The organism is Helicobacter bilis (genome assembly GCF_900198365.1).
GTDB classification, from domain to species: Bacteria; Campylobacterota; Campylobacteria; order Campylobacterales; family Helicobacteraceae; genus Helicobacter_A; species Helicobacter_A bilis_B.
The window spans coordinates 1-40560 of the sequence record NZ_FZMS01000014.1 but is presented as its reverse complement, the minus strand read 5'-3'; the positions used below and the strand labels follow the sequence as shown (position 1 = coordinate 40560).

The 40560-nt window shown below is 34.9% G+C and carries 33 protein-coding genes; 15 read left to right on the top strand and 18 right to left on the bottom strand.

Features of this window, described 5'->3' with window-relative positions:
* Position 1: 1 nt before the first annotated feature.
* Entirely contained in the window at positions 2 to 523 is a 522-nt protein-coding gene (locus C6H08_RS02815; RefSeq protein WP_034580190.1) for a DUF1440 domain-containing protein, read from the bottom strand.
* Positions 524 to 641: 118 nt separating this feature from the next.
* Between C6H08_RS02815 and sppA the strand changes: the two genes are divergently transcribed.
* The 4 genes from sppA to C6H08_RS02795 all read left to right on the top strand — a co-directional run bounded on the left by sppA (position 642) and on the right by C6H08_RS02795 (position 3754).
* Positions 642 to 1526 (top strand): signal peptide peptidase SppA, encoded by an 885-nt coding sequence (sppA, locus tag C6H08_RS02810; protein WP_080745697.1) that lies wholly within the window; start codon positions 642 to 644, stop codon positions 1524 to 1526.
* A 204-nt stretch (positions 1527 to 1730) separates the two neighbouring features.
* Entirely contained in the window at positions 1731 to 2357 is a 627-nt protein-coding gene (gene bioD, locus C6H08_RS02805) for an ATP-dependent dethiobiotin synthetase BioD (protein WP_034565834.1), read from the top strand.
* Between the two features lie 104 nt (positions 2358 to 2461).
* Positions 2462 to 3172: a uroporphyrinogen-III synthase gene (locus C6H08_RS02800; protein ID WP_034565833.1), complete on the top strand. Its 711-nt coding sequence runs from the start codon at positions 2462 to 2464 to the stop codon at positions 3170 to 3172.
* A gap of 15 nt (positions 3173 to 3187) precedes the next feature.
* Positions 3188 to 3754, top strand: coding sequence for an RDD family protein (locus C6H08_RS02795; RefSeq protein WP_034565832.1), 567 nt, complete (start codon positions 3188 to 3190; stop codon positions 3752 to 3754).
* Positions 3755 to 4033: 279 nt separating this feature from the next.
* Here C6H08_RS02795 and C6H08_RS02790 read toward each other — a convergent pair whose 3' ends face one another.
* Positions 4034 to 5494, bottom strand: a complete 1461-nt coding sequence (locus C6H08_RS02790) for an OprD family porin (protein ID WP_034580189.1) — start codon at positions 5492 to 5494, stop codon at positions 4034 to 4036.
* Between the two features lie 332 nt (positions 5495 to 5826).
* Here C6H08_RS02790 and C6H08_RS02785 point away from each other — a divergent pair, with 332 nt between their 5' ends.
* Positions 5827 to 7536 carry an ATP-binding protein gene (locus C6H08_RS02785; protein ID WP_034564145.1) on the top strand — a complete coding sequence of 570 codons (1710 nt, stop codon included), beginning with the start codon at positions 5827 to 5829 and terminating at the stop codon, positions 7534 to 7536.
* A gap of 11 nt (positions 7537 to 7547) precedes the next feature.
* A complete protein-coding gene (locus C6H08_RS02780) occupies positions 7548 to 8177 on the top strand; it encodes an META domain-containing protein (protein WP_034564143.1) in 630 nt (209 codons plus the stop codon).
* A 630-nt stretch (positions 8178 to 8807) separates the two neighbouring features.
* Here the strand turns inward: C6H08_RS02780 and C6H08_RS02775 are convergent.
* The 7 genes from C6H08_RS02775 to mltG form a co-directional block, all read right to left on the bottom strand.
* The gene (locus C6H08_RS02775) at positions 8808 to 9362 is read right to left on the bottom strand and encodes a 2-oxoacid:acceptor oxidoreductase family protein (RefSeq protein WP_034564141.1); all 555 of its coding nucleotides are present in this window, start codon (positions 9360 to 9362) and stop codon (positions 8808 to 8810) included.
* Positions 9362 to 10192, bottom strand: a complete 831-nt coding sequence (locus C6H08_RS02770) for a 2-oxoglutarate ferredoxin oxidoreductase subunit beta (RefSeq protein ID WP_004087010.1) — start codon at positions 10190 to 10192, stop codon at positions 9362 to 9364. The genes C6H08_RS02775 and C6H08_RS02770 overlap by 1 nt, the downstream gene beginning before the upstream one ends.
* Positions 10193 to 10213: 21 nt before the next feature.
* Positions 10214 to 11344, bottom strand: coding sequence for a 2-oxoglutarate synthase subunit alpha (locus tag C6H08_RS02765; RefSeq protein WP_034564139.1), 1131 nt, complete (start codon positions 11342 to 11344; stop codon positions 10214 to 10216).
* Positions 11337 to 11669, bottom strand: a complete 333-nt coding sequence (locus C6H08_RS02760; RefSeq protein ID WP_004087013.1) for a 4Fe-4S dicluster domain-containing protein — start codon at positions 11667 to 11669, stop codon at positions 11337 to 11339. Before C6H08_RS02760 ends, C6H08_RS02765 begins: the two co-directional genes overlap by 8 nt.
* Positions 11670 to 11854: 185 nt before the next feature.
* Positions 11855 to 12745, bottom strand: coding sequence for a succinate--CoA ligase subunit alpha (gene sucD / locus C6H08_RS02755; RefSeq protein ID WP_004087015.1), 891 nt, complete (start codon positions 12743 to 12745; stop codon positions 11855 to 11857).
* 31 nt (positions 12746 to 12776) lie between these two features.
* Positions 12777 to 13940 carry an ADP-forming succinate--CoA ligase subunit beta gene (gene sucC, locus C6H08_RS02750; RefSeq protein WP_034564136.1) on the bottom strand — a complete coding sequence of 388 codons (1164 nt, stop codon included), beginning with the start codon at positions 13938 to 13940 and terminating at the stop codon, positions 12777 to 12779.
* A 165-nt stretch (positions 13941 to 14105) separates the two neighbouring features.
* Positions 14106 to 15017 carry an endolytic transglycosylase MltG gene (gene mltG / locus C6H08_RS02745; RefSeq protein ID WP_080732182.1) on the bottom strand — a complete coding sequence of 304 codons (912 nt, stop codon included), beginning with the start codon at positions 15015 to 15017 and terminating at the stop codon, positions 14106 to 14108.
* A gap of 19 nt (positions 15018 to 15036) precedes the next feature.
* Between mltG and C6H08_RS02740 the strand changes: the two genes are divergently transcribed.
* Entirely contained in the window at positions 15037 to 19467 is a 4431-nt protein-coding gene (locus tag C6H08_RS02740) for a YhdP family protein (RefSeq protein WP_104686093.1), read from the top strand.
* 170 nt (positions 19468 to 19637) lie between these two features.
* Here C6H08_RS02740 and C6H08_RS02735 read toward each other — a convergent pair whose 3' ends face one another.
* The 5 genes from C6H08_RS02735 to C6H08_RS02715 all read right to left on the bottom strand — a co-directional run bounded on the left by C6H08_RS02735 (position 19638) and on the right by C6H08_RS02715 (position 25693).
* Positions 19638 to 20450 carry a spermine/spermidine synthase domain-containing protein gene (locus C6H08_RS02735; RefSeq protein WP_034564132.1) on the bottom strand — a complete coding sequence of 271 codons (813 nt, stop codon included), beginning with the start codon at positions 20448 to 20450 and terminating at the stop codon, positions 19638 to 19640.
* A 120-nt stretch (positions 20451 to 20570) separates the two neighbouring features.
* The gene (locus C6H08_RS02730; protein WP_034564130.1) at positions 20571 to 21443 is read right to left on the bottom strand and encodes an isochorismatase family protein; all 873 of its coding nucleotides are present in this window, start codon (positions 21441 to 21443) and stop codon (positions 20571 to 20573) included.
* A 156-nt stretch (positions 21444 to 21599) separates the two neighbouring features.
* Positions 21600 to 23492, bottom strand: a complete 1893-nt coding sequence (locus C6H08_RS02725) for a mechanosensitive ion channel family protein (RefSeq protein WP_034578906.1) — start codon at positions 23490 to 23492, stop codon at positions 21600 to 21602.
* Positions 23493 to 23514: 22 nt separating this feature from the next.
* The gene (prmC, locus tag C6H08_RS02720) at positions 23515 to 24504 is read right to left on the bottom strand and encodes a peptide chain release factor N(5)-glutamine methyltransferase (RefSeq protein WP_233708454.1); all 990 of its coding nucleotides are present in this window, start codon (positions 24502 to 24504) and stop codon (positions 23515 to 23517) included.
* A complete protein-coding gene (locus C6H08_RS02715; protein ID WP_233708456.1) occupies positions 24491 to 25693 on the bottom strand; it encodes a M48 family metallopeptidase in 1203 nt (400 codons plus the stop codon). Before C6H08_RS02715 ends, prmC begins: the two co-directional genes overlap by 14 nt.
* Positions 25694 to 26010: 317 nt before the next feature.
* Between C6H08_RS02715 and ileS the strand changes: the two genes are divergently transcribed.
* The 5 genes from ileS to C6H08_RS02690 all read left to right on the top strand — a co-directional run bounded on the left by ileS (position 26011) and on the right by C6H08_RS02690 (position 32711).
* A complete protein-coding gene (gene ileS, locus C6H08_RS02710) occupies positions 26011 to 28938 on the top strand; it encodes an isoleucine--tRNA ligase (RefSeq protein ID WP_034578908.1) in 2928 nt (975 codons plus the stop codon).
* Positions 28939 to 29339: 401 nt separating this feature from the next.
* Positions 29340 to 30041 carry a DedA family protein gene (locus C6H08_RS02705; protein WP_034564119.1) on the top strand — a complete coding sequence of 234 codons (702 nt, stop codon included), beginning with the start codon at positions 29340 to 29342 and terminating at the stop codon, positions 30039 to 30041.
* On the top strand, positions 30041 to 31483 hold the full coding sequence (locus tag C6H08_RS02700) for a leucyl aminopeptidase (protein WP_034578909.1): 1443 nt from the start codon (positions 30041 to 30043) through the stop codon (positions 31481 to 31483). The genes C6H08_RS02705 and C6H08_RS02700 overlap by 1 nt, the downstream gene beginning before the upstream one ends.
* An 18-nt stretch (positions 31484 to 31501) precedes the next feature.
* The gene (locus tag C6H08_RS02695; RefSeq protein ID WP_104686092.1) at positions 31502 to 31708 is read left to right on the top strand and encodes a hypothetical protein; all 207 of its coding nucleotides are present in this window, start codon (positions 31502 to 31504) and stop codon (positions 31706 to 31708) included.
* Positions 31683 to 32711 carry a hypothetical protein gene (locus tag C6H08_RS02690; protein ID WP_104686091.1) on the top strand — a complete coding sequence of 343 codons (1029 nt, stop codon included), beginning with the start codon at positions 31683 to 31685 and terminating at the stop codon, positions 32709 to 32711. The genes C6H08_RS02695 and C6H08_RS02690 overlap by 26 nt, the downstream gene beginning before the upstream one ends.
* A gap of 46 nt (positions 32712 to 32757) precedes the next feature.
* Here C6H08_RS02690 and C6H08_RS02685 read toward each other — a convergent pair whose 3' ends face one another.
* The 3 genes from C6H08_RS02685 to C6H08_RS02675 form a co-directional block, all read right to left on the bottom strand.
* Entirely contained in the window at positions 32758 to 33009 is a 252-nt protein-coding gene (locus C6H08_RS02685; protein ID WP_034563325.1) for a S4 domain-containing protein, read from the bottom strand.
* Positions 33010 to 33176: 167 nt separating this feature from the next.
* The gene (locus C6H08_RS02680) at positions 33177 to 34073 is read right to left on the bottom strand and encodes a hypothetical protein (RefSeq protein WP_034564609.1); all 897 of its coding nucleotides are present in this window, start codon (positions 34071 to 34073) and stop codon (positions 33177 to 33179) included.
* An 11-nt stretch (positions 34074 to 34084) separates the two neighbouring features.
* Complete coding sequence (locus C6H08_RS02675; protein ID WP_034578916.1) at positions 34085 to 35992, bottom strand: extracellular solute-binding protein; 1908 nt, start codon at positions 35990 to 35992, stop codon at positions 34085 to 34087.
* Positions 35993 to 36196: 204 nt separating this feature from the next.
* On the opposite strand from C6H08_RS02675, the gene C6H08_RS02670 reads away from it, so the two are divergent.
* Together C6H08_RS02670 and argJ are read left to right on the top strand one after the other, a co-directional pair.
* On the top strand, positions 36197 to 37270 hold the full coding sequence (locus tag C6H08_RS02670; protein WP_034563329.1) for a glycosyl transferase family 90: 1074 nt from the start codon (positions 36197 to 36199) through the stop codon (positions 37268 to 37270).
* Between the two features lie 133 nt (positions 37271 to 37403).
* Positions 37404 to 38861 carry a bifunctional ornithine acetyltransferase/N-acetylglutamate synthase gene (gene argJ / locus C6H08_RS02665; protein WP_034563331.1) on the top strand — a complete coding sequence of 486 codons (1458 nt, stop codon included), beginning with the start codon at positions 37404 to 37406 and terminating at the stop codon, positions 38859 to 38861.
* Between the two features lie 121 nt (positions 38862 to 38982).
* On the opposite strand, the gene purU is transcribed toward argJ, so the two are convergent.
* A complete protein-coding gene (gene purU / locus C6H08_RS02660; RefSeq protein WP_034578918.1) occupies positions 38983 to 39816 on the bottom strand; it encodes a formyltetrahydrofolate deformylase in 834 nt (277 codons plus the stop codon).
* Between the two features lie 100 nt (positions 39817 to 39916).
* Between purU and C6H08_RS02655 the strand changes: the two genes are divergently transcribed.
* The gene (locus C6H08_RS02655; RefSeq protein ID WP_034578919.1) at positions 39917 to 40465 is read left to right on the top strand and encodes an LPP20 family lipoprotein; all 549 of its coding nucleotides are present in this window, start codon (positions 39917 to 39919) and stop codon (positions 40463 to 40465) included.
* Positions 40466 to 40560: the final 95 nt, after the last annotated feature.

Here is a 40560-nt window from a genome sequence, read left to right as displayed (position 1 = left end):
ACTAGAATGGATCTCTTTCATGTGTGATTCTATTACGCAAATCCCTTCTTGTAAGCTCGATAATCCATATCCACAATAAAGATTCTATAAAGCTACATACATAATAGCTAAACATAGAATCTATTTTTACAAATCCGCACAAAGGTAGAAATAAAACATACACACATAGCCACAACATAATGCCATAAAAGATTCCATGTGCAAATTTTAGCTTTTGCCAAAATTCCGCAAATAAAATATAAAACAAGCTAAAAAAAATCGAAAATAAAAACTGCCATAAAAGATAAACCACACTCCATTCGTAGCCATCACTAAACACATATTTCAAACTAAGTAGATTTAAATCAATACATAATAACTGCAATATATACTCTGCATTAGAATCTAAGGGCATTTGTAAAGACAGGGGGAATAGCACCTCCCAGCCAATCCTTACAACACTCCCAATACTCCCTACAATCACGCCGATAAAAAGGCTTATCCATACGCGATACATCTTACTAAGATTTGTATAAACCTGCATACTATTCCTTGCATATCTACTTTTTGCAATTATACACAAATACTTCAAGTAGCACCCAACAAAGCCATTATTGAAAATAGAGTATAATACTAGCCCTATATTTATACAAAGGATTATTATGCAAATATTTCATGTGCTATGGAAGGGCATTAAGGGTATCTTTGATTTTATTAATACTTATTTTAAGGTTGTGGTATTGCTTCTTATTGTGCTTTTTTTAGCCGCCCTTGCAAGTGATGACGAGATAGAATCTAAACCAAATCTAGCAAAACTTTATCTAAACTTCCCTATTTATGAGAGTGAAAGCTTTGCCGCACAAATAGAATCTATTAAGAAAAATGATGATATTAAAGGGGTTTTACTGCTTATAGATTCACCGGGTGGGGCTGTTGGGGCGAGTATTGAAATAGCAGATATGATAAAAGAACTGAATGAAAAAATTCCCGTTGTTGCTTATACGCAATCGCTTATGGCAAGTGGTAGCTATTATGCGGGAATGTATGCACATAGCATTTATGCAAATCGTGGTGCATTAGTGGGGTCTATCGGTGTAATCTTTAGTGCGCCAAACTTTGAAGAAGTGATGGATAAAATAGGCATAAAAATGCAAGGTGTGAGTGCTGGTGAATATAAAGAGATAGGCTCAATCACGCGTAAATGGAAAAGCACAGAAAAAGAGTTTATAAACAATCTCACACAAGAGCAATATCAAATGTTTTATAGTGATGTGATCGCCGCAAGGGGTGAAAGACTAAAGACTAAAAATCATCTAGATTTTGCTGAAGGCAAGATCTTTAGTGCAAATAATGCCTTAAAACTTGGCTTAATAGATGGTGTAAATAGCATGAGTGAAGTAGAAAAAATATTACAGAATCTAAGTGGGGTAGAAGAAATCGTATGGCTAAAAAAAGATAAAATGGAAGTATTGCTTGATAAACTTACAGATAGCATAGCAGCAAAGGTGCAAATGTTTGCCATGCCAAAATTTATGTGGGGTGTGTAAGACAGCAATATGATGTGCTGCAACCGCAATCTAAATTGGAATAAAGTTTTTTTTTGCGTTAATGTGGTGCATGCTCAACAATCGCAATCTACCCTAAACCTAAATTTTTTTACATTTATGTCTAGACATAGCAATCTGTTTATATGTTTTAGAGAATATTTGCTACACTCCCATGTGAGAATACTTCAAAGTTAAAGGGATGGTATGCAAATTTATATAAGTGGGATACATACTGATGCTGGTAAAACACATGTGAGTGCTGCTTTTTGTGCGAGTTTTAACTACGCATATTTTAAGCTTATACAAGCGGGCATACCAAGAGATTGTGAAGTCGTGCAGCGTTTTAGCCCGAATACAGAAATTTTGGGTGAGGGTGTTTGTCTTAAAACACCGGCTTCACCGCATATTGCTAAATTGCATGAGAATGTGCAATATAAGGGCTTAGATATTGCATTACCAACAAGGGATAATGTGGTAATTGAGCTTGCAGGTGGCTTATTTTCCCCACTTGATGAGTATAGTTGTATGTTAGATTATATGCAAAATCACAAGCGACCAACGATTTTAGTTGGTAAATATTATCTTGGGGCAATAAATCATATTATATTAAGCATTAATGCCTTGAAACAGCGTGATATAGAGATTCTCTGCCTTGTTATGAATGGTGTTATTGACTTGAATGTTGATAAGTTTATTTATGAATATACAGGCATTAATATTATACATTTAGATACATTTGATACTACGGACTTCACACAAAGGATTCTAAACTTTAAACATGCTATGCAGCCTTATATTGTAGGGAATGGTTTGCTAACAAATGGCTTTTAAGAATGCATAAATTCTCTCCATTTTTATCAATATATGATGAGAATTTATTGCAACATTACAAAATATCTCCGATATTTAAGAAAATTGCATAACTTAGGATAGAGATGATTTATATTCTTAAAACTGATACAGAGATACCAGACATAGATAAAAGGCTATTAAACAATGTGTCTATATTAAACCTTCTAAATGTTAGAATCTTACCTTTTAGCATAACCAAGAAAGATTTAGAATCTATTGACTATATTTTGCTGACTTCAAAAAATGCGATCAAGGCGATAGCTCAACATGAATATGCGGCTTTGTTTTTAGAAAAAAGTGCGATTGTGATTGGCAAACGCACGAAAGAAGCATGGATTAAAGCTGGAGGTAATGTGCTATTTTGCCCGGAAAAATCCTGTGATGGTATAACCCTTGCAAACCTGGCTTCAAGCTATGTGAAAGATAAGCATATCCTTTATTTATGCGGCAAAGATAAAGCAAACGATATGGCTAGTCTATTAGAAAATCAATGTAAAATAACTACAATAAATGTTTATGAAAGTTATGAAAATACTAATATAACAAAATGTATGTTTGATGATGAAAGCATATTTATCTTTGGTTCACCTAAACATTATAGGACATTTTTAGAGCATTATACATGGAATCCAACATGGTTTGCAATCTCACTTGGCGATACGACTTATGCAAGCTTTGCAGATGATATAAGAAAGCTGAATGCAAAGGGTGATTTTATCAAGGCATTGAAAGTCGCACAGGCTATGCGTAATGACACGCCTATGCAAGATAATGCGGACTTAAAAGATTCTTAACTAAAGATTTATATAATGAAAAAAGCAAGAAAAAAGCATACAAATAAATTCCTTGATGGAAGTCAATCGCGTGAAAAAAATAAGATAAATGCTACAAAATTACACAATATTCACAACAAAACTTCAAAATACAACTTTTTATCCGCTCGTCTCAAAGCCTTTATTACTGATATGTTTTTACTCAATATGCCTATACTCTACATTACCACATATATATTTTTGCAAGGCAAAGAGGATTTTTTACAGAATCAAATCGCAATTTTTTTATGTGAGGGATTATATTGCTTTTTACTCTTTTTGTTCTTTGTGATAAAGGGGCAAACTCCCGGTTTTCGCTATGCAGAGGTTATGCTGTGTTCTGATTCTAGTGTGAGTGATAAAGATTCTGGTGTAGAAAATGAGACAGAAAAGCCGCCAAAGGCATGGCAGGCATTTGTATTTATTGTTGTATGGCTAATTGAGCTTTGTTTCTTTTTATGGATATTTGCTTTTATGCGTAAGGATAAAAAGACACTGCATGAGATAGTATCAAAAACTCATATTATATATAAACCAAATCCTGCAAGAAAAGCTATGCAATAAAATCTTTTTTAGTTTCTGTGTTAGATATTTTGTAATAATAGAGTATCGTATTCACATTTAGATTCTATTTAGATTGACAAATGTTGCGTTTGTTCTAAGCAAATAAGAGTTACAAAAGTAAATGAAATACAGCAAAGTAAATTTTAGTTAAAGTGGAGATGAAGTTTTATCTTAGTATCACAAAGTAACTTTTGCAAGATTTTATACACAAGTAACCTTGCGTATAAAACAAACAAAATTGCAATAAATCGCTTATACTTTATAATTTTTAGCTATGTATTAAAACACATAATTCACTTGGAATCTAAATCGTCCAAATTGCGGATCCCCAAACGCATAACCATAGGCTGCAAGCATATTGATACTATCTGTAAATTTATAGGTAGCACTCAATGCAACATCAAGGAAGCTCGCAGCTTTGATATGATTGCTGGCATTATATAAGTTATCTGAAACATTGTTGAGATTTGTGCCAGTTGTAGAACCTTTCTTTAAATAAAAGAAATGCGAGGCATCAACATAAGCTACATCAAGGGCTGCACCGAATCTTTTATAGCCGATTTCAGCTTTTAGGTAAGGCACAATGATAGAAGAGTTTTTAAAGCCACCTACGCCTAAGATTCCAAAGCCATTTGCCTCAGCCCCAGAGTAGCTATTCCACAAATGTCCGCCGAGCTTTAATCCACCTGTATTATCAATAAGTGTGCCAAAGCCATCGCCAAAGCTACCAGCAAGACCTGCTGATGCACCAAAGAAGCCTACAACTTTTTCTGCCTCATCTTCTTCAGTGTTTGCTTGAGTAAAGTTATATTTATAATCAACGCGGATATTATACATACCACGATTTTTGGCATACCAATCCTGATTATTAGATACACTGTTTCCACCAAATAGCCCTATAAGACTTTTTGATCCACCATACATATATGGTCTATCAGCCATTGAAGTATATGACACCTGCCCTGTAAAAGTTAGGCTTTGATTTCCAAAATTTGCAGTATAAGCAATATCGCCAAACACCATAGCATTTACCCATCGATGAATCCCACCATACCAAAGATTATAGGATAATCCTGTCTCTTTTGTAAAATCAGCACCACTCTTTATATACGCCATAAACATATTGTTGCCGATACCAGCCCCCTTAGCATCAATGCCCTGTAAAGATATATAAATATCATCACCCATCCAGCTATCCCACCATTGAAAACCAAAATTCATAGCACTCAAATCGTTATTTTCCGCAAAAACGCCGAGTGCTCTATCTAAATTATTATCATTAAAAGGCGTCCCCGGACTTCTTTGCCCTAGTCTTACAATCGTTTTTGTATTTAGCGTTTCTTTACCATCAAGGGTAACATAGAAATCTCCAGTATTAAATCTATCCACAAGAGAATCTATGGTTTGCCCCCTAGAGCCACCTATATCATTATCCGCCGTGTTGCTATCGGGAGTGCTAGAACCTTTTGAGAAAAAGAGACCAGCAGACGCACTCACACCATAAATAGCCCCTGAAGTAATCGTAGGCTTAAAGCGAAACTGATACCTAACACCCTCCCCATCTCTTCCATCAACAGCATGCACACGACCAAACGCAAAACCATCAATACTTGCGTTATTAATCACATCAGATAACTTTGCTGCCTCTAGGCTAGTAAAGCTACTTGCCGCTAACAGACTACCTGCTACCACAATGCTACCTGAATGACAGCTAAAGAATTTGCTTCCTTGATTTTTCATATAAATCCTTTAAAGTGAGATTAGCTTATGTTTCATAGCTTTTTTGACTTTACAAAAAAAATGCTGAAAAGGCAATAACATAACGAGAAAATGTAGAAAAATATCAAAATGTAAATATAGTGATTTAGTAATGTATATTTTAGAAACATTAATATTGTGAGTTGGCAAAAGTTTTGAGTAATAATATTTTTAAACAATTTTTAATTGTGATACTCTTAAGGTATGCATATTTAGCATTATGACTTACAAAATAATCTCGCATTAGTTATTTTAGATATAAACATGATAGAATCTAAGCGAAAAAATAGCGATGAGATAGAAAAAGGTTGTTTGTGCGATTTTTGATTGATTTTTGTTCTGTAGATTCCATAGAAAAAAGCTTAGTTTTTCCACTGCTTAATTGCTCTAAGCATGAGGCTTCAATCCTGCGTGAAGTTGTGGTTTCATATATGAGTGGGGAAAATGAGATTGACATTCAAACATTTTTAGAGCAGAAATATTATGCAAAAGGCTTTGAGATATTGCCGTATTTGAAAGAGTTTTCACATTTAATAAAGCTTGGTTGGTTAGCCACACAGGATAGATTCTCACAAGAAAGATGTGAGAGTGTGCTAGAGCTGCGTAATGCAGTCATTAGTGTCAGCCCTAATCTTTTAAAGCTTTTAGAGCATGGTCGTTTGTTTAATAGCGATATTAAAGATACTATTTATAATAACTCACTTGAATATTTGCAAGATGAGTGGAAGAGACTGCAACTCATGCGTCAATACAATAAGATTCAATCTGTGCTTAATACAAACTTATCACAATCTTGTGATAACTACATCAATAACACATTAGCAAATATCATTAACACGAATGCAACAAAAAATACAAAGAAAATAAAAATACAGCAATACTTTAAAAAGCATCATTTAAATTACCATGAAAAGCTGATTTTTATCTCTCTCACACAAGCTCAATATAATGGTGAATTTGGGCTATCGTTAAAAGAGATTGTCTCACTTGGCAAAAATGAAGAAGAAAAGATCATTTTGCAAAACTTACTTGCAAGCAATGCAAAGCTACTTAAAAGTGGCATTGTCACTTGTTTTGAATCTTTTGGGGATTTTTCATTTATGGAGCAAGAGTTTTGCATACCACAGCATATTTTTAATAATCTTATGTGTGATAAATCTAGTCAAAATGCAAACCTTGAAGATGAGGTCGCAAAGAGTGAGATATTTGACATTATCACGCCAAAAAAGGGCTTAGATTCTGTAATCTTACAGGATAGTGTAAGAGAGTATTTTGATACTTTATTGCAACATTTAAATCCTAAAGTGCATAAACTCTTGCATAAATGGGATATTAAAGAACATGCTGATATAGATTCTAAAATCCTATTATATGGGGCTAGTGGCACGGGGAAAACTTCTAGTGCGTATGGACTTGCTAAGGATTTGGGACAAAAGATTCTCTATCTTGATTGCTCAAAAGTGTTATCAATGTATGTTGGTGAGAGTGAAAAAAATGTGCGTAGAATCTTTGATGAATATCACGCTATAACCATGACAACAAAAGAAAAGCCTATTTTATTGCTTGATGAAGCAGATCAGTTGCTAGGATCACGCAATGATATAGCAGGCAGCACGAGTCGCATGTATCATCAAATGCAAAATATATTTTTAGAGCAAATTGAGAAATTTTGTGGAATCTTGATTGCTACTACAAATCTTGTTGATAGTCTTGATTCTGCATTTTCAAGAAGATTTCATTATAAAATTTGTTTTAATATGCCAGATATTGCAATGCGTGAAAAAATTTGGTTCTTACATTTCCCAAAACATGCGGATTTTAAGGATAAAAAAGAGCATATTGCAAAGGAATTAAGCAAATTTAATCTTAGTGGTGGGCAGATAAAAATTATCACTTCAAATACTTGCTATAAAGTCGCAACAAGAAAAGATTTGACATTTAGTTTAGATGATTTTATAGCAGAGGTAGAAAAAGAGCAAAATAGTGCTTTTGGTGATTCTAAAAAAATGGGCTTTAAACGATAATAAGGGATTCTATGCAAAAAATTATAAAAACGATATATTTTTTTACTCTATTATTCATTGTGTGTAGCGTTAGTGGTTGCTTTTTATTTGGAATGAAGGGCATTTTTGAAGGGAGTAATTATCAGATTGTAAAGCTTGAAATTGATAATAAGGTTGTCCTAAGTCCGCAAGAGCTTGCCTATCAAGCAAGAGAACAAATACAAAGCAATCCAAATGCACATTTTACAAACACCTACGATTCTACTACGCAAAGGCGATCAAGTAGGATTGATGATTTAAATGCAAGTTTTGAGCAATTGCGACAAAGAAATCAAGACGATGAAAATGATGATGAAAGCACACCTGCTACAACACTTGCGAATATTGCTTTAAAAGCAACTTTTAATCTTGATAGATCGCAAGATATGTTATATGGAAAGGCTGGGTGTAATGACTACACAGCAAAGTTTTTTTGGCAAGATAGCACAAAAATCGTTATTTCTGGAGCAGCAAGCACAAGAAAGCCATGCAGCCCAAAAGAAGTAGCAAACTTTCAAAATACATTGATACGCAACCTTGATGGAATCTATGTAGTAACAAAACTAAAAAATAGAAAAGGCTATGTGCTAAACAATGGGCGAATGCGAATTTATATAAAATAGCTGATTTGGGTCATATTGGATAAAGAATCTTATTGTATGCATATTTATTTTTGTGTTTTATGTCTCACATGAAATTTGCAAATAAGTGCGATATTGCATCTATAAAATGAAATTACATGGTTTTCTATCTGTTTGTCAATTAAGAATGCTTGTGGGGATTCTGTATGCTTTACTTGTAATACTCTAAGGGTATGGCTTTAAGAAATTTATGTTTCTAGTCTGTTGATATGGGGTCTCAATGTTGTGTAGATAACATGAAATATAACAGAGCAATCCCCTATATATCCTAGAATCTGAGATAAGATTGTCTTATTCATAGATTGCCAAAAAATGGGGGTCGCCCTTTCATTCATTTCTCATCATTGTAAAAAAAGATCAATTGCTTTGTAGTCTGCCCTATTGTGATAATGATCCCTATCTGCTTTATTCCTAGAGTATCTAGCCTATGGAAAGGCTGTAAAATACTGCCTTAAAATTTTTAAAAACTTAACATAAAAGCGTTGTGTTGCAAGTGAAGTAACAAAGGAATTTCAGTTTCTGTGCGATATAGAATCTCGGTTTCTAAGCCCTTTATTCTAAAACCTTAAAAACAAAAAGATTCCATGATGAATAGCAGCTAATTTGTCCTTATTACTTATTTAAACATTCAAGCGCATATTTTTTGCCGAGTTCATAAGCCTTTTTATTGACATCTGCGACTTTTGTAGGCACTTTGCTAAGCATGGTTTCAATTACTAAGTCTTCTGGGACACAATTTGTAAAAGTAACGGTTGCAGCTAGTGCTACAACACTTTGTGTTACTACATTGCCTACTTCTTCTTTTGCGATTGTAATGATTGGAATCTCATAGATTCTAAATCTTTTTCTATCTTCATCAGTGGGCTTTACAAGATTTGGCTCCAATACGACAATGCCCTGCTCTTTTATACCAGACTTATAAATATCATAACTCATCTGCGCAACAGATAGCATAAAATCGATATTGCCATCCATTGCATAAGGATAGAGAATCTCCTCCTTATCTAGCAAAATATCAACCTTTGTAGGACCGCCTCTCACTTGGCTTGTATAAGTGGAAGCTTTAACACCATAGCCACCGCCTCTAATCTTAGCTTCCGCTAGAATCTCACCTGCTAAAAGGACACCCTGCCCACCAACGCCTGTAAATCGTAATTGATGTTCCATTAATGTCCTCCTTTTTTAGCGGTTACTTTTGCTTTATATGCAGCATAAGCTTCACAATACTCTTCTGTTTCTGTATCATGCTTTAAAATGCCTGTTGGGAATTTCCCTTTCTTTTCCTCTTCGCTTAACTCATCATATTTGCGTTTTGGCAAGATTCTAGAATCAAGCCATTTAAGCATATCAGTAGCCTCTATCATTTTATTTTTTCTACCAAGGTTCACATGGCAGTTTGAGTTAATATCAAAGAGACTAAAGCCTTTGTGTTTAAAGCCCTCAATTAGCACTTTTTCAAGCTTTTTAGGGTCTAAAATACTCTCTCTTGCTACAAAAGTCGCCCCTGCTGCCGCACCCAACTCGCAAATATCAAATTGATTATCAATGTTGCCTCCGGGTGCTGTAACAGTCCAAAAGCCTTTTGGCGTTGTCGGCGAAGTCTGTGAGTTTGTCAAGCCATAGATAAAGTTATTCACAATAATATGATTAATATCAATATTTCTGCGGCATGCGTGTATAGTGTGATTCCCACCGATTGCTAAGCTATCGCCATCACCGCTTACTACGATTACATGCTTATCTGGATTTGCAAGCTTTATACCCGTTGCATAAGCTAGAGTTCTACCATGTGTTGTATGTACTGTGTTGCAATTCACATAAGAACTCATACGACCACTACAGCCAATCCCACTCACTAAACACACATCGTCCATATTCCAACCCACTGCATCAATAGCGCGTATAATACTTTTCAAAATCACACCATCGCCACAGCCCCAACACCAAAGTGTCGGCATTTTTTCTACGCGTAAATATTCATCATAATTAAAAGCCATATTTCTTCCTTTATCGCTAATCTACTTCATAGAACGCAATTTTTCAATCACTTCATTTGGTGCAATAGTTCGTCCATTTGCACGACCCATAAACTCTACTCTTCGCCCAAGTATGCGTTCGACTTCCTCTCTATATTGCCCTTTATTTAACTCTACCATGAGAATCTTTTTGAATCTCTCGCCTATTTTCTTAAGCTCTTTTTCCGGGCTAGGCCAGATTGTGATAGGGCGGAATAAACCAGCTTTAATCTCATTAGTCTGACGCAATTCATGCAAGGCTTCTTTAATACCTAAAGTAGCACTACCATAAGATATGATCGCAATATCTGCATCTTCTAGATAAAGCTCTTCATTATTACTTAGATAGTCTGCCCTGCTTTCTACTTTGTTGAATAATCTATCAATAAGGGCTTGTCCTTCAGCTGCATTCTCTGTTGGGAATCCAATCGCACCATGATGCAAACCTGTGATATGATAGCGATAGCCTTTAAAGAAAGGATTTAGCACCGCAGGTTCATCTGGTCCTACACCATAGGGTTTATAATCTTTTGGATCGCCATTAAACTGCTTTCGTACCTTATTGTTTTTTTGCACTTCTTCTAATGTTGGAATCTGTGTTTTACCATACATATGTCCTAAAGTCTCATCAAGTAGTAAGAATACAGGCTGCATAAACTCTTCTGCAAGATTAAAAGCACGCACACTTTGCGTATAGGCTTCCTCTAGTGTCCCGGGAGCCAATGCAATGGATTTATAATCGCCATGTGTTGGGTGCTTTGCAAAGGCTACATCGCCCTGCCCTACCCTTGTTGGCATACCAGTAGATGGACCAAGTCTCATAACATTTACAATAACGAGTGGAATCTCTGCCATATAACCTAAACCGATTTGCTCAGCTTTAAGAGAAATGCCCGGACCAGAGCTTCCAGTCATAGCTTTTACACCACTCATAGACGCACCAAGTGCTACCGATATACCACTAATCTCATCTTCCATTTGGATAAAATTACCACCATGATGGGGCAGTAAATGTGCCATTTCGTGCATAACATCAGAGCTAGGTGTAATAGGATATCCACCATAGAACTTACAACCTGCATCAATTGCACCCATTGCAACAAGCTCATTTCCACCTGTAATTACTTCACGCATTATTTGCACCCTCCTCAATCGCCATAAATCTATTTGCTTTTATTTTTTCTGCTCTCTCTTGTGCAGCCTTATCTGTTTTTGCAAATTTAAATTGTTTCCTATCGGCAACAGTGATAGCAAAATCTGGACAATGCAACTCACACTCCATGCAACCAATACAGCTTTGTGGATACATAACTTTTACAATCTTGCCTAACACTTTATGTGCATCAAGCTGCATGGCTAATACACCGGCAGGACATCGCGATACGCAAATATCACAAGCTTTGCAGCGTTTTTCATTGACCCACACAGGCGTGTTTTCAGGCATTAAAACATCTGACATATTTAGTTCTCCTTATTGATATTTTGAACTTTTGGGTTAGTTTAAAACTTTGACTAGATTCTATATCTATGGATTGTATATAGAATCTAAAATTAAAATTGTGCTAATCTATAAAATCATATAGCATATTGATAGCTACAAACTATTTTGTTTGCAGCATAAAAACATAGCAATATATAATCTTACTATTTGATACCTTTATCAGCTAAAAGCTTTTTCATTGTTTCGCCAATAACTGCTGGGCTTTCTGCTACCATAACACCTGCTGCACGCAATGCCTCTTGCTTCTCTGCGGCTGTGCCTTTACCACCGCTTACAATCGCACCTGCATGTCCCATTCTCTTGCCTTTTGGAGCTGTAGCCCCAGAGATAAATGCTACTACCGGCTTTTTAATCTGCTCTTTAATTAAAGCTGCAGCATCAATTTCTAAGCTTCCGCCAATCTCACCTACCATAACAATTGCTTTTGTTTCTGGGTCTGCTTCAAACATAGGTAATATTTGCTTATAGCTTAAACCAATGATAGGGTCGCCACCAATACCTACTGCAGTTGAGATTCCTAAACCTTGTGTTACAAGCTGATTAGCACTCTCATAAGTTAGCGTCCCACTTTTTGAGATAAGCCCAATATTCGTGCTAGATTTTTTGAAAATATAGCCCGGCATAATACCGATTTTACACTCATCGCTTGTGATAATGCCCGGACAATTTGGTCCTATCATATCCATGCCTTGCTTCTTCGCATACATTTTTGCAAACATAATATCTTTTGTAGGCGCACCTTCTGTAATTACAACTGCGAGTTTAATGCCCCCTGCTGCTGCCTCAATAATCGCATCAGCAACAAATGCTGGTGGCACAAATATCATACTCACAGTAGCCCCAGTCTTTGCTACGGCTTCTTTAACAGTGTTAAATACAGGTTTGCCTAAATGCTCACTGCCACCCTTATTTGGTGTAACACCGCCTACAATCTGCGTGCCATACGCCATGCACTGCTCACTATGGAAGCTCCCTTCCTTTCCTGTAAAACCTTGAACGATTACCTTTGTGTTTTTATTTACGAGAATACTCATCTTTCTATCCTTATATGATTTTAACTTTTGCTTACTTTGCTGCTGCAACTACTTTTTGTGCGCCATCTTTCAAGTTCTCTGCTGCGATTAGATTCTTAATACCAGCACCTTTTAGAATCTCTTTCGCCTTTTCTGCATTTGTGCCATCAAGTCGCACAACAACAGGCACTTCCACACTTGTAAGCTTTGTAGCCTCAATGATTCCATTTGCAACTCTATCACATTGCACGATACCACCAAAAATATTCACAAAAATAGCTTTTACATTCTTGTCTTTTAGGATAATCTCAAAGCCTTTTGCAACCGTTGTAGGATTTGCACCGCCGCCTACATCAAGGAAGTTTGCAGGTTGTCCACCCTCGTACTTAATAATATCCATAGTAGCCATTGCAAGTCCAGCTCCATTTACCATACAGCCTACATTGCCCTCTAGTTTTACATAGCTAAGATTGCTCTCACTTGCTTCGATTTCACTAGGCTCTTCTTCTGTGAAATCTCGCATAGCTACAATATCACTATGTCGATACAATGCGTTATTATCAAATCCAAGTTTTGCATCAAGTGCTAAAAAGCTACCATCACCTGTGAGAATCATAGGGTTAATTTCAACTTGCTCTGCATCTTCATTAATAAATACTTCATAAAGTGCTTTTGCAAACTTACTAAATGGCTTTTGTTGCTCTTTTGTAAGTCCTAAGCCAAGTGCTAATTCAAGTGCATGAAAAGATCTAAAACCTATAGTAGGATCAACTGCTACTTTAATAATCTTTTCTGGACTTCTCTCTGCAACTTCCTCAATCTCCATGCCACCTTCTGTGGAAGCAATGAAAATTGGCATTTCAAGCCCTCTATCAAGCACAACAGCAATATAAAATTCTTTCTTAATATCTAAGCCCTCTTCAATATATACACGCCCTACTTTTTTACCTGATGGTCCTGTTTGGTGTGTTACCAAAGTCATACCAAGCATAGAATCTGTAAGCGTTGCCACTTCATCTAAACTTTTTGCAAGTTTTACACCACCTGCCTTACCGCGTCCGCCTGCGTGTATTTGTGCTTTCACAACCCATACGCCACCGCCTAGCTCGTTAGCAATAGCCTTTGCTTCATAGCCATTATTAGCCACTCTACCGCGTGGTGTTGCTACACCATATTTTCTTAAAACCTGTTTTCCTTGATACTCATGTATATTCATGTTATGCTCCTATTTTTCACGAAGGAATTACAAAGTGAAACACAGGATAGCACATCAAAGTGTTTTGTGTAGTGCTAGGCTTGTTGCGTTTCGCTTTGGTTAGCAAATTTTCTTACAAATTCACTTAAAAAAAGTTAAAATGTGATAAAAAATCACAAAATTTACTCAAAGTGTTAATTTCTTTACCTTTTTTATATTTTTGAGATGTTCTCCATAGGTTGCGCTAAAGTCGTGTGTGCCGTTTTTATTACGCATAAAATAGAGATAATCTGTCTTTGCTGGATTTATTGCCGCTTTAATTGCATCAATGCTTACACTACCGCTTGGTGTATGTGGTATCCCGCTATATTTGTAGGTATTAAACTCACTTAAATCATTGCGTATCCTATCTGGTGTAATGCGAGTATGAGAGTATTTGCCATAGTTGAGAGAGCCATCCATTTGCAAGGGCATATTTTTTGCAATACGATTATCTATAACGCTTGAGACAATTGGCATTTCAGCAACATTTGCTGCTTCCTTTTGTATGATGGACGCTTTTGCTACGATTTGAAACCATTGCTTTTGATTATAATAGCCTACAAGCTCATTTGCTAGGCTTTTATGCTTTTCAAGTGATTGATTGATTAAGGTTTGTATAATAAAGTCTGGGTCAGCATGATAGGGCAGACTATAGGTATTTGCTAGTATTACTCCATCGCTATAAGGGGCATATTTATTATAAAGAGATTCTAACTCATTGATATTAAAGTCAAAAGTCTTTGCGATTTGCCTTAAAAAAAAGTAGTTTGTCTCACCCGGTATTAAAGTAACATTTTTCATAGGGGCTTTTGAAGTAGCAAGGGCGTTTAGAAATTTCCCTTTGCTTAAAGTCGTTTGTGGTAATTCTATCCAGCCGCTTTGTGGTCTGCCAATAAGTCGTAAAAAATACGCATCAATCAAGCTTACATTATAACCTTTAGTCTGCAAATGTGTTATAATTCCCTTTGTTGAACCCTTTGGGATAAAAATGATTTTCTCTGAATGCAAAGGGATTGAAAGATAAAAACATATACCAAGCAACAATATTAAACACAATTCAAAGAGTATATTGATAATGCCAGATAAAGAAAATAATGAAAACTTAGCTTGTAATTTAGAAGCAAGCCAAAAAACAAATGAATTAGAGTTAGAAGATTCTAAAGTATTCGATGATGGGGGTGTAGCTACTGCTCCACTACTCCAAGTCAATAAGGTAAATGGCGATGATGAAAGCATAGGCTTAGATTCTAAAGAAAGAGATTTAGAATCTAATGTTTCCCTATCAAGTGAAAACACATTGCGTTTAGATAAAGAGTATAAGAGCTTAGAAACTCGTGATTTAGATTCTAGTATATCGGATTCTACCATACTAGATTTTGTTAGTTTGGATTCTAATGATTTAGATTCCAAAGCAAAAGCCCTATTCCTAGAAGAGAATCTAAACGCACATAAATCGCTTGAAAATGATTTAAACTTGCAAGAAATGAGCCTTGCTTTGCAACAGAGATTAAACACACAAGATACAATGCACTTAAACCACATACACACACCTTATATAGATTTTTCAAGTAACAATCATACACTAAAACAAACAAGACCTTCATTAAAGCAGCCTAGTAGTAATGAAAATATAGCACACTCTAACGACAAAGATTCTATACAAACACAAGATTGCAATAATCTAAACATTGCAAACAATATTCCAAGTAAAAAAGAATCTAGCACAAAACCTGCAATATATACACTAGATGACACTCCACATGACACCGCAGAAAAAAAGGATACTAAAAAGCACAAGAAGAAAACAAAGAAAAAAGGTAATCCACTATTAAGACTTATTATATTTTTTGTAGTGATTCTTAGCGTTACGATTATAGGCTATAAGATTCTAGCAAATGGAATCTCGTTTCAAAACCTAAAGTTTGGCAATATAGCTATACGCAATGCTTTTTTACAGCTACAAAATAAGTTAATACTAGAAATAGATTCCATTGATTTAAGCACGCTTAGCAACAACGAAAGTAAAGAAAATACACAAGAAACAAAGCCATTTAATGAGATCCTGCAAAATACAATACAATACACGCAAAGGACACTTTATATACTAAGCTATTTTGAAAGACTAAACATAAAAGAGCTTGTATTGCCAAATAATCACAAATGGAGTATTGACTACACAGATACAAACTATCGCATACAAGGTGCTTTATTTGACGCAGATTTCGCTATCAATAATAATCACAATAATATACATTTAGACATTAATAAGTTTCAGCTAAAGACACTACCCCTGCATTTTGAAGGGAATCTTAATTTTTCTGTGCCAAAGAAGCAATTATCCTTTAACCTAGAAGCAATAAAAGATGATGATAATAAAAAAATCATGCTTTCAGGCGACACAAATTTTAATGAAATCAATGTAAATGCAAAAAGCAGCCCACTCAATAATCTAGCCATTATAAAACCCTTTATAGATAATATACAAAATCCAAAGCTAAAGAAAACCTTGCAAGACTGGCTATTTAATAACATTAAATACGAAAGATTGCATTTAAGTAATCTAGCTATGCGTATTAACCTAGATGATATAGGCAATACTTTACTACATAACACACAAGCAGAAATCATTGTAGAAAAGCCAGAAGTTACTCTAGCAAAAGGGGTAAAGCCAATCCTTGCAGAACAAGCGGTAATAACTTTTAAGGATACTGATTTAAAGATTACGCCAATAAATGCTACATTTGCAGGTATGAATCTAGCTCAATCAGAAGTGCTTATAGCAAATATGCCTCATAGTGATGTGATTATTGAATTGCATGGAAAAAATGTGCGATTTGATTCTAATCTTGCAAAGCTTTTAGAGCATTATGGTGTTGTGCTACCCATTATGCAGCAATCCCTCGCACAAAATACAAAAAAATCAAAGCAAACAAAAACCAAAACAGAATCAAAAAACACTAAAAAAACATTAGATAGTGCGATAAATACCACAGAAGATGCTGTAACAAAAGCATTGCAAACTAAGCAAACATTAAATACAGAGCAAACCGCACAAACAAATACAAATGAAAAACAAACACAAATAGCAACCAATGAGAATCTCTATGAAAAGATTCTAGAGTTAAACCCACAAACAACACTCACAAATGAACTTTTACATAACCCAAACCTGACTAAATCAAGCACTAAAGAAACTACAAGCATGCACCTACAAATTGCAATACGACATAATAAAAAGATTCCAACGCACCCATTATTCTCACTGCAAGGCATTATCCAAGCCCAAAATACAAGCCTAAAATTATATGATATTCCACTACAAGCCAATAATCTTAACATTGCTCTTGATATTACACCACAACAAAAGCTTGTGTATATCAATGGCGAAAGGGTAAAATGGCAAAGGCTTATAGATGCAAATGTCAATGTCTTGCTTGATATAAACAAGCAAAATATACAAGCAAACACCTATATACACAAAGCCATATTAAATACGCATAATTTGCAGGATTTAAAATTAGCACCAAATAAACCAAGCACACATTTACCCAGCCCAAATAATGAGAATCTTAAGGCAAATAACAATGATTCTAAAATTGCCCTATACACTAAGAATCTATACGACATAAAAAAACAAAAAAAGATAAATCGCCCTACCCCACAAGAAGACCCTAAAGATTCTATACAAAATAATATCACACAAAATAGTGGAATCTATCTTGAAGAAAGTATGCCTTATAGTAATACTCAAAAGATTCTAAAATATTTTGATGAGTATTCAATACAGCAAACAAACATGCAAACACCAAATAACAACATAAGTAGCAACTCGCATAAACTACTCGAAGATGCAAGAAAGCAACAACTACAAAATAAAGAACTCTCCCCAGAAGTGATTAAAGCCCTACCTAAGAAAAACATAAAAGATGATGGAGAGAGAGCAAAAGAAGATGATAAGGTATTGAAAGATTTAAAAAACAATCCTGTATGGAATGACCTAAAAATCCGCAGTAAAAAGACCCAGCCCTTCAAGCAACTAAGCACAAAAGAACTCGCAGAGTTAGCAAAACAAGCCATAGAAAAAGAAAAAGACACATTCATGCTAGACCAAGACTTCTTAAATATCAAAAACGCAAATATCCATTTGAATCTATCTTTTACTAATAATAAAATTGTCCTTGATGTCCCAGCTTTAAGCCTTCATTTAGAAAGTGGTAAAAACTTGCAACTCAATATCGCAAAAATTGAGAATATCTTGCAATTCTCCCCATTAGCCCAATACTATGGCATAACGCATGGGGATTTCAACTTGCAAACTACACCTTATCCAAAAACAAAGCAAGAAAGTTTTAAAAGTATAGATTTTACACTCAATCTCACAAAGCTAAAACACCCTTTATACACTATCAAGCATGAACGCGTTACAGATTTGAATCTAAAAGGGCATTTGCAAGATAACTCTATCGTTGTGCTTGTAAATGATGATATTGACTTTAAAAGTCAAGATTCTCTTAGTATGTTACGCATGAAGGGCTATCGCATTGACATTGATGAAGCAATGCGCTCAAAGATTCCATTCTTCATAGATTTATTTAAAGATAAGCAAAAAGATGCCCTGCCCTACTCTGAAGCAGCGATTTTACAAGAGCTAAAATTCATCGCAATTAAGAATAAATTAAGAAAGCAAATGAATATAAAGCCAACGGATTTTAATATCATCGGGCAGGATTTGCAATTTAGCTTTTTGGGCTATACCGCACCTTTTGATTCTGTAAATATCCGCTTTATTGATAATCGTATCGTAGTCGATGGACAATATGGCAAGGGCATTTTAAATGCTTCACTGATTAAAGACAATGTATATGTAAAGGCAAAAAACTTTAGTGGAGATTTTATCAATATTATTCTAGCTTCTGCAAAAGGTGGTAAAAAAATGCTAAATGGCGGAGCGTTTAGCCTTGATGGAATCTATCGCGGTGGAATCTTGAATGCTTCAATAGAACTTCAAAATACCGCATTAATCGATTTTAAATCAGTCCAAAATATTTTCGCCCTAATCGATACAGTGCCATCTCTCTTTATGTTTAAAGACCCGCATATCTCTGCAAAGGGTTATCAGGTAAATTATGGTAAGGTGATTTTTGCGATTAATAGCGATTATGTCGGCTTACAAAATGTATTTTTACTTGGCAGTTCTATGGATATAAATGGGCAGGGTATTATCGATATTGATACGCAAGAAATGAATGTAAATCTAAACATTTCTACAATTAAAAATCTTAGTAAATTTATCAATAAGATTCCAATCATAGGCTATTTGATATTAGGAAGAGAGGGGCAAATCAGCACAAACCTTATTCTAAGCGGTAAATACTCTGACCCAAAGGTTAATATCACACTTGCTGCTGACATTATCAAAGCACCATTTAATATTTTAAGACGCGTTTTCCCGGTTGAAATGTTAGTGAATAGCTCAAAAGATGAAGAAGAGATGATTCTGTATTAACGATACATGAGAGCAATAAAGTGGTTGCTTCTATACTCTAAGATTTTGCTTATTACTAGGTGTAAAAATACTTTTAGAATCTAATTTCACAATACAATCTTATAAAAAGAAAGGCGATGAGAAAACTTGCGATCTCATAGCCACCGCCATAAATACTCAAGATTCTATATCTAATTCTTCACATAAGGTGCGATGATGTGCTGTAAAAAGGCGGGGAGTCTAAATACACTAGAATGCAGGTTTGCATTATAGCATTGTAAATTATCTAGCATATCGCTTTTTTGTAGTTGTAAATCGGCTAAAGGGTGTGCGTAGTTACTTAAAAACGCATAGAAACTCGGGGTGAGTGTAGGTAGCATAAAAGGCATCATCACATGTCCAAAATTCATACCAAAGGCTAATGTATCAAGGGCTAAGCTTGGTTCTAAATAGCAATTAGCAAGGCCAAAAACGCAAATAAACTTTTCACTTGCCATCTTTTTTAGTGCCTCAAACTCATATAACTTTGGACTAGAAGCATGGATAATAATATCATATCCAACTTGCTTAATATCCATAAATCGCTCATAAAAAGCAATATTTACATTCTCTTGTATTTCCTTAAACTTAGGGATAAAGCCACTTAATGTATAAAGGGCTTCCTTGTCGCCTACCACCATATCTACACTCATATCATGCTGTGCAAAATGATTAGCAATCGCTGCATTCAATGTGCCACAGATGAGAACTCTTTTTGGATTTGTAGCCGCACAATAGGGAATATAGGCAAGCATTTCACTTTCAATAAAGTCATAACGCTGCATCATTACTACTTGTCGTGTTACTTCTTTTTTATCATTCTTAAAACTAATAAGTGCAATTTGCTGCAATGCTTCAGTATTAAACAATTCAATATCAATTGTTTTACCCTTATAGTCTGCAAATTTATTTGTAATAGCATATTGATTCTGAAAGTTTCTTGTAACTTCACTTGTCATCCACATAAAAAACCTTTATTTATAAATGGTCGCATTATAAAGCAAAAATAGTCAATTCATGATACTTTATCTCTGTATTCCCACGATTTTCTCTATCATCATAAGGATTTACTGAAAAGATTCTATCTACATATTCTGTAATCTTTGCACGATATCTGGTGTAAAGAAAAGTTCATTTGCAATAAAGCGGAAGTTAATAAGCCCTGCAAGATAGCCATCACCCTCAGGCAGTTTTGCTCCAGCCGTAGCATCACGCACAACACCTACTTCAAAACCCTCTGCAAGTAAATCACGCAAATGAGAATCAAGATGCACATTTGCATCCATACCACATAAAATCACCTGCTTAATCCCACTGATACGCAACTGAGTGGTTAAATCACTTCCTTTAAGTCCAAAATCCTTTCTAGGCGTTGTAAGAATTGTTTTATTATCAAGTATAAAAGGTTTGTATTCAGGCAAGAAATCTGCCCCGCTTTGCTCAATATCATTTGCATTCAACCCCTTACCATTACCATAGGCAAGCTTTGTCCCACGAGAAAAGTTTTTCATAGGAGTTTTTGGCAAAGTTTTTAAATCTTGACTATTCCATACCACATAGGACACAAATGTAGGCAAACGCAGGGCTTTTGCTACTCTAAAAAGCATACCGATATTCTCAATAGTATTATTTTCTTTAATACTAGCACCATATAAGCTCCAACCAACCCCCTTTGGGCTAAGAAAATCAATCTGCGGATTCACAATCACAAGCCCAACAGAATCTTTTTGTAGCTTCATCTGTGTTTTTGGAAGTAGCATTTTATCGCTATCTACATAGAGTGGATTAATATTTATATAGTTCTGTTTGCGTGTTTGCTCCTGTGCTTCATCAATTGTTTCAGCATGAAGCTTTGTGCCGACTAACACACTTGCACCCAAAGCACCTATCTTTGCAATCCTTGTAATACTCTCTCTGCGATGAAAGTCTATTTTATCTTGCTCTATTGTCTTTTGCATAATAAAACCCCTATATTTGAGAATAGATTCTTTTATATCGAACATTTTATGAGTTTATTGAATCTACTAGATTCTATAAAGTTTTATGATTTAAATTTATGCTACCTATGCGATATTTATTTTGCTGTTTTATTGAGATTATTTCGTGTATTATTTTCACTTTGGCAATGTCTCGACATAGACGCTTTGACTAGGAAAAGCAAAGCTAAGGTTGCATTCCTGCACGATTGCCATGATTTTAAAGATTACATCTTCTCTTACTTCAAAATAATCTTTTTTTGAAACACTTTGTGTAAAACATTCTACTAAAATATTAATTGAGCTATCAGCAAGGGCTTCCACACAGACAAAAAGTCCGCTTTTATAACCTAAAAAATCATCAAGGGAAATAATGTCTTTTCTTAGAGTCATAAGTTGTGTTTCTTCTTGATTATAGATTGGCGTTGTTACCACTTCTGGGTGGTCTAAAAGCATTTGTCTAATACTTGCTACACATTTTTTTAGCCTTGCTTCATCTGCATCATAGGTAACGCCTACACTCATTTTTATTCTTCTACCAGCTTTCCTGCGACTCCAATTGCGTATAATCTTCCCTGCTAATTCTGCATTTGGGACAAAAAGCAAAGCGTTATCTGCTGTGCGAACGGTAGTTCTTCTTAGTCCTATTTCAACCACAACACCATCAACACCATTGCACTCAATCCAATCGCCTTGAGAGAAAGAATTATCAAACAAAAGCATAACAGAGGCAAAGAAGTTTGCAAGTATATCTTTTACTGCGAGAGCAACGGCTAATCCCCCTAAACCAAGTGAAGCAATAATTGCAGATACATTAAAGCCCAAATATTTTAGGATAAGCAAACATGCGATAATAATAATAATCGCATACAAGGCTTTTAATATAAGATTTATAATCTCTCGTCTAAATTCATTATTTCGTTTCTGCAGAATCTTTGTTAATAGCACCGTGCCATAGCTTTTCACCAAAGCTACCATAAACCATGCAACATTTACTATATACAAGATATTAAACCACGCTTCAATCTCTTCTGGCTGTAAATGTGGATAGTATAGCACGCCAATACAAACACGCAAACTCCATGCAAGTAGAAACAATGAGATAGGTTGCAATAGATTTTTTTGAATAGCCGAATGCAAGTCTTTATCTTGATTTGTAAGTTGGATAGCAAGGTCCATCAAATAAACAACAACTCTTGTAATAAGTTTGCGATATGCCCACAAGATAACAAAACATAAAAGCGATAAAACTATCTTAATAAAAACCAAATTCCCATGATTAACACTCATAAAGTTTGAGAGAAGTTGCAGTGTCCATCGCATACAGGCATGTAGTATCGTATTTTGTGGCACAAACTCATCTGCATGCCATTCTAAATATGAAACAATCTCAATGGCACTTGCAAGTGTGTTTCTGTATTTTTCTATTTGTAGTTTGAGATTTTTTTGCTGTTTTGTAGGGATTTCAGCTGATATATCAAAGGTTGTTGGCATGGCATTTAGTGCTTGCAATGTCGGCTGTATAATATCTACTACTTTTTGTTTTTGTGAAAAAAAGTCAATTTGCTTTCGCAAATTTTTAAAGAGAGTAGCTAAATGAGATTCTATAATAAGATTGTTTTTGGCAATTTCTTCTTGTAAAATTAAAGCATTATCATGCTGGATTTTAGCATCATTTAGCTGCATGTCAATTCTCATTTGCATTTGTTTATTTTCATCCATATCAAAGCCTAAGCTTTGTTTTGTATTCCTAATATTAGCGATAAAGTTTTGGAGCAAAAGATTTTTTTGTGCGATTAATTCCTCTTTTTGTTTAAAATCATAACTCCCTTGTAATGTGTGAATCTGCCATGAAATATCTGTGATATGCTGGAATAATAGGGCTAAACTCTCAAAATGCAGGGGCAAAGATTCTATATCAAGTTTTTCTTGCTTATTTGTATCCTTACTTGTTATATCTTTTGCAAAAACAAGCACACAAATGCTACAAAGCATTAAGAATGCACTGAGATAATAATGTAATTTTTTCATTATAGAATCCTGATTTAGAAAATTAGGGCATAAGTCTTGCGATAAAGCCTCTATCAAAACCCGCATAATCTTTATAAAAAGTCGGTTTATAACCCACATTTAAAAGTATCTCTTGCATACTCTCTTTTTGGTCATAGCCCATTTCACATACAAGAAATTGTATTTGCTTCTCTCTTGCTTGGAGGATAAGTTTTTTTAGAATCTCATCGCCTTTTTCACCACCAAAAAGTGCAATATGCGGCTCACATAGCACTTCTTGATTGAGTGGATAGCTATTTGCAATATAGGGCGGATTAGCAACTAAAAGTGTGATTGGTTTTCGCATGATAAGATAAGGCGAAGAAAGCAAGTCAGATTCTACAAAATCACAGCGATTTTCTAAACCAAGATTCTGTATATTATGCTTGGCAATATTTAATGCTTCCTTGCTAATATCAGTAGCGATCGCACAAGTCTCTTTTGCATGTGTAAGGATCGCTGCACTAATCGCACCGCTACCGACACCCACTTCTACAAAATGCGTAATATTATGTGCTTTGATAATCTCTAGGGCATGTTCGACTAAAAGCTCTGTTTCATGGCGAGGGATTAGCACCTTATTATCCACATAGAGTTCTAGATCATAGAAACTTGCTTTATTTGTGAGATACTCAAGCGGCACACCATTTTTACGCATAGCAAGTATTTTAAAATAGCGTTGTTTATCAAAGTCTGTAATTTCTTTTTTTGCGTTCGTATGCAACTCTACACGAGTCATATTGAGTATATGCCCTAACAGAATCTCAGCCTCATAACGCGGACTTACGATATGAAACTCTGGTGCTTTTATATCAAGTGATTGACGCACTCTATTACTCTCTTTTGGAGAATCTTTTGGTAATTTTTCATTCTCAAATGAGTTAATATCAGCGAGTAAAAACTGTGTTTCATACACAAGCTTTTTAAACTCTTCAAGATTCATATCTTTTAAAAATGCAATCGCAATACGCAACAATAAATCAATTTCCATCATGCAATCCCCCAAGTGCCTTAAGTCGCTCTAAAAGCGGCGGATGAGAATAGTAAAAAAATATATATGCCGGATGTGAATATGGAAAAGCCTTATTTTCATTTACAAGACGCACTAAAGCTTCACTAAGCGCCTTTTTGCTTACGCAAGACGCACCAAAAGCATCAGCCCTATATTCTGCCTTTCTGCTAAAATAGCTTTGTATCGGCATCAATAAAAATGATAATACTGGAAAAAGCAATATAGCTAGTATAAGAATGCTACTATCTGTAAAAGGTAGTCCTAAATACAAACATAAAGGCTCAAAGAATAAACCCATAATAGCAAACATAGCAAATAAAATAGAACCACTTATTATAATATTTTGTGTTATATCGCCATGCTTAAAATGTCCAAGCTCATGTCCCAAAATCGCAATCAATCCATCTTCACTAATCTTATCTAGCAGCGTATCAAATAACACCACTCGCTTCATACTGCCTAAACCGCCAAAATACGCATTTAGCCTACCATCTCTCCTACTTGCATCAATGACAAAAATCCCACTGCTATGGAATCCTGCATGTTCCATAAGTGTGGTAATCCTTTGACGAAGAGATTCGTTATCCAAAGGTGAAAATTTATTAAACATTGGAGCAATAAGCGTGGGATAAACTAGCCGTATAAATACAAGAAATGCAAATACAACACAAAAGCCAACAAGCCACCAAGAACTAAGAGATTCCATAATCCATAGCAACAAGGCAAAGATGATACCAAGCAAAATCCCACTCACTACAAACATTTTTATGCCATCAAGCACAAAACCTTTTACACTTTGTTTATTAAAGCCATAATGAGAATCTATACGCTTTTGAGCGATACTAAAAGGTATATGAATAAGGGCGTGTAAGCCAAGAAAAGATAGAATCACAAGTAAATTTGCACCAAAACCACTTATATGCAGCATATTATAAAATTGCGTAAGATAGGTAATACCAAAGAATAGCCAAAAAACTAATGCAATAAAACTAAAAATATGCTCTATTAACGCAACCCTGCAACGAGTGATAGCATAACTTGCAGCAATGCTATAATCATGTGCGTTAAGAATAACTGGCTTCTTTGTAGCATAAGTTTGTATATAACGCATTTGCAAAATATTTAAAACTATCGCGGGAGTAACAAACAATAGCAAATACGCCAAAATCACAAGATACAATGCAATCTCCTTTTTTGCAATAAAATCCCTTTTAACGCTAAAAAACCTTTAGTGTATTATAAATTTTTAAATATCACGCTAATACAATGCCCCTAAGTTATAATATTAATACTTTTTATACCATAGTTTCTCGTTTAGAATCTAAAAAATCTTATATACCGATTCCTCTTGGCCTGACCTAGATAACATGCAATAAGATTATTATTAAGCATCAAAACAGAAAAATCTCACAAACAAAAGCAAATATTAAAGAATCCTTTGTGAAAATTTGTTAAAATTCAAAATTTCATAAACGCAAAAGGAATGTTATGGACCAAGCACAAAAAGACTACAAAGATACGCTCATATTGCCAAAAACAGATTTTCCAATGAAAGGCAATCTTCCGCAAAAAGAGCCAGAAAGATATAAGAAATGGCAAGAATACGCATACAGCACAATGAGTAAAGCAAGAACAAGTCCGACAAGAACAAGCTCGAATGAAATGAAGCAAAGTCAAACAAATCAGGGCGAAATTAATCCAAATGAAATTAATCCAAACAAAGCAAATCAAAACGAAACAAACACCACAAATAAGAATCAATCAAGCACAAATAACACATTTACACTCCATGATGGACCGCCTTATGCAAATGGGCATTTACATGTAGGACACGCTCTAAATAAGATTCTAAAAGACTTCATTATTAAATATCATTATTTTCAGGGAAAGCAAGTGTTTTATACGCCCGGCTGGGATTGTCATGGTTTGCCAATAGAGCAGCAAGTAAGCAATGCTTACGAAGCGGAAAAAAAGATTCCAACCAAACTTGAGATTAGAGAAGCATGCAGAAAACACGCGGAAAAATTTGTGGAAATACAGAAAAATGAGTTTTTATCATTTGGTATTGTAGGCGATTTTGATAATCCTTATAAAACTATGAAATATAAGTTTGAAGCTGATATTTATCGTGCGCTTGTGAAAGTGGCAAAAGCGGGATTATTAACACAAAGAAGTAAGCCTATATTTTGGAGCTGGGCAGCAAAAAGTGCCTTAGCAGAAGCAGAAGTTGAGTATAAAGACAAGAGATCAGATTCTATATTTGTAGCATTTCCTCTGCAAACAAGCACTCTAAGAGCCCTAAATTTAGAATCTTTTAGCACAAAAGTAACCCCATATATGCTTATATGGACGACTACACCTTGGACTCTTCCTAGCAATGTAGCCATTGCGCTAAATCCTAATGAATCTTATGTGCTAGTAAGTAATGGTGCGATAGTAGCTAAAAAACTTTATGAAAAATTGAAAGAAAGGGGGGTTATAGAAGGCGAGATTCTTGCCACAATAGAATCTAAAAAATTTGAAAAACACTATGCTACAAACCCTTTAAACAATAGAGATTCTATGCTGATTCTAGCAGAGTATGTAAGCATGGAAGATGGCAGTGGAGCAGTGCATAATGCCCCCGGGCATGGTGAAGATGACTATTTTACATGCCTGAAATATGACCTGCCTGTTATTATGCCTGTTGATGATTCTGGCTGTTTTGATGAGAGTATTATCATGCTAGGACTTTTTGAAAAAGAAGTGATAGATGAGTTTGTAGGCTCTCATATTTTTAAAGCACAAAAAAGAATACTAGAGATTCTAAAAGATAAAAATGCCCTGCTTCATCATGAAGAGATAGTGCATTCCTATCCGCATTGCTGGCGGACAAATAAGCCAATTATCTTCCGTGCCACAAAGCAGTGGTTCATTCTCATGGATAAGCCTTACTATAATGGAAAGACACTGAGACAAGTCGCCTTGCAAGAGATTGAAAACACAAGATTCTATCCAAAAAATGGGATAAATCGCATAAAAAGCATGGTGGAAAATCGCCCCGACTGGTGTATCTCAAGGCAGCGGGATTGGGGTGTGCCTATCGCATTTTTCATAGATAAAGAGAGTGGTGAGCCTGTAATTGAAGAGATTCTAACAAGTCATATAGAATCTTTATTTGAAGCTCATGGTTGCGATGTATGGTGGGAGAGAGAAATCATTGATTTATTGCCTGATTCTTATAAAGATAAGGCAAATTTATATGAAAAAAACATGCACATTTTAGATGTATGGTTTGATAGTGGTAGCACTTGGTTTGCTGTGCTAAATAATGATAGCTATAATAGCGGACACGCCCCTGCTGATGTGTATTTAGAAGGAAGTGATCAGCATAGAGGCTGGTTTCAAAGCTCTCTTTTGTTAGGCTGTGCGATAAATCATAAAGCCCCGTTTAAAACTATCATCACGCATGGTTTTACCATTGATGAGAAAAGTGAGAAAATGAGTAAATCAAAGGGTAATGTCCTTGCCCCAAGCAAGATTATTAGCGAAAGTGGGAGTGAGATTTTGCGACTTTGGGTAGCCCTGTCAGACTATCAAAATGATGTAAAAATATCGCAAAATATCCTAAAACAAGTGAGTGAAAACTATCTTAAATTGCGAAATACTATCCGCTTTCTACTTGCAAATACACAAGGGCTAACAAAGCTTAGCTCTAGTGAGAATTTTAGCATCATTGATGAATGGGTATTGCATGAAGCAAAACAAGTATTAAGTGAGGTAGATTCTCTATTCAGTGAATATGATTTTTCAAAAGGATTCCAAGTTTTAAATGGCTTTATCACGGCAACTTTAAGCGGAATCTATTTAGATATTTGTAAGGATAGCTTGTATTGTGATACGATAGATTCTAACAAACGCCTTGCAATCCAAAGTGTGTTTGCAATATTGGCAAATAATATATTACATTTACTTGCACCATTTTTAACTTACACTATTGATGAAGCACTTGATTATGCGCCTTTTGTGATTAAAGGTGAGGCAAAGAATGTGTTTGAGTTAGAGAAATTTGCTATACCAAACTTTAGTTTTAGCGAAGAAAAACAAGGAAAAATCAAGCTATGTTTAGCCCTAAGAAGCCTATTTAATGAACAGGTAGATAAGCTTAAAAAGGAAAAAGTGGTAAAATCAAGCTTAGAGTTAAGTCTATCCCTACCAAAAGAGTGTGAAAATAGCAAGGATTTAATCGCAGATTTTCTAATGGTGAGTGAATGCGTATGTGAAAAAACCAATAGCGACATACTCTTTAGCATTAACTTCGATAATAAAACCTATCATGTCTATAAAGCTACAAAAGAGAAATGCCCTAGATGTTGGCAGTTTAAAAAAGATTCCAATGCGGAAGTCTGCAGTCGTTGCGATGAGGTATTATCGTAAAATAAGTAGCATGTGAGAACAAAAAAGAAGTGATTGTCTTTTGGATATTAGAATCTATGATTTGTTTTACTGAATGTAGTTGAGAATAGCATAAATTTTAAAAGGACATTTTGCTTGCAACTTGATGTAACAATTGCTAGATTTTAACATTAATGTGTATTGTAGGGTTCTGGGTTGTAAACAATTGAAATTTGCAATCAAATTTTGTTGTGTTGGGTTACGCGAAGCATCTAGCCTAAGAGTCTAAAAAATATTTGACTGCATCTCAATATAACAAGCGACGAGTTTCTTTTGATTATTACATCAAATCTTTGAAAAAGGTGAAATATCTTTGTTTTGGTTTATTGTAAAATCTAGAATCTTTTTATAGAATCACATATCTAAAAAAAAGGCAGGTTTATATGGAGAAAATAAAGCAGAATCTAAAAAGCATTATTGTAGGTAGCATTGTTATCATCATAGCAATTTCGCTTTTTTTGTATGTGAAGAATTCAAATTTTTCATTTGAAGAAAGCATTAAATCTTTGTGGGAAAATCATGTGCAAGATTGGGGCTATGTGATTTTATTTTGTTGGAGTATTTTGGAGGGAGAATGGGGGCTTTTACTCGCAGGGATTGCAGCACATCAAGGGCATTTAGATGTGTATTGGTGTATCTTTATCGCGGGGCTTGGTGGCTTTACTGGAGATCAAATCTATTTTTACATAGGTAGGCTAAGAAAAGAATATGTGCATAAAAAGTTTCGCAGTCAAAGGCGTAAATTTGCCCTTGCAAGTAGGCTTATGCAAAAATATGGTTGGCCCATAATCTTTGTGCAAAGATATATGTATGGCTTAAGGACAATCATTCCTATAAGCATTGGTTTGACACGATATTCTGCCCTAAAGTTTGCTTTAATAAATCTTATATCAGCGTGGGCTTGGGCAGCTATCACAATTGTTCCAGCGTGGTATTTTGGTGCGGAAATACTTGATATTATCACAAGCGTTTTTGTAAAAATCAAAGAAAATCTATTATTATTTGCTATTTTATTAGCTATAATTGTAGGCTTTATTGCCACATTTATATGGTGGAGAAAAAAACACGCTAAGGAAAAACGCTAATGCAATACAATTCTAAAGTCAATCTAGTCATAAGCAAAGAGGAAAAAGGCGCTAAGATTCTATTTGTTGATAAAGCAATGTTAGAAGATTCTAAAAATAGCAAAAAAATCCCTGATTTCACGCTATTAAAAGAGCGTGGTTATAAGGGCAGTGGTGTATTTTTTGCTCAAAGTAGCAAGATTCTATATATAGGTTTAGAAAATAAAGAGACAGAAAGCTATGCAAATACGATAAGCATAGCGTATAGATCTATGAAAAATCTTAAGCTAGATGAAGTAAGTCTGTCTTTTAAAGGCTTAGATGAAAGTGTGCAAGTTGCCATTTTGCAGGGCTTTTTACTTGGTAGTTATGAATTCAGTGGCTATAAGCATAAAAAAGATGATGAAGCAGATTCTAAGATTACAATCCATTGTATCGGCTTAAAAGAGAGTCTTTTAGAGCAAGTAAGCATTATATGTGCTAATGTGAATTTTGTGCGTAATGTGGTAAATACGCCGCCAAATATCGCAAACTCAATATTTCTATCTGAACTCGCTCAAAATGAGACTATAAAACTGGCAAAAAAATATAAAAATGCTGAAATAAATGCAACTTTGCGTAGTAATTCATACATGGAAGAACAAAAAATGGGGGCATTTCTAGCGGTAAATCAAGCCTCAAACTATCCTGCATATCTAGCTCACCTAAGCTACAAGCCTAAAAAGCCAAAGAAAAAGGTTGTTATCGTAGGTAAAGGGCTAGTGTATGATACAGGTGGATTAAGCCTAAAACCTGCTGACTACATGACGACAATGAAAGCTGATAAAGGCGGTGCATGTGCGGTGCTTGGTGCGTTTTTAGCGGCGGTGCAGCTAGGACTTGATGTCGAATTACACGCAATTATGGGGATAACAGATAATGCTATCGGTAAAAATGCCTATCGACCCGATGATGTGCTAATCTCAAGAGAGAAAAAGAGTATTGAAGTGAAAAACACTGATGCAGAAGGTAGGTTAGTATTGGCTGATTGTTTGAGCTATGCACAGGATTTAGATGCAGATATTATCATTGACTTTGCGACACTTACAGGTGCGTGTGTGGTGGCACTTGGGGAATATACAAGTGGCGTTATGGGCTTTAATGAGAAGTTAAAGCAACAATTTGTAGAAACTGCCTTGAAATCTGGTGAATTGGCTCATACATTGCCCTTTAACGCGCATTTAAAAAAGCTTATAGAATCTAAAATAGCTGATGTAAGCAATACTTCAAGCTCTCGCTATGGCGGGGCTATTACTGCGGGATTATTCTTGGCTGAATTTATTAGAGAAGAATATAAGGATAAATGGCTACATATTGACATCGCTGGTCCTGCGTATGTAGAGAAAGAATGGGGTGTAAATCCTTATGGTGCAAGTGGCATTGGTGTGCGATCTTGCGTTGAGTTTTTACGAACGCTTGGTTGATGTTTGGGGAGGTTATGTATGAATAAAGTTGCTTTTGTTATTCCATTGCACCCAAAGCATTACACCCTTGCAAATACCTTTATGCAAAGTTTTATGCTGTGCAATATCAACAAACAAGCCGATTTGTGCTTTGTGTTTAGCTCTGAAGAAGATTCTAAAAGCTTTGATGTTTTTGCAAATAGGAACAATGGCATTAAAAATGTTGCTATGGGGGGGGGGGGGTAATTGCCCTTATAGCAGTATAGTATTATCACCAGATATAAAGGTTGATATCACTATAGATTCCAATGTATTAGGCATTGTGAATGTGAAGAAATTTTATGCTTTGATTGAATTAAAAGATAAATATGATTATATTGTGATTTTAGATTCCGAGTGCGTGATTATTAAAGAAGCGGATGTTTTTGCCTTATGCGAAAAATTTTATACCGATAAGATTCTATATGGCAATGAAACATTGCCTAATTCTACATTTTTCAATGTGAATAATATCTACAATATATCAAGGCGATATTTTTTAGCCCATAAAGATTTTGATAAACTTGATAGTAACCTATATTTATGGTTTAATCAACTTTGTATTTATAAATGCGAATATTTAAATGAATTTTTCCAAGTTACACAGATTCCAAAGTATCTATACATACAAACATTTTGGGATTTTGACTACTATATTTTTATGTATTATCTTATTTTGTATAAAGGCTTTGCGGTCCATAATATGGAGGTCGTAGCACCGGCTGGTGCATTAGAATGCGAATATTTCCATCCTAAAAATAATAGCAAAAAATATAGCACGCTGGAAGTTATGGTATGCCATCAAGCACTTTATGAATATCTCAATAGGGAATATATCTTTGTTATACATCATTTAGACCGCATAAGTAGTGAAACTTTTTATGCCTCTTTAGATGAGATTGAAAACTCACTGCCTTATCGCTTAGGCATGCTTTATGAGACTTGTAAGAAAAGGTTAAATTATTTTAGCTATCTAAAATTAGCATGCAAAAGCCTTGCACTTTATAAAGCACAACGGCAGGAAAATAAAAAAGTGGGTGGCGTAATAGATTATGACACGCACACTAAGATTCAGAATATAAAGCAAAGTGATATATATAAAAGAGGTTTATCCTTAGAATCTCTCTGTAAAAAATATGCGGAAAAACAATATAGTAATTTAAGAACATACATTCACATGGCATATAAGTTACTAAAACAAAGATCTTGATAAGAAAATCCAGCATATTGACAAGCCTCTATAGGCTTGGCATATTCTAAGAATCTAACTCCAAAACATACTCATTTTTCATACTCTTAGGTATAGTTTTTAATGTTGGGATTTGTAAGACTTTATATTGATGTGTTGATTCCAAAAACTTTAAGGTAATAATGTCATTTACTTTGACTTCTTTTGAGCTTTTTGATACTACACCATTTACAAGCACAACACCATTAGCACACATATCTTGGGCTATTGCTCTTCGTTTTGTAAGATTGACTGCATTTAAGAATTTATCTAATCGCATATTTTTCCTTATATTTACTATTAAAAATTTAGCTTCCTGACATTTTAAGCTATAGACTAAAAATCTCTTACAGAATCTAAACTTTGAGTTGTTTTGTTGCACTTAATATGACAAGCTGTTTTAAAATCTAGATTCTATACACTTGCAAATGAGATAGATTCTAAAACTTAGAATCTATAAGTTGCCCCTACTTGCCCTCCAGCATTTAAGGCATGATAGCTTGAAGTATAAGTAACCAAAGCCATAGCATTAAAGTTTAAATGCTGTGTTGCAAAGTAGTCAATACTAGCATTTACATTAAATCTCAAAGCATTGGCACCTAAAAAAAGCGGTGTAGATTGTGGTAAGAGAGTAAAGACCCCAGCATTATTTTTTGAAAAAAGATTTGATAAAGCTATATTAATAGAGCCTAGCATATAATCCCCCCTATAAAAAGTCTTTAAACCAATATCAGTCAAGCCCGCAACACTCACATTATACACGCTGCTAAAAGGCGTAATAAGAGAAAAGCTAATAAATGGGCGAAATACAAATTTATCATAGAAAAAATCAATACCAAAAAAGCCTTGAAATAGCATATTATTTACTTGACTACTTAAAGCCCCAAAGCCTATATCAATGCCAAATACCCCATGTGCTACAACATTTTGTATAGGCAAAGGCACAGAGGCATTAGCCCCAAGATTTGTGCCAAAAAAGAAAGAGCTAGTTTGTGTGGCTTGTGTCGTAAGCAAGGCATTACCAAAAGCAATATTAGCAAATGAATCTATCTGAATCTTTTTCCATACAAAAGGATGTCTATACTGCGTATTTAAGCCATTATACATTAAGGTTTGCGTATCACTTAGACCAAGTGTGTCTGTATAGGCTAGACTAGCTTTTTTATATGTATTTGTAAAAAGTGGATTATGCTCTCTATATACATCTTCTTTAAAGATATGCGTTTGTTTAGAATCCTTATCTGCCTCTTCATTTGATTCTTCCTTATAGATTCCTTGTATATTTGCGGCAAACACTGATTGCATACATATACATAAACATACGCTTGTGAATTTTAATCTCATATTACCCTCCATTACTCTATCCACCAATAATGATATATGCTAAAAGGTGAAGCATAAGGTGGAAAAATATCTGGCTTTTGTATATCATGCCTTAAAGCGATACGAAAACTAGGGCTATAATAATGTGGCACAACATAGAATCCCCATAGTAAGATTCTATCCATCGCATGTAAAATCGCTATGCGTTTATTATAGTCTGTCGTTTGATTAAGCAAAATAATAAGCTTATCAATCGCTTTATTTTTCACACCAGAAAAATTCCTTGAGCCTTCCATATCGGCACTCATTGATGAAAAGAAAAAGTCTTGTTCATTTCCCGGAAAAAGGCTTTGTGGTATCAAACCCACAATTATATCATAATCAAATTGTTTTACTCTATTTTCATATTGAGCTGAATCTATTAATCGTATATCAAGGGTAATACCAAGTATTGCTAGATTCTTTTTAAACGGCAAAACCATGCGTTCAAATAAAGGTGAATTTAATAAAAGCGTGAGTTTCACTAGCTTATTATTAGAATCTACAAGTTTATTTTCCACCACTTTGTAGCCTGCATCTTTTAATAGCTTTTGTGCGTATATGAGATTTGCTCTCTTTGAGTTTGGCGGGGTCGTTGTTGGATTCTTATAAACTTCATTCAGCAAGCGAGGATTTATAGAATCTTTATAGCCTTTTGTTATCTCAAGCTCTTTTGTGCTTTTATCATAGCGTAAGATTCCAAGTGATTGTAATATCTCTATTTCATCTTTAGAATCTCTTAAGAGACCATTTGAAGCATATATTGAGTTTTCATAATAGCTTTGTGTGCGTTTATATTGTGAGTAAAATAGATATTCATTACTCCATTCAAAATCAAAGCATTGAAGTATTGCCTCCCTTACTCTTATATCATTTAAATGCGTCTTTCTTGCGTTAAGATAAAAGCCCTGCATACCTGCTGGTAAGCCATGTGTTAAAGTGATCTTTTTAAACTTTCCTGCATTAAGGCTGCTTCCCTTATAGTCATTCGCCCATGCTTTTGCCTGTGGCTCAAAGCGATAGTCATAATTCCCCGCTAGAAATGCACGCAAAGCGACATTGGCGTCCTTATAATATTCTATTGTTATTTTATCAAAGTTATATGCTCCAATATTTATCATTAAGTCTTTCGCCCAATAGTCTTTATTTTTTTTATAGGTGATATATTTATTTATCTCAAAAGATTCTATTGTGTAAGGGCCACTGCCAAGCGGTATGCGTAAGGGCTTTTTACCATATAGATTCTCATTATTTTGCTTATTGTTTTGTAGGTAGAAGTGTTTTGGGATAATGTGTAGTTGCGTAAGGATAAAAGGCAATTCTTTATTTTCATTATGTTTAAAGATAAATTCAATAATATTTTCACTCACCACAACCGCTTCTTTCACATCAGCGTAATAGCGAGATTGAGTGGGATCGCCTTTTTGCATAAGCATATCAAAGCTAAACTTCACATCACTGGCACTCACCTTACTATTATCACTGAATCTTGCCTTTGGATTTATCATAAATCTTACACCGCTATTATCATTTGCAATGCTTACTTTTTCTGCTATAAGCGGATATATCGCATAAGGCTCATCATAGCTTTGGCTCATCAAAGTATCATAGACTAAATCTAGTGAATCTGCCTTATTCCCCTTTAGCACAAATAAATCGAGACTATCAAAGCCACCAAGCCCCATAGTCTTAAAATCCCCGCCTTTTTTTGCTTTTGGATTCGCATAAGGTAAAAATTTCGCATTTTCATGCTTTGGTGTCATATCCATAGCAATAGCACTATGCCATGTGGTATAAAGATTAGAGCGACTTTTCGCATAAACGCATACACTAAAAAGCACAATAAAAGAGAGAATAAATACAAAGAATCTAGCATATCGCATAAAAATATTTTGTAGCATTTTTTACCTGATAATTTTTTGTTTTAAATATAAGTGTTTATTATAATGTTTTTCTGTGTATAACTTTATATATGAGAGTAAATAATACGATTGTGGTATGGAATCTTTTGCCTATAATTTTGTATTTGGCAATATCGCATATCATCTTCATAACTTTTCTATATAATACTCCGCTAGTTTTAAAAGCAAATGAAAGGGTATTTATTGCAGACAAGGGGTTCGCGTTTTATCTATAATCTCAAAGGCATTATGCGTATGATAATACCACGCATAATAGCACAAAAGCAGCTTGAAACAAAGATACAAAAACTACTAAAAATTTATGATAAAAACCTAGAAGACATAAGTAATCGCATAAATTATTACAATAAACTAAATAAGCCCTTTCATATCCCATTAACAAAAGATAAATTACCGCAAATAAGCCCACTAGACTTAGATTTACCGCCTTATCCTAGCCGATTAGCAAACTTGCAGCAACTTGTGCCAAATATAGATTTTTTGAAAAATAATACCTATAAGGCTGGATCAGTGTATTATTATGACTCATATGAATGGACGAGATATTTTAAGGATAATTTAGCATGGGCATATATGTTTTATGATGTGAGTGAGCTTTTAAGCTTTCCTGCGATTTGTAAATCTCGCCCCATTATTACTTGTAATGAAAATTCAGTATTAATGCAGCTTGAAAAATATCGTCATTTTCATTTCATAAACGACCCAATAAGATTTGAGGATAAAAAGGATATATTACTATTTCGCGGTGCTGTATATCAAGACCATAGAATCCGCTTTTTTGAAAAGCATTTTACTAATCCAAATTGCGATATTGGACATGTTGGACGAGCGGATTCTAATCCAGAATGGCTAAAAGATAAACTCTCAATACAAGAGCATTTGCCCTATAAATTTCTACTAAGCCTTGAGGGCTATGATGTGGCAAGTAATCTCAAATGGGTGCTAAGCTCAAACTCACTCTGCATTATGCCAGAGCCTGAAATAGAAACTTGGTTTATGGAGGATAAGCTAGAAAAAGGTGTGCATTTTGCAGCTATTAGTCGTGATTATAGCGATGTAGATTCCGTGCTTGAATATTACAAAACACACACAAATGAAGCAAAGGAAATCATACAAAACGCACACAAATTTTGTGCTAGATTCTATGATAAAAGACTTCAAGGCTTACTTAATCTCTTAGTATTACGCAAATATTTCTATCTCTCAGGACAGATCGATATAAGCCCATTAGAACAAACATTATTTAAACTTGATTAGATATTATGGTAAAAAATCGCTAAGTGTGAAGTTTTTACACATAGAATCTATATCATAGGTGCGAGTGTTAGAAATATGGAATCTTTATGTGTTTTTTCGCTACAATCACTGCAGATTCTAAAAAAGGTATAGCATGGCGACACAAATAAAACTTAAGGCAAAAAGAAGCACAAAGCTTCCAAAAGGCTTCAAACTCTCTGGCATAAAGGCAAATATAAAGTATAAAAATAGGCTAGACCTAGCTCTTATCTACTCACAAGAGCCTTGCCAAAGTGCTGGTGTATGGACGAAAAATAGCGTACAAGCGGCTTGTATCACTCACAATAAGGCAAAGATACAAAATCATATCCGTGCTGTTATGATAAATTCTGGTTGTGCGAATGCTTGCACAGGAAAGCAAGGTGAAGAAAATTGCGAGAGAAGTGCGGAAGCCCTAGCAAGAGTGTTGCGTGTAGATTCTAAGCATATTTTACTTGCTTCCACAGGCGTTATCGGAGTACAATTACCCATGTCTAGAATCTTGAAAGTTATCCCAAAGCTAGTAGCACAAAAAAACAGCAATAAAGATTCTATAAAATTAGCAAGTAAAGCCATTATGACAACAGATACTTTTCCAAAGACTTTTGGCATAACTTGCAAACTACAAGACCAAAGCGATCTAGATTCTAAAAAGACAGAATCTAACAAAGGAGAGAATGCAACACAAGCAGAAAAAAGCACTCACAATGAAAAGTCTAAAGATTCTAAAAATATTGTCATTAACACAGAATCTAAAGAAAATGCTAAAGATTCTACAAGCATAGAAAATAAGTTAGATTCTAAAACACAAGAAAAAGAAACATGCAATGAAAAGGCAAAAACAGAAAAGAAAAACAATAAATTTAGAATCTTTGGCATGGCAAAAGGTTCTGGCATGATTCACCCAAATATGGCGACCATGCTAGGCTTTATTTTGACTGATATAGCGATATCTAAAGAGTTATTGCAAGAAGCATTAAGTGAGATTAATACGCAAACTTTCAATCAAATAAGCGTTGATGGCGACACTTCAACAAATGATATGGTTGTTGTTTTAGCAAATGGTGCGGCAAAAAATGAGATTATTTCAAGTAAAAGCACAGACTATGAGATATTCAAAAAAGCGTTAAAAAAAGTATGCGTCAATCTTGCCAAACAAATCGCTAAAGATGGCGAGGGCGCTACGCATTTGCTTGAAGTATCCATTAAAAACGCACAGAGTCTGCAACAAGCCCAAACCCTAAGCAAGGCTATCATCGGCTCAAATCTTGTTAAAACCGCCATTTTTGGTAAAGATGCAAACTGGGGACGCATTATCTGTGCTATGGGGTATAGTAATGCGAGTTTTGATGCGAGTAAATTTAATCTTGTATTTGCAAGTAAAAAAGGGAAAATTGCAATTGTAAAAAATGGCGTAGGAACAACATTTAATGAAAGTAAAGCAAAAAGTATTTTGAGTGCAGATGTCGTGCGTATTCTCATTGATTTACAAGATGGCACACATAGCGCAAAAGCTTGGGGTTGCGACTTAAGCTATGATTATATAAAGATTAATGCAGATTATCGCTCGTAGATTCAAATTTTGCGGCTGACTGCACGCCTGTTTTGGGGGTGTAAGAAGTTTGTTTGGGATATACTTTAATCTCTTACAAGAATTCAGTAGCATTTAGAGAAATCTACGCCCAAATTCTACATTAAAAAATAATCGTGCGGTTGTTATGCAAAAAGATTCTATCTTCAATGGCTAATTTTAACGCACGGGCTAAAACCACCTTTTCTACATCTCGTCCTGCTTTTTGCATATCTTGCCATGTGTAGCTGTGGTCAATTTGTATAGTATCTTGCGAGATTATAGGTCCTTCATCAAGTTGATTATTTACAAAATGAGCGGTTGCACCTATGATTTTTACACCGCGTTCATAGGCTTGTTTATAGGGATTTGCACCGATAAATGCGGGCAAAAATGAATGATGAATATTAATAATTTGGTTTGGAAAGCTCTCCACAAAAGTAGGCGATAAAATACGTATATATTTTGCTAGTATTAAAAAATCTGGATTTAAAGTCTTGCAAAGCTCAATGACTTTTGTCTCATGCTCTTGCCTTGAGATACCCTCTGATTCTATATGATAGTATGGAATTTCAAACTTTTCTACAAGATTTTCTAAACTCGCATGATTGCTAATAACCGCTAAAATATTTGCGTCTAAATCACCGCTATTATGCCGTATGAGTAAATCACCTAAGCAATGATTCTCTTTTGTCGCAAAAATCACTATCGACTTCTTATCTTGTGTGGAAAGTCTCACTTCTGCATCACTAGGTAATGCCGCACACACTTCAGCAAGAAGATTTTTAGAATCTAGCTCACCGCTAATCTCTGTCCGCATAAAAAAAGTATTATGTATCTTATCTACAAATTCATTGTTTTGTTCTATGTTTAGCCGATGGAGTAAAAGAATCGAACTGATTTTAAATACTAAACCTTTAGTATCTTGGCATTTTATAAGCAATGTGTGCTGTTTCATAACTCTTTAGAATCCTTAAAATTAAATTTGTGTAAAATAAAGTCGCTATTTTATCATTTTTGTTGTAGAATTAGACCTAATTTTTTTTGAGGAGAGATATATGAAAATAGTATCAGTTACTAGTAAAGGTTTGTGTGCTTTAGCTTTGGCTGCTTTTTTGGTGGCTTGTGGTGGCGATAAACAAGGGCAAGTTACTTCAAATAGTAATGAACCTGCATGGGTGAATAGTATGTCGGCTGCAAAGGAAAAGGCTGGATCAGTAGTAGTGGGAATTGGATCTGCAAAAATTTTAGATGGGAATCTAAACTATGCGATCAATCAAGCAGCAATGCAAGCGCGTGCTGAAATCGCACAACAAGTTAGTGCAAAGATTCAACAAGCAATTGAAAGTTTGGAACAAAATGATGGCATGAAAATATCAGCCAATAGTCAGCAAGTAGCAAGACAAAAGGTAGAAGCCGATCTGAAGAAAACAGAAATAGCTGAAAAATGGACTGATAAACAAGCAACACCACCTATGCTATATGTCCTTGTAAAAATGGATGAAAAGATGTTTGAGCAAACGCTAAAAGGTGTTGGACAAGTTTTAAATGTTGATGCAGACCAAGCAAGAAAGCTTTCTGAAACAGTGCAAGAATTGTTGGAGTAGTTTTATACGACTTTGTCTTTTATATCTTTATATCCGCTGGTATGGTTTTATACTGGCTGGTTGAGTGTCATGGAATCTACTTGCAAGTTTTTTGA

Coding starts and splice junctions, on each gene's coding strand:
- C6H08_RS02815 (WP_034580190.1), bottom strand. CDS start 523: ATGCAGGTTTATACAAATCTTAGTAAGATGTATCGCGTATGGATAAGC.
- sppA (WP_080745697.1), top strand. CDS start 642: ATGCAAATATTTCATGTGCTATGGAAGGGCATTAAGGGTATCTTTGAT.
- bioD (WP_034565834.1), top strand. CDS start 1,731: ATGCAAATTTATATAAGTGGGATACATACTGATGCTGGTAAAACACAT.
- C6H08_RS02800 (WP_034565833.1), top strand. CDS start 2,462: ATGATTTATATTCTTAAAACTGATACAGAGATACCAGACATAGATAAA.
- C6H08_RS02795 (WP_034565832.1), top strand. CDS start 3,188: ATGAAAAAAGCAAGAAAAAAGCATACAAATAAATTCCTTGATGGAAGT.
- C6H08_RS02790 (WP_034580189.1), bottom strand. CDS start 5,494: ATGAAAAATCAAGGAAGCAAATTCTTTAGCTGTCATTCAGGTAGCATT.
- C6H08_RS02780 (WP_034564143.1), top strand. CDS start 7,548: ATGCAAAAAATTATAAAAACGATATATTTTTTTACTCTATTATTCATT.
- C6H08_RS02775 (WP_034564141.1), bottom strand. CDS start 9,362: ATGGAACATCAATTACGATTTACAGGCGTTGGTGGGCAGGGTGTCCTT.
- C6H08_RS02770 (WP_004087010.1), bottom strand. CDS start 10,192: ATGGCTTTTAATTATGATGAATATTTACGCGTAGAAAAAATGCCGACA.
- C6H08_RS02765 (WP_034564139.1), bottom strand. CDS start 11,344: ATGCGTGAAGTAATTACAGGTGGAAATGAGCTTGTTGCAATGGGTGCA.
- C6H08_RS02760 (WP_004087013.1), bottom strand. CDS start 11,669: ATGTCAGATGTTTTAATGCCTGAAAACACGCCTGTGTGGGTCAATGAA.
- sucD (WP_004087015.1), bottom strand. CDS start 12,745: ATGAGTATTCTCGTAAATAAAAACACAAAGGTAATCGTTCAAGGTTTT.
- sucC (WP_034564136.1), bottom strand. CDS start 13,940: ATGAATATACATGAGTATCAAGGAAAACAGGTTTTAAGAAAATATGGT.
- C6H08_RS02740 (WP_104686093.1), top strand. CDS start 15,037: ATGCCAGATAAAGAAAATAATGAAAACTTAGCTTGTAATTTAGAAGCA.
- C6H08_RS02735 (WP_034564132.1), bottom strand. CDS start 20,450: ATGTGGATGACAAGTGAAGTTACAAGAAACTTTCAGAATCAATATGCT.
- C6H08_RS02730 (WP_034564130.1), bottom strand. CDS start 21,443: ATGCAAAAGACAATAGAGCAAGATAAAATAGACTTTCATCGCAGAGAG.
- C6H08_RS02725 (WP_034578906.1), bottom strand. CDS start 23,492: ATGAAAAAATTACATTATTATCTCAGTGCATTCTTAATGCTTTGTAGC.
- prmC (WP_233708454.1), bottom strand. CDS start 24,504: ATGATGGAAATTGATTTATTGTTGCGTATTGCGATTGCATTTTTAAAA.
- ileS (WP_034578908.1), top strand. CDS start 26,011: ATGGACCAAGCACAAAAAGACTACAAAGATACGCTCATATTGCCAAAA.
- C6H08_RS02705 (WP_034564119.1), top strand. CDS start 29,340: ATGGAGAAAATAAAGCAGAATCTAAAAAGCATTATTGTAGGTAGCATT.
- C6H08_RS02700 (WP_034578909.1), top strand. CDS start 30,041: ATGCAATACAATTCTAAAGTCAATCTAGTCATAAGCAAAGAGGAAAAA.
- C6H08_RS02695 (WP_104686092.1), top strand. CDS start 31,502: ATGAATAAAGTTGCTTTTGTTATTCCATTGCACCCAAAGCATTACACC.
- C6H08_RS02690 (WP_104686091.1), top strand. CDS start 31,683: ATGTTGCTATGGGGGGGGGGGGGTAATTGCCCTTATAGCAGTATAGTA.
- C6H08_RS02685 (WP_034563325.1), bottom strand. CDS start 33,009: ATGCGATTAGATAAATTCTTAAATGCAGTCAATCTTACAAAACGAAGA.
- C6H08_RS02680 (WP_034564609.1), bottom strand. CDS start 34,073: ATGAGATTAAAATTCACAAGCGTATGTTTATGTATATGTATGCAATCA.
- C6H08_RS02675 (WP_034578916.1), bottom strand. CDS start 35,992: ATGCTACAAAATATTTTTATGCGATATGCTAGATTCTTTGTATTTATT.
- argJ (WP_034563331.1), top strand. CDS start 37,404: ATGGCGACACAAATAAAACTTAAGGCAAAAAGAAGCACAAAGCTTCCA.
- purU (WP_034578918.1), bottom strand. CDS start 39,816: ATGAAACAGCACACATTGCTTATAAAATGCCAAGATACTAAAGGTTTA.
- C6H08_RS02655 (WP_034578919.1), top strand. CDS start 39,917: ATGAAAATAGTATCAGTTACTAGTAAAGGTTTGTGTGCTTTAGCTTTG.